Source organism: Candidatus Nitrohelix vancouverensis (assembly GCA_015698305.1).
Taxonomy (GTDB): domain Bacteria; phylum Nitrospinota; class Nitrospinia; order Nitrospinales; family VA-1; genus Nitrohelix; species Nitrohelix vancouverensis.
The window spans coordinates 2,022,821-2,080,491 of record CP048620.1; the positions used below are offsets into that span (position 1 = coordinate 2,022,821).

Sequence of the window (57,671 nt, forward strand, 5' to 3'; positions counted from 1 at the left end):
CCGCGGCGTTTACGAAACGCCGGGCGGAACGATTTTGCATGCGGCGCATTCGGCCGTTGAGTCCATCACTCTGGATCGCGAAGTCGTGTTCATTCGGGATTCTCTCATCCCCACCTATGCTAAGATGATTTACAATGGATTCTGGTATTCGCCTGAACGGATTCTTCTGCAGAATATGATTGACGACGCCCAACGCCATGTGAATGGAACAGCGCGGGTGCAATTGTACAAGGGCAACTGCACGGTGGTCGGACGTAAAGCCGACAAGTCTTTATACCGCCAGGATGTCGCGACCTTTGAACGCGACGACGAATATCGCCAGGACGACGCCGAAGGTTTTATCCGTCTCAACGCTTTGCGCTTGAAACTCTACTCCAATACCTTTGGCGATATCTGAAGTCATCCGGCGCGACACACCGGGTGGGTTGCATTGAGCGTTAACTCAAGGGATTCGTGATGAGTTCAATTTTGATCGTTGACGACGAAAAGAGTCTGCGAGAGTTTCTCACCATCATGCTGGAAGAAAAAGGCTATGAAGTTCATAGCGCTCCTGATGGCGAGACGGCTATTGGATTGATCAAAGAGCGCTCGTTTGACCTGGCTTTGACCGATATCCGCATGCGGCGTTCCAACGGTCTGGATGTACTGGACGCCGTCAAGAAGTTTCAGCCAAACACCCCGGTTGTTATGATGACGGCCTATGCGACGGCGGAAACCGCCGTTGAGGCGATGAAGAAAGGGGCTTACGACTATCTGTCGAAACCCTTCAAAGTCGAAGAACTCCAACTGCTGATTAAAAATGCGCTAGAGAAGAAAAAACTCGCGGATGAAAACACCTATCTGAAATCAGCCTTGTTTGACAAGCATCAGTTTTCCAGCATGGTGGGCAAAGGGCAGTCGATGCGCCGCGTTTTTGAGTTGATTCAAAAAGTGTCGATGAGTTCGGCTACCGTATTGATCAATGGAGAAAGCGGCACTGGAAAAGAGCTTGCGGCGAAAGCGATTCATTACAACGGACCGCGAAAAGCGCGTCCATTCATTTCAATCAACTGCGGCGCCCTGCCGGAGACCTTGTTAGAGAGCGAACTTTTTGGTCATGAAAAAGGTTCGTTCACCAGCGCCGATACGTTGAAAACGGGTTTGTTTGAAGCGGCTAATCACGGCACCTTTTTTTTAGATGAGATTGGCGAGGCCGCACCCTCCACCCAGGTGAAATTACTGCGCGTCCTTCAGGAGATGGAATTCACCCGTTTGGGAAGCTCGAAAGCGATCAAGGTGGATGTGCGCGTGATTGCCGCAACGAATCAGGATCTGACCAAGGCGATCCATAATCGAACTTTTCGTGAAGATCTTTATTATCGATTGAACGTGGTTCCTCTCACCATTCCGCCGTTGCGGGAAAGGAGGGAGGATTTACCGTTTTTGATCGATCATTTCATTCGGACCTATAATAAGCAGAACAAGCATAAGAATATTATCAAGGGAGTTGAGCCGGAAGCCTTCGCCATGATGGAAGCCTACCACTGGCCGGGCAATGTGCGAGAACTGGAAAATGCCATTGAGCGCGCGGTGGTGCTGGAGACGAGCGATAAAATTCAATGCTCCAGTTTGCCGGATGAATTGATGAATTGTGAAAAAAACATGGGCGAGTGGTTGCCGACCGTTGACGACGCAAAACCGATGGGCCTTGAAGAGACGCTCGATCAGATTGAAAAGAAGATGCTTCAGGGGGCGCTTGACAAGACCGGCGGCATCATCATTAAGGCGGCGGATATTTTAAATCTCAGCTTTCGTTCCATGCGATATCGGCTTGAAAAACACAAGCTCAAAGGCAAAACTAAAACCAAACCCTGACCTTCTCCTTTTCCTACCGGTTCCCTGTATGCGCAGCCCTTCATTAAAATCGTTTTCATCCATTATAACTATTTTCAGTTTTTACCTTGGTTTCCAATTCGCTTGTGTTAGCCCTGTCTGGTCTCAGGAAGTCCCAGGTCCGGATAATAATTTTTTGACGGGAGATAGCGTCGCTGTTCCGACAGATAGTTCGACGATACGGGACGAGGTGGATCCATTTGGCAAAGCGGAGGTCGATTTCCATTCCGGAAAATGGATTGAAGCGAAGATCAATTATCAGAAATTTCTTGAGTTGAATACCTTCGGCAGTCAGGCGGAGCTTGCTTATTTTCGACTCGGTCAAATCGAACAGCAGCAGAATTCTTGCGCGGCGGCGATTCTTTTCTACAATAATTTGTTGTCGAAATACCCGGGGACTTCCTATGCGCAGGAGGTCAGTTTTAATCTTGCCCAATGTTATTTTGAACTGGAGAACTATCAGAAAGCGGAAGAGCTGTTCCGCTTGATGGCGTTCAAACATCCTGACAGTCAAAAACGCTGGCAGTCGCTCGTTTACCTGGCGCGACTGGATGAAAAGCGCGTCGATTATGAAAACGCGATCGAGAAATTGAAGCGCGTCTATTTACAAAGCGAAGACGCTTCCATTCGTTCAGAAGCCAAAGAATTGATCGACGGCTTGATCGATGAACAATTATCCGATTCAGCTCTGGTGAGTTTATTGCAGACCTACTCTTCCGGGTATCCGGCGGATCATATCTATCTCAAATTGATGGATGGCTATCGAACCCACCGCGATGAAGCGAATTTTAAAAGAATGGCGGAACGGTTTTTACTTCAGTTTCCGGATCACCCGCGCCGGGCCGAAGCGGATGTCGGTTTATCGTCCCTGCGCGAGAACCCTGAGCGTAAAATCAAAATCGCGGCGATATTGCCTTTATCAGGAAATCTTGCTTTGACCGGACAGCAGACGCTTCACGGCATTCAACTTGCGTTCAATCAACAGGATCGAGCGCTACGCGATCGGGTGCAACTGGTGATCGAAGATTCGACGGGAGGAAAGTCGCCTGAGGATATTTATCGTCAACTGGGCTCCGATCCCAACGTCGTAGCGGTGATCGGCCCGGTGTTGAGTCCCAATGTCAATCGAGTGGCAGACCTTGCCAAGCAATTCAGGCTTCCCTTGTTGTCGCCTACGGCTTCAGCGGACGGCTTGCCCGAACTGAATTCTTATGTTTTTAGAAATGCGTTGACGCGGGAAAACCAGGGGCGATTCATCGCCGAGTATGCGGTGAACAAACTGGGCCTGAAACGTTTTGTTGTGATGCACCCTGACGAGGGTTATGGCTTTCAGTTGAACAATTCATTTGTTGAAGAGGTCGAGTCTTTAGGCGCCGAAGTTGTGAAGGTGGTCTCTTACAATCGTTCGCAAACGGATTTTAAAGAGCAGATCTTGCAGATGGGCGGCGTGTCGGACGATCAGTTGAGCAAACTTGTATCGAATCAGATGCTGGAAGATCGGGCCTTGCCGGATTTCAGTCAACCGGGAGTCTTATCCCGACCCTTGCCTCAAATGGGCATTTGGACGACAGAGGATGAAGTTGAAAATATCAAGGTGGATTTAGAGCTTGGATTCGACGCTGTTTTTCTTCCCGGGTTTTATGACAAGGTGGGGCTGATCGTTCCGCAACTGGTTTTTTATAATATCGACGAGGTTGTCTTGCTGGGAGCCGCCGGATGGAACTCTCCGAAGCTGATTCAGGATGCGGGCAAGTATCTGAAGAACAGTTACTTTGTAGACGGTTATTTCGCCGAGTCGAAGCAAGTCCGCGTGACGGAATTCCGAGGGAAATTCAAGGCGGCTTTCAATGAAGACCCGTCCATGATTTCTGCGCAATCGTACGATGCGGCAAAAATTTTACTGCATCTGATCGGCGAGGGAGCGGTCAGTAGAAATGATGCGCACAATCGCCTGTTTGGCGTCAGGGATTTTCCCGGTGTGACGGGGCTGACAAGCCTCACGGCTCAGGGGGAATCGCAAAAGCGCCTGTTCACTTTGACGATCGAACGCGGTGAATTTGTGGAAGCGCCTTGAGAGGGGTTTGTTGATTTGGTATTTTAAAAAGAGTTTTCCGGGCCGGTCTCAGCGTTCTTTTTCATGAGATTGTCAAAACCGTCTTTAGAGAAAATTTCAAACTCTGTATCGGGGTCGAAGAAGTTGAGAGGTTCCCCGGATTCAGGGTGAATCTTGGAATAAATAATATCCTCCGTCTCAGGGAAGTTAACGACCGGCGCGTCGATCAAGGCTCCCTGCATGAAATTCAGCCAGATAGGGATCGCCGTTCGCGATCCGGTTTCATTGACTCCCATCGAATCGTCCTTATCCTTTCCAACCCAGACGCCCGTTAACAACTCCGGGGTGTAGCCAAGAAACCAGGCATCGACATAATTATTGGTGGTGCCCGTTTTACCTGCGGTGGGGCGGTTCAAGGCTTTAACCTTTTTAGCCGTTCCCTCCTGAACCACGCTCTGTAAAAGGCTGGTGATGGTGTAAGCCATCGCCGGAGTCAGCGGGTTCGACAGTTTCGGCGTTTCCGTGTAAAGCGTCTCCCCCTCATGGTTTGTGATGCTTCGCACCGCGATGGGTTCAATGCGTTGTCCCTGATTGGCAAAGGCGGAGTAGGCGGAGACCAGTTCGAATAAGGTGACTCCGGAAGAGCCGAGCGCAATGGACAGGTTCTTCGACAGGTTTTGTGAGATGCCCAAATTCCTTGCCATTCCGACAGCTTTTGAAATGCCTATGTTTTGTAATAATTTGACGGTAACGATATTTCTGGAATGTGCCAGCGCTGTGCGCAAAGGCGTGGGGCCGTAAAATTTTTCCTCGAAATTTACCGGCTTCCATTTGTCAAATGCGTGATCCTTTTCCTTGAAGATAATAGGCGAGTCGACAATGATGCTGGAAGGCGTATACCCTTCTTCAAGCGCCGCGGCGTAGATGATAGGTTTGAACACCGAACCCGGTTGCCGGACAGCCTGCACGGAGCGATTGAACTGGCTTTTGTTGAAATCGTAGCCGCCGACCATGGACTTGATATGTCCTGTGTGCGGGTCGATGCTGATCAGAGCGCCTTCCACTTCCGGTTCCTGTTCAAGAGCCAGTCCCCATTTGTGGTCGAGAGAACGACGATTCACTATTTTGGCCATCACCCGGTCGCCCGGGTTCAACGCCTGACTGGGGCGGTTGATTCGGGCCCAGCGCCCGTCCACCTTGGGGTTGGGTTGGCGCGCCCAATTCATTTGTTCCAGTTCGATCACGCCTTCGCCGGCCCCGGTGAGTACGTAGGCGTTTTTATCATCGAGTGAAGTGACCAGAGCGTTGACGACGTCGCCGACCTTGGGAGTTTCGTCGTCCTTCCACTTATTAATGGATCGCAGTTCCGTTTCAATTTGAACGCCAGGTCTGGACGCGTCCATATATCCACGCGGACCGCGATAGCCAAATCGTTTGTCGGCGTTTTCCAAACCTTCGCGAATCGAAGCCTGAGCCAGCTCCTGGAGTCTGATGTCAAGCGTGGTGTAAACGTTCAAACCGCCGCGATAAAGTTTATTGGCGCCGTACAAGTCGATGAGGAACTGACGGATGTGTTCGACGAAATAGGGCGCCCGGTTGAGCATGTCAGTCACTTCGCCCAGATTGAAATCTGATGTGAGCGCCGTTTGAGCCTCTTGATCGTTTATGAAGTTCAGATGAGCCATGCGTCGAATGACGTGGTTCCTGCGTTTTTTGGCCTTCGTTGCGTTGCGATAGGGAGAATAATTGTTCGGCGCTTTGGGAAGGCTTGCCAGCATGGCGCATTCGGCGATGGTCAATTGTTGAGAGGGCTTGGCAAAATAGGTGCGTGCGGCGGCTTCAATGCCATAGCTGCCATGACCGTAATAAATTTGATTGAGATACATCTCAAGGATCTGGTCCTTGGTGAAAATCAATTCCATGCGAACGGCGAGGATGGCTTCCTTGATTTTTCGAATGATGGTGCGTTCGCTGGACAGCAAGAGTGTTTTCGTCAACTGCTGGGTGATGGTGCTACCGCCCTCGACGACGTAGCCCGCCTTGAAGTTTGTGAGCATGGCGCGGAAAATCGCTTTGGGGTCGATGCCAAAATGGTAATAGAAATTAGAATCCTCAACGGCCAGCGTCGCCTGTTTCAACCGGAGGGGGATTTCCTCAAGAGGAACCATGATTCTTTTTTCAATGTAAAATTCTGCAATTTTTTCATCGGTGTTGGAGTAAACGCGCGTGATCAGGCTGGGCTGAAAATCTTTGAGAGCGCGCACATCTGGCAGGTCCTTCGAGTATTTAAAGTAGATGAAGCCCGCGCCAATGGAGCCGGCGACCACTGAAAAGAGAAAGAAAATGAGAGAAACAAGCCAGGTTATTTTCAGAGTCTTTTTAAATCGACTGACCGGCTTTTGTTTTCTTTTTTTCTTTTTTTTCTTTTTTTTGAGTTTTTGGTCGACCAGTATTTTACTCATAATAAATGCGGAACCTTAGGGGCAGGCGAGCGATAGAATAACGGGAACTACAATGTTGAAAGACAGGAAAACGGACTGACTGGCAAGAGAGTTAGTGACCTTCTTCGAGATCGAGAAGACCCACCCAGGTGATGATGTCTGTTCTGGAGGGATCGATTCTGTTGCGAATATCGACAAAATATTTCAGGCGATCTTCGTTGTCCGGTTTTCTTCCAAGAATCTGACGGTTGATGAACTCTTTTTCAGCGGCGCTTTTTATTTTCAGCGTATCCTCGAGCCATTCGGCAAAGGCGGTTTCGCTCAAGGCGTAAGCCTTGTCGGCGAATTCGATTTCGTCAACACGCATGAAATTTAAAACTAATTTATCGAGAGGGCAAGGAAAAATATATTCCCCGAGCTTGTGTTCGCGAAAAGCGCGGGCCTTGTCGATCATGCGCGGAATATGAACCAGGCCGCACATGGAGTCTTTCGGACTTCGCGGGTACTCTTTTGTCAGATCCAGAACTTGCATATCCGTCTCGCTTTGCATCGATTCAGCCTCAGTCCAACCTCAATCGGTTGAGGCGGGAAAAATGCTGAGATGTTTTAATGGCGCGGGCGCCGTCGTCTCCCACGCGGTTTCGGAACAGGTCCAGCGTTGTGAGCTTGGAGAGATATTCCGATTTTGAAAGGGCGATCGCCCCTTCGTCTCCCACTTTATTAAACTTCAAAATAAGTTGGTCCAGATTCGATAACGATTTGCACCCGGCCAGGGTTTCCGCTCCGACCGCCGTGATTTCGTTCGACTTCAAATTCAATACCCGGAGGTTTTCCAGATAGGGCGAAGCGCACAGGGTTTTCACGCCGTCGTCGGTGATCTCGTTGTTGCCCAGTTCGAGGCGAGAGAACTCTCCGATCATGCTCATGCCGGCGATGTTTTCGATGTGCGCGTCGGTTATTTTTTTTTCTTCAAGGTTGATGCTATCGCCTTCAATATGTTCCTTTAAAAATGCTTCCCAGTCTTCCGGTGGATTTTCCATAAATGAATGATTCTGTCTTCTGTTTAAAAATTGAACAATAATTTGTTAATTGGGTCTAATCATTAATATTAATCCTATTTTATTCCCCGGTCAATCCCTGCGAAGCGCTCATGGTATTGGCTGATGTTATTGAAAGTAACACTCTTAACGACAGAAATGAGGCTTGAAGTGAGTGAAAAATGCCTGATTATGCGATCTTCCTGCATTTGTTTGAGTAAAAGCTTATGCGGCCTTGAAGTATTTTCGAGTCTGGAATAGGTTGTTTCTGATTTCCGATATTAATGTGATTTTGGTTGAGATATTCGGCCTGCCAAAGTATAATTTTCGGGTTTTATAATGCAATAAAACCATGGGGATTCGGATATGAAACTGGGGAAATTTGTTTTTATTGGGGTGTCTTTTGCCTTGTTGTTTTGGGGATGCAACGGCGGAATGGTGGGGACGGTTCAAAACCCACCTTATGAGCATAACAAAGTTCTTTCGCAAATAAAGCCTGCTTCTGATAGCTCCAAAGTATATAAGGATGCGAAGTATGGTTTTTCCTTTCGCTTTCCAGCCGACTGGGAAATCGTCGAACCTGTGAAAGTTAAAAAAATGCGCAGTTCCGTAGAAGAGGGCTTGCCATGGAGAAGACTGGACGCTCCTTTCGCATCCTGGGATCGGATGGGGGTGGGCCTTCGCAAAGTTCAGTTGGAGTCTGATTTCGAAGCGGGTGGATTGGACTTCAATCTGGATTTAGATTTTGGCCTGGATTTTGATATTGGGATCACTGATTTATCCAACCTGAGAGTGTTGGTGAAAGGGCCTGACGCGATGATCATTGCGCGTGTGGATCAAATGAAAAAGTCCCTGTCCAGAGTTTCCTATGAATCGGGCGGCTGGGATGATTTTCTTGACGACGTGATGATCTCTGTCATCAGGGAGAGCATTCACGGCATCTTTTCTAACAAGCCAGGGGTGGTTGAAACCAAGGAAATCGCAGGTAAGTCCACTGTTAAATTCAACAGTTTGAATTTTGAAATTGCCAATAAAAATATTCAGGAACAGGGGGCGCCATTGTATTCCCTGGGGAGACACATCATTCCTTTTGAAAATGATTTTCTTCTGAGCGTCATCGTTGTCGGTAGCCCGGAAGGGAATCTTAAAGACGACGTCATCTGGAAGATTTATGATTCTTTTCAGTTCAAAGGACTCCCATCCGAAACAGCGTGATCGTCTTCCATATATTTGAGAGCGTCATGATCGATTGGGGCTTTTGAAATGTTTTTAATTCCTCGAGCGCTATCGCAATATCTTGTGAACCCTCTCCCTCTGGGAGGGGGCGGTTGAGGGAGGCTGAATTTCTTCGAACGGCTCTGTCGCTATCCTTTCTTGGTGTACTAAATCATCCGTATCATTGTTTTATCTTTCGCAATTTTCCTCCTGGACCGGTTGAATTTCAATCAGTGTCTACCTCCGAAATTGACCAGAAAATGAGCTGTGTTTTCTTGAAAAATTGAATTCCATTTTGGATTTGGAAGTGTTAGATTTCTAAATGGAGGGCTTTACTTTAAGAAACTTTAGGGAGGTACAGGCATGAAAAAAGGCGTTCTGTTTTTAGCGGCATTTCTGGTCTTTGCGTTGCCCTTGACGGTGTTTGCAGGGGAAGGCCCCATGCATTTGCCCAAAGGCTCCAACGAAGCGGCCAATATGCATAATGAAGCCGGTATCAAGCATTGGGGAATGGGCCATGCGGATGAGGCTCTGAAGCATTTTCAGGAAGCTTCTGCGGAAGATTCCAGTCTGGCTGAAATCCACTTCAATGAAGCGGTTGCTCTGGATGCGCTGGGACGGCATGGCGAAGCGACCAAACACTTCGGAGTGGCTAAAAAGCTGGCTAATGGAAATAAGGCTATTTTAGAGTCACCGATTTTGAATGGTCATTTGGGACATCACTAGTCCAGGCGGATTCGAGAGTGTGTCCTGAAGGTTTTGTTGGTCTGAGAGACCGGTTTTTTTAAACCGGTCTCTTTTTTTTTCCAATTGTCGAACGGACCCACCGCACAGGGGCGAAAAAACTGATTTTTCAGGTATCGATTCGTGTTTTCTGATACAATGAAATGAACTTGGGAAATTTAACGTAAGGGAGATCAGCATATGATGGGAATCGGATTCCCTGAGCTAATGATCATACTCGTAATTATTATGATCATTTTCGGGGCTGGAAAATTACCGGAGATTGGAAGCGCGTTTGGCAGAAGCATCAAGAATTTTAAGAGTTCGATGAAAGAGGCTCAGGAAGAGGAAGTTCCTCTGGATAGCGCGGAGACTTCCGCTACGGCGCCGGAGGGCGGAGCGCCAGCGCAAACCGCTCAGGCGGCGGCTAAAAAGGAAGAAGAAATTATTGATGATGTCGCTCTGGAAGTGGAAAAAAACAGGATCGGCACCATTCGCACCCCTCATGACGGTTTGGTTCAACAATCGGATGTATTCACCAGCTCGTTAGGTCGAACTCCCGGCGGTCGCGGCAGGGACAGGGGCGTTTCGCGAGACGTTTTTTAGGCTAAGAATTTATCACAGTTTTTAAAGCCGCTTTCGACTGGGTCGGAAGCGGTTTTTTATTGGGGATTTTAGATTTCTTCGCTGATTTTTTCAGAGGGCTTGAATTCGATTTGCCAGGCAAGAAACAGTCCCAGACCCACCCATAGTAATTCCTTGATCCTTCGCACGAAGGACACCGTCAAGCCGATATCCGCCGTCATTCCCAGCGCTGAAAAAATAAGGATCAGTCCGCCTTCCTGTGCTCCGAGGCTGAGCGGAATAAAAAAACTGCCAACACGTATCAATTGCGCGAGCGATTCGATGATCCATAGATCCGACAAGCTGGTTTCGATGCCCAGAAAATAGAGGGTGACGTAGAGTTCGGCGAGGCCGACAATCCACCCGACCAGAGCGAACAGGATGGAGATGAAGACGCGCTTGCGGTTTTCTCTGTAGAAGCCTCCCATTTGTATGGAGAGTCCGTCCAGTTTTCCCAGTAGCGGGCGGAGTCGTCCGCTGAATGGGAGAACGCTTGCCCACCGGGTTATTTTTCCAAGGGAACCGGTGATCTGAAAGAGGAAGAACAGAAAAATCGCGATGGTGAACCCGACCATGCCCGCGAGACTGGTTTGTTTGAAGAGCGGGGAGACTTGTTCGGAGGCGAATATCATATACAGGCCGGGCACAAAAAACAGCACCAGCGCTGTCAGGAATGTGGTGCGCGCGATGACCTGCGAGGCCAGCCCCTGACGCAGTGAGATGCCATGCTTGTCCTTGAGCAATTGCGCTTTGACCGGTTCGCCTCCCAGCGTTCCCAGCGGGGTAATGACGTTGTAGGCTTCTCCAATCTGGCGGATTCTCCAGCATTGCCAAAGGCTGAATCGCGCCGATTCCGCCGGGTAAAAATTATATTTCCAGGAAAGCGTGTCGAGGACGGTGACGGCGCAATAGATCAGCATGATATAGAGGAAACCGATGCCAAGGCGCTTCAAGAGGGCGAGGGTCTGCCCCAGATCGACCATCTGAACGGCCCAGACAAACAAGGCCAGGCCCAGAAGTAAAAAAATAATTTTTAAGGGTTGGAACATGCGATTAGCGGCGTTTCCCGGGTCGGGAGTCAGGGCAACGCCGCGAGGATCTGATGGATACTAGTTTGAATCTGGATTGAATGAGGCGCCAGCGACCGCTCAGCGGTCGCATTCCCCGCCGATCATATTGATCATGTCAAAGGTGGGGATGATATCCGCCAGCATTCCGCCTTTGCACATATCCTCCATCGCCGCCGTCATGGTGAAGCAGGGCGGTCGGACGCGGCATTTGTAAGGTTTCCCGGTGCCGTCGCTGACCAGATAGAAGCCGAGTTCGCCATTCGCCGCTTCCGTAGGCAGGTACACTTCGCCGACAGGCGGTTTGAGTCCGTCAATAACGACTTTGAAATGAGCGATCATCTCTTCCATCTTGGAGTAAACGTCCTGTTTTGACGGCACGCGCAAATACGGGTTGCTCACGTTAATCGGGCCTTCAGGCATATCCTTCATGGCTTGCTTGATGATCTTGAAGCTTTGTTTGATTTCTTCCATTCGAACCAGATAGCGGTCGAAATTGTCGCCAACCGTTCCAATGGGAATGTCAAAATCAAGTTTGTCGTAGACCAGATAGGGGTGAGCTTTGCGAACGTCGTAATCAATGCCGCAAGCGCGCAGACAAGGTCCCGTGAATCCCCAGGTGATTGCATTTTCCTTCGAGATGCCGCCGGTGTCGCGCATTCGGTCGAGAAAAATACGATTCTTGGTCAACAATTTGTCAACATCCTCGTAAAGAGAATCGAGTTTCGGGTAAGCCGCTTCGAGATCGTCGTTGAATCCCGGTGGCAGGTCGCACATCAATCCGCCGATGCGGATGTAATTGGAGGTCAGTCGTGCTCCGCAAACTTTTTCAAGAAGGTCCCAGAGAATTTCGCGAGTTTCAACGAAATAGATGAATGCGGTCAGCGCGCCCAGTTCAAGAGCGGCGGCGGCGATGTTGGTGTAATGATCTGTGATGCGGGCCAGTTCGTTGGTGACGACTCGAATGTACTGGCAACGCTCGGTGGCTTCGATGCCGCAGAGTTTTTCAACCGCCAGCGCATAGCCGATATTGTTCATGATTGCGGAACAATAGTTCAAGCGATCCGTGTAGGGGAAGACATTCGTCCAGGTGACGCTTTCGCACATCTTCTCGAATCCGCGATGCAGATAACCCACTTCGACGTCCATCTTGACGACGGTTTCGCCGTCCAGAGTCAGCAGGAACTTAACGGTTCCATGGGTGGCGGGGTGAGAAGGCCCCATGTTGAGGACCATGTGCTCGGTATGCAAATTTTCTTTTAAATCGCTCATAATTCAAAAACGTCCTTGATAAAGAGACGGATAATTTAAGTTAATTGGCTTTTGAAATTTTAACTGAAATGGTGTTTTGATCGCCATTTCGCAGGGTATTGACCGGTACTTCAGGCCAGTTTTTGGGAATATAGACCATTCCTTCCGGGGTTGCCGAACTGGTTTTGACTTCCACTTCAACCCGGCCTTGTTTGGATTCGACAAGGATTTTATCCCCGCTCTGGATATCGGCTTTCTGCGCATCCTTGGAGTTGATTTCCGCGATACAGGAAGGCCCGATGTCCACCAGCGCTTTGGCGTAATGCGAATAGTTGCCGATATGAAACATGTGATTGTTGCTCAATAGTTTCAATGGGAACTCTTTGCTGGTTTTTTGCGGTTCGACAAAATCGCTGGTTTTGAATTCCGGCTTGGCGGCAAATCCCTGCGGCTTCCATTGCAGGTATTTATTGCCCGGAAACAGCCCCTGATAACATGGGACTTCCTTTGCAATCTCGTCCTGGACATCCAGCGTGGATTCCGCCTTGAAGGGTTTTCCAAGCGCTTCAGCCAGTTGCATCAGGATATCAAAATCCGTTCTGGAGGCGCCTTGCGGTCGAATGGCCGGAGCAACTCGTTGCACATGGCGGGTCATGTTGGTGTAGGTGCCGTCACGTTCTGCAAAGGATGTGGTTGGCAGTACCAGATCCGCCATTCTTGCGGTGTCGCTCATGAAGGAGTCCTGAACCACCAGAAAAGGCACGGTTTGCAAACCGTTCTCGACGCTGGATCGACTCGTGTGCGAGCGCAGTGGATCTTCTCCCAAAATATGCAGGAATTTGATTTTTCCGTTCGAGCAGTTTTCGAACAAATCGCTAGCCAGATCGGCTTGCTTCTTCAACTCGCCTTCAACGGGGCGATAACCCGGCAGGAATTGCGGAGTGACGCCCATATCGTTCACGCCCTGAGAGTTGCAATGCTCGCGCGGCGGATAAATGCTGACGCTTCCCTCGCCTCCAGCATGCACCAGAATCGACAGATTCAGCAAGGCGTTGAGCGTTGCCTGACCAAAGCCGGAGCTGAGCACGTCGTTGCCGATGAGGATGGCGCGGTCCGCCTTCTTTGCAAACTGTCGCGCGGCTCGCATCATCAGTTCATTATCAATCCCCGCCACCTTTTTCGTCGCTTCCGCCGTGTACGGCGCCAGCGATTCCATCAAGGCATTGAAGTTGGGAATCTGGCTTTGCGCCTTGGCGACGTCAATGAGGTTCTCGTCGATCAGGATACGACTCAGCCGGTTTGCAATGAAGGTGTCGGCGTCTTGAGAATAGATCAAGCGGATATTGATGAGACTTTCATTGTCGAAGCGGACGTTTCTTGGATTGGCGTAGATGATTCCGGTTTTCGAGAAGATCGCGCCTTTGCGGATGGAATTACCGCCGACGGGATACTCACAAGGCAGATCGGAGTTGAAGACCAGAACGACGTCCATGGTGTCCAGATCCGTCACCGGTTTGGATTCGATGCCGTTTTCAAAACAGTCGATCATGAACTGGTTGACGTAAGGCGCCTGAATATTTTGCAGGTTATTGATCTGGTTGGAGCCGTACAACTCTCGATACAGTTTCTGAAACAGATAATTTTCTTCGTTGGTCAATTTTTCAGAACCGAGTCCCGCGACGCTACCGGGGCCGCTACGGTTGATCGTGGTTTGAACGCGTTGAGCGATCATTTTGAGCGCTTCTTCCCAACTGATTTCCGTAAAGGTTCCGCCCTGATTGATCAAAGGCGATTGGATTCGATTTTCGTTGTGAATGATGCCATGACCGAATCGGCCCTTGGCGCATAGATTGCCTTCATTGATTCCCACGCCGAGGGTTTCGTCGGCGGTGATTCGGACAGCCTGGCCTTTTTTGCTTTCGACTTGCACGGTGCAACCCCAGGAGCAGTAATTGCAGGTGGTATGCGTGTTGTTGAACAAGGCGGCGAGACCGCGCGCCTGGGAGGACATATCCATCAGCGCGCCGGTGGGGCACACAGTGATACATTGTCCGCAGAATTCACAGTCGAGAGGTTCGTCGTTAGCGGTGCCGATAGCGGCTTTGTAGCCGCGCTGATGGAAATCCAGCGCCTGCACGCCCTGAATCTCGTCGCAGGCGCGAACGCACAGGCCGCAGACGATGCATCGATTCAAATAGAATTCGATCAGGGGGTTGGATTTCAGACTGGGCTCGTTGCGGCGTTGAATTTCAAAACGGGGCTTTTGCAACTCCAGCATTTCGGTGTTGTCTTGTAGCGGGCATACGCCGGACTTGTCGCAAATGGGGCAATCCAGCGGGTGTTCCACCAGAAGCATTTCGATATTCGCCTTGTTGTAGCGGTCGGTTTCTTCGGTGTTGACCTTGATTTCCATTCCCTCTGAGACGGGGTGCGTGCAGGAATAGACGAGATCTTTTTTACCGTTTTCCGTGACTTCGACCATGCAGGTGCGACAGGCGGCAAAGGGTTTTAATTTGCGGTTGTAGCAAAGATTGGTCACGTCCATGTCGTTATTCTTGATGGTCTCAATAATAATCGTGCCTTCCGGCGCGGACGCGGCTTTGCCATTAATCGTAAAATTTACAGTCTTTCTTACAATTACGCTCATTTATACAGATTTCCCCGGGGAAAACCCCGTTTAATTTAAATTTATAGTTTGTATTCGCCGAACAGGGCCAAGGTCTTTTCTGGATCTATGGTTCCGTGCGTGTCATCCCCTACGATCGCCATTGGAGCCGCGCCGCAGTTACCCAGACACGATGCGGTTTGAAGCGTGAACAACTTGGTTGGATCAGTCTGACCGGGTTTCATATGGTAGCAGTCATTGAGTTTGCTGGCGATGAGATCGGCGCCTTTAACAAAGCAGGCGGTGCCATAACAAAGCTTGATGATGTATTTACCCGGCTCTTCTATCAAAAATTTGGGGTAAAAAGAAATGACCCCATAGAGTTGCGCTCGCGTGACGCCCAGTTCATCAATCAACATTGCCATTGCCGTTGGCGGCAAGTAGCGATAGACGTCTTGAATTCTTTGTAAAACCGGAATTAAATGGTTTCGGTTCTTCTCTGGCAATGCGTCGAGAATTTTTTGGACGGGGGCCAGGTCAATTTCCTTTTCCTCGTTTTCTTCTTCTTCGGTAGCAACTGCGTCTTCCGTCTCGGCCATAAGCTTCACCCTGTTGGGATTGTATTATATGTTTATTCTAAACGAACTTTATGAGAGTCCAGCCAAAATTGGACGTTTTCTAGAGCAAGTCGCGAGCGCATACTTCCGCTTTCGACCCGCCTTTCGAATTGATGAGGAAGTATATAGGCTTGTCCGTTTTACTGTCAACCTATTTGTTAATAACGGTTTCGGGCAGGAAAATGCAGGATGCCGAGCCTTCATGGCTTGAGAAACTGTCTTGGGATGAGTTGACGCGGGGAGGGTGAAAAACGCAGTAAAAGCAGGCCCTTGAGCGCCTGTTATTTAAAGAAAAGGTTTCCTCTATATATCAGGGGATGACGATATCGCCTGGAGCGACTTGTATCACGATGGTATCCGATTCGCTTTTCTGCTTTTGGGTCAACTGAACCTGGCGTTTTTCCAATTGTTGCCGGGCCTGAATATGTTCAGGGTTCAATTGCAGGGTCGCTCTTAATTGCTCCACCGCTTCCTTGTTTTTATTCAATTCCCCGAAGGCCCAGCCCAGGCTGAAGTGGGCGTCTGCATTTCCCGGGTTGGCGCGCAGGCTTTTTTCGAATGCGGGAATGGCTTCCGCCAGACGTTTTCTTTCAATCAAGGCCCAGCCCAGATTGTAATGCGCCCTCCAGTTTTCGGGATGCTTCGCTGTGACTTGTTGATAATGGCTGATGGCTTCCGGCAAACGTCCGAGTATTTCATAAACCATAGCGAGGTTGAAACGCGCCCTTTCGTTTTGAGGGTCGATTTCAAGCGCCTTGCCGAAAGATTTTGAAGCATCCAGATGCTCGCCGACCAGGGTCTGTAAACTTCCCAAATCGATATGGGCGGCGAGGGAATGCGGATTCAATTCGGTCGCTGTCCTAAGAGAGGCGAGCGCCTCGGGGTAACGTTTCAGCCTCCAGTAAACGCGGCCCAGATCTTCGTGCGCTTCGGAATAGGACGGGTCGATCGCCGTCGCATTTTCCAAAGCCGTCGCCGCCGCCTCGTTGGCGTTCAGCTTGAGGCGGCTCAATCCGAGATAATAATAGGCCTCTTTTAAATCTGGATCCAACTGCGTCGAGCCTTCCAGAAACGGAATGGCGAGAGCGTATTGCCGGGTTTTCGCATAGGCCAGTCCCAGATTGTAGCGGGCTTCTGCATTGACCGGGGCGAGTTCAATAGAACGCTTCAATGGAGCGATCGCTTCTTGCTGTCGCCCCAGGGCGATATAGGTTTGACCGAGTGAAAAATACGCTTCAGCATAGTCAGGGTTTAATTTGACCGCCATTTTAAGCAGGGGAATGGATTTTTCATGCGCTCCGAGCAATTGCCGGGCTGTTCCCAGGCGGAAATAGGTTTCTGCGTGGTTTGGGTCCAACTGAATGCTTCGTTCAAACTGCCGGGACGCGCCTTCATAATCTTTCAGTTGGAAGAGCGTTGATCCCAGGCGCGCGTGAGCTTCTACATGCTCAGGATCGAGTTTTATCGTTTCCTGATAATTTTCTGCGGCTTCAGAATAGCGCTCCAGTTCTTCGAGAATGACTCCCCTGTTAAAATAACTGGCGAGATTTTGCGGTTCGATCTCTGCGACCTTTTTGTAATTCGATAAGGCCTCTTCAAATTCACCGACTTGATCGTAGAGGCGGGCGCGATGGAAATAGGCTTCGCTGTATTCCGGGTCCAGGCGAATGGCTTCGTTAAAACTTTGCAGAGCCAGCAGGACGTTGTTCAAGAGGACATGCTGTCGAGCCAGTTTGAAATGCGCGACGGGATCGGAGAAATTTTCTTCCGACAATCTTTGATACGCTTCCATCGCTTTCTCGTTGCGCCCCAGATTGTTGTAGGCGAGACCGAGATAGTCGTAAGTGATTGCGTATTGCGGGTTGATACGGAGCGAATTTTTTAACGGTTCAATGGCCTTCTCATTTTGTCCTGCGCGGATGTAGGTTCTGCCGATTTCCGTGAACGCTTCAAAAAAATTGGGATTGAGGTCGATCGTGTCCATGAACGCTACGATCGCCTTGTCATACTCTCCGAGTTCCTCAAGGCTCAGGCCCATTGCATACTGCGCTTCGGGAAAAAGAGGAATGAGTTTCAGAGCGGTTTTGAATTCTTCGATGGCTGAAGCGTGCTGGCCCAGAGCGGCCAGGCTTTCACCCAGTGCGAAATAGGCGGCGCTCAGCTTGGGTTGCAGTGAGATGGCTGTGCGCAAGGGTTCGAGGGATTCTTCAAAACGCTTCAGTTTGGACAACGCCCAACCGCGCCCGTATTGCCCTTCGGGGTAATTGGGGTCGAGGCGGACAGCTTCCAGATAGGCGTCGGCGGATTCCTGAAATTTGAACAACTCTCCGTAACTGCCGCCAATACCGACCCAGGCGGCGGTGTACAAGGGTTCCAGTTCCAGCGCTTTTTTGAATTCAGTGATCGCCGCTTCGTACAAACCCATGGTTTGATAAGCCCGGCCCAGACCGAAATGCGGAGCGTAGTCTCTTGGGTCCGCTTCAATCGCTTTTTTGTAGTCGTCGATCTTTTCGACAAAAGCGAAAGAAGGGGGCGTTGCGACCAGAGTCAGCAATATTGCCAGAAGAACAAATGAAAGCGAACGTCGCGCCATGTAGGTTCCTTAAAATACATTACTGGTATCGTGACAGCGTCTCCTCCGGAGTGGCTTGCAATTTGTGAATCGCAAGATCAGACCCTGTCATCTCTTCCTCTTCGGAAAGTCTCAGTCCAAACATTAGGTCCAGAACCTTGTAAACGGCAAATCCAAAGCCGACGGCGATCACCACCGCCGTCAGGGAACCGACGAGTTGAGCGACGAAACTGACGCCTCCCAGCCCGCCAAGGGCTTCCTGTCCAAAAATACCGCAGGCAATGCCCCCCCAGGTGCCGGAAATACCGTGTAGCGGCCAGACCCCAAGGACATCGTCGATTTTCAATTTTTCTTGCTCCCAGGTGAAACCTTTGACGAAAATGAAGGCGGCGATTCCGCCAATCATCAGCGCGCCAAGGGGGTGAACCTGATCCGAACCGGCGCAGATGGCGACCAGTCCTGCGAGAGCGCCGTTATGGATGAAACCCGGGTCATTGTTGGAAAGAACCAAGGCGACGAGAATTCCTCCGACCATGGCCATGAGGGAGTTGATGGCGACCAGACCGGATATTCCGGTCAGGCTGGCGGCGGACATGACGTTGAATCCAAACCAGCCAACGCAGAGCATCCAACTGCCGAGGGCGAGAAAAGGAATATTGCTGATGGGAATGGGTCTGCTTCTGCCTTGCGAGTCCCAACGGCCCTTGCGCGGCCCGAGGATGACGACTGCAGTCAACGCAATCCAGCCCCCGATGGAATGAACGACGACCGACCCGGCGTAATCATGAAATGGCAGGCCGCCGCTGAGGCCGGCGAGCCAGGAGCCTTCTTGGCCCAGAAAGGTGATTTGGCCCCAGACCATGCCTTCAAATAGCGGATAGACAAAAGCGACAAATAATGCGGCGGCAAAGACCTGCGGCCAGAATTTTGCGCGTTCGGCAATGCCGCCGGAAATGATAGCGGGAATGGCGGCGGCAAAGGTTAGAAGGAAAAAGAAATGAACCAGTTCATAGCCCTGGTTGGCGGATGCCAATTGCTCCGCTGATACAAAAAAGTGAATGCCGTAGGCGATGGAAAAACCGATCAGGAAATACACCAGCGTGGATACGGCGAAATCGACCAGGATTTTAACCAGCGCGTTGACCTGGTTTTTTTTTCGCACGGTGCCGACTTCAAGGAAGGCAAAGCCTCCATGCATGGCAAATACCATGACCGCTCCCAACATCATGAACAACACATCGCCGCTATTGCCAAGGCTGGTAATTTGTTTTTCCATTTGATTCGTCTCCCCCCGAATATGAAATGAGTGTCGCTTTTGGACCTGTTTTCACCCTGTCGTTAGTTTTATTTTGGACTGGTCGGACGCAAGGAATTTCGTGCTCATGCAAACGAAGCATTCTGATTAAACATGATCCGCTTGCCGAAGGCAAACGATTTCAAGCGGAAATACAAGGAGAGACGGGGCCGTCGGGAGTTATTTTGACAGACAGTGCAGAAGCGTGGGGTCGGATAATATCTTTCGAATCAGGTCAGACAAACTGGCGTTGATGAGTTTTTCATTGGGAAACAGACTGACAGGCGCTTTGCTCAAAACTTTTTGATCCTCAAATGTATGTGCAAAAGAAGAGATGCCATTCCGGCAACTCACGCGCAGGGATGATTGAACGCGAACATTCATGGTGGCGAGTTTGTTTTGGTATTGGCTTCGCAATCGCAGAATTTCGATTTGAAGATTCAGCGGCGTTTGTGCATCGTCAGCCCGCACTCGAAACTCCATATTATGAAGGCCTTCCTTGAATTTCTCCTCTAAAATATCGGATAAATTTCGGTCCGGGATCACGGTGTATTTTCTGATATTGGCTTTCCCTTCCCAGCGGGACAGGAGGTTGTCCGGGCGTTTGTCTATGATGCGCAGGTTGATGTCCTTGTTCGCGCCGATTTGAGAGGAGGCGACAAACACTTGCGGGTCGAGGCGAACGATATGCTGCGCGCTACATCCGTAAAGAAGGCCCAGGGCGACTCCGATCCATATCTTTTGTTTTGAGACGATCCGAGAAAGAATTTGTATTCTCATAAATTTAAATTTTGAAGGTTGAATTTCTGAAGGACGGATAATTGTATGCTAATTCCCGGCTTGATCTGAAATAAAAATGCTCCTGATAATTATGGCATCCTCCTATAATCTGGCTTATACTTTGGTCATTCGATCAATTGCTAATTTACAGAGGGCGCATGGGCAGTCTCCGAATAGAAGAAATTTTACCGGGCATGGTGGCGTCTCAAGACGTGAAAAACCGGGTGGGCCGCGTGATCATGACGGCGGGTAGCGTGATCACCGAAAAACAGATCAAAACCTTCAAGTCATGGGGCGTCACATCTGTTGATGTTCAAGATGCAGAGAGTGAACCCGTCGCTGATGCGGAACCTGCGGATGCTTTGAAGATGGAGTCCAACTCGGATGACTTGAAAAAAGAAATGATGCAATTGTTCAGATTCACCAATCCAAGAAATCCGGTGGTTCGTGAACTCTTCAAATTATGCGTGGACAGGAAGATGAAGCTGACAGGTAAAAAGGGGGCCGCCGATGGCTCTTGACCCCAAATCACTCGTCAACGATTCGACAAAAATTGGAACTCTGCCCCAGGTTTTCTATGAGATCAACGAAGCCATCGAAGACCCGGAAGCGTCATTTTCGCGGATAGCGACCATTATCAGCGCGGACGGGGCTTTGTCGGCGCGTCTCCTTAAAATCGTCAACAGTTCTTTTTACGCGTTCACTTCCAAAGTGGAAACGATCACGCACGCCATCACTATTGTGGGTCTTGCGCAACTGCGAGAGCTGGTGCTGGCGACTACAGTCATCAGTCAATTCAAGGGAGTGTCCAAGGACGTGGTGGATATGCAGGCGTTCTGGGGGCACAGCATTGCCTGTGGCCTGGCGGCGCGCATCATAGCGATTTACAAGAGAGAGCATAACGCGGAACGGTTTTATGTCATGGGTATCCTGCATGATATTGGCCGTCTGGTTTTTTTGCTGAACGTTCCCGATGAAATGAAAAAAGCGTTTGCTATTTATGAGAAGGGCGGTTTGTTGCACGAAGCCGAAAAAGAAATTTTTGGTTTTGACCATACGGAGACGGGCCATGCGCTTGTGCAGAAATGGCAGTTGCATGAGACGATGGCGGAGGCGGTGCTGTCTCATCACAATCCTTCTGTTGAAGGCGATGAGTCTACATCTGCGGGAATTTTGCATTTGGCCGATATCGTTTCGCATGCCTTGCAACTTGGCGGTAGCGGAGAACGCTTTGTGCCGCCGTTGGATGAAAAGGTATGGAAAGAACTCGGTTTGCCGGTAACGTTGTTGTCTTCGATCATCACCCAGGTGGACCGCCAGTATGAGGAGGCGGTTCAAATGTTCCAGTCTTGATACCTTATGAGCGCTAAAGACCCATCAGACAAGATGCAGATTCGCGTCGACTATCTGGAAAAGCAGGCCCGGCGTAATTTATACGGGCTGGACCTGCTGGCTTCGATCGGCGAATTGCAACTCAACGCCAGTATGGCGAGAGATCCGGAGCGGATTATCACCATCAGCATGGATCACCTCCAGCGCTGGATGGGTTTGAAGTCCATGGCGTTTTTTATGGTGGATGAGGACAGCTCTGACTTCATTCTCAAATACGTTGAACCCTCGGAATCGAAGTTGGACATCGAGAGCGAAGTGAACGTTCAGATTGACAATGGAACGTTCGCCTGGGCCTTGAATCAAAATCGCCCCGTCACCATATCAACGAAGGATGGGGACAACACGCTCATTCTGCATGTCCTGGCTTCGCAGTCGCGCGTGCGCGGTATGTTTGCCGGGCTGTCGCAGGAAAATAAGCGAGAACTGGAGGGAACGGCGCTTTACATCCTTTCCGTCATCATGCAAAGCACGGCCCATTCTCTGGAAAGCGCGGCATTGTATCAACTGGTTTATGAGCAGAACCAGAATCTTGAAGAGACTGTTCGCATTCGGACTCAGGACCTGGAACAACAGACAATCGTTTTGAAAGAGGAAATCGTCAACCGTCGCCTGGCTGAAGAGTCCTTGATCATTGCTAAAGATCAGGCCGAAGCGGCGGCTCGCGCCAAAAGTGAATTCCTCGCTAATATGAGCCATGAGATTCGAACGCCGCTGAACGCCATTCTTGGTTTCGGAGAAATTCTTCAATACGAATGCAAAAAGCTGGAACGCGACGATCTTCTCGAAGATTTGAAATCCATCGAATCGGCGGGGCGGCATTTACTCAGCCTCATCAATGACATTCTGGATATCTCCAGAATTCAGGCGGATAAAATGTCTTTGCACCTTGAGGAATTTAACCTGAAACCTTTGGTGGAGGAGACAGTTTCAACCATCCGTTTCCAGGCCAACAAGAACGCCAATGAGTTGATTGTGGAGTTCGTTGAACCTGTCGATGAACTCATGTATTCGGATTCCGTTCGGGTCAAACAAATCCTTCTCAATCTGGTGAGCAACGCCTGTAAATTCACCTCCGAGGGCTGGGTGAGAATCAAAGTCTGGCAGGAAAAACTTGGCGACGAGGAATTCGTTAATTTTGAAGTTTCAGATTCGGGCATTGGAATCGACCCGGAAAAAATAGACTCGTTGTTTTTGGAATTTGTGCAGGCAGATTCTTCGACCACGCGCAAGTATGGCGGCACCGGACTCGGATTGCCGATCACAAAACGCTTGAGCGAATTGCTTGGCGGAAAGATTCGGGCTGTGAGCGAGTTGGGGAAGGGGGCCAAATTTACGGCGACCTTACCGCTACGCGCCACCAGCCCGACGATCACACCTGGCGCTTCCTCGAAAAAGTCAGAAGATGACATCGCTGAGATTTCCGAGAATATCGAAATTTGGGACGATACCTTGGACGATGGTTCGGATGCGCGTGAACGGGTGGTCGCATTTGAGGAAGATGATGTGACGCGGGGTTTGCTAAAACGCCTGGTGGAACGGGAGGGATTCAAGGTCGAAGCGGCGGCCAATGCGGAAGCAGGGCTTGATATGATTCGTCGCCACAAACCTTTGGCTGTGGCCCTGGCCTTGCAAGGGCACAAATTGGATGGCTGGGATGTTTTGCGAAGGCTGAAGGAAGACTCGACGATGGCAACGATTCCCGTACTGGCCTTGTCTGAAGAAGATAATATTGACCGCGCAACCGAGATGGGCGTCGCGGCTTATTTTCGCAAGCCTGTCGATTGGGAGCAGTACATATCGTTGCTAAATCATTACCGGGCGCTTGAAAAGAACGCAACGATTCTGGTGGTCGAAGACGATGAACCCAACCGGGAAACGCTACAGCGTATTCTTTCGCAATCGGGCTGGAAGGTTCTGCAGGCCGTCGACGGACCGTCTGCTCTGGAGATGATTGAAGCGGAAAAACCTGCTCTGGTCCTGCTCGATCTCATGTTGCCGGAAATGAACGGTTTTGAAGTCCTCGAAAATATTCGTTCCTGCAAGGGCTGTGAATCCATTCCAACCCTGATATTGACGGCGAAGGATTTGACGGAAAAGGAAAGGTTGTTTCTGCGTGGAAAGACCAGCGGGGTCCTAAAGAAAGGTCATTACACCAAGAACGAGTTGTTGAGCGAGATTGGAAAATTGTTGCGCGCCTATCCCGGTTGATGCGCGACCTTGAATCACTTCTTCTGTGCGGGACGAGGCGGCTCGGTTTTGGCGAACAAGATGGATTTGGGGCTGGCGCGCAAGGTGAACAGTCCCTTTGGGTCTTGCGGCGCGTTGCCGCGCATTAACGGAAATCGCCATTCCGTTCTGGAGCCGGGCCGATGCGGAACCCGGTTGATGATCGTGCCTCCCCGGTGCGGGTTATTGACCAATAGAAATTTCCCCGGCTTGCCCTCATCGTCTTCCTGATACTTGTAGATCCATGCGTAAAGATTGGTGATCGTTTTCGAGGCGTTGTTCTGAATATTGAAAATGATGAAATCGTCTCCCGGTCGAATGCGGTATTTTTTATCGTAGGAGATCAGGCCTAACGACACCCAGTCCTTGTCGTCGGCATTGCCGGTTTGAGCGTCGACTGGAAGGGCGGACAGGCAAGCGATTGCGGCAAACAGAAACAGAACGCTGCGCTTCCAGACATGACGAATGTCCGGGTGCAAATTGTTCGATGACAATTTTCGATGAGCGGGCATTAACGGCTCTGTTGTTTGATCTTGTGGATCGCTTTGCGCAACTGACCGGAATCCACCATTTTTTTAACCCGGCGCGCGGCTTGGGGAGTGAAATCTTTTATCAGATAAAGTTTGCCTCGCTCGCTCTGCGCGCGCAAGTTCAATTTTCCGTCCCGCCATTTCTGGATCGTGTCGATCATCAATTGCGTTCCAATCTTCAAGGTCCTGCCGCCCAGCGTTTGCTCGTCATCCTCCTCTTTGAGAGCAACGACGCCCTGCGCCGCAATCTTTCCCGTGTCGAGTCCGGCTTCGACCTGATGCACCGTAGACCCTATATTCTCGAGGTCCATTTCGTGGATCGGCCAGAAGTTACAGGAAGAACCGCGGTACAGATGCGGCAATCCCAGATGCAGGTTGTATGTGATCTTGGAAAAGCGCTCCAGATAAGCGGGGCCAAATTTACCCGTGCCATAGATCGCGATGAAGCCCGGATCGTATTTGCCGAGTTTATCGATGAACTCAGCGCTGTTGATGTGTTTGGATGAAACGGCTTCAACGACGGGCTGATTCTGCATCTCCAGCGATTCAGACGAGGCGAAATGATCCTGTTCGTAAGCCTCGCGTCGCGAGAAGAACCAGTCCCAGGCGAGTTGATTTTCGTCGATGCTGGAACTTTGTTCTGGATAGTGGAATGATTCGTGAAAAACGGCGGCGAGGGGAAAGCGGGCGTTCAGTTGATTGACAAAATATTTGTGGCGCAACTGGTCGCCGGTGATGACGATGATGTTTTTTGATTGCATGGCCTAAAAGAGAGGAAGAGGAGGTTCTTTTTGGCTGAGAAGGAGATGTGTACAAAATCCTTAGTACACAATTAGAACCAACTGATAATTTATTCATCAGTTGAGAACTGTTTAACTATTAGAAAATGCAGGAGAAAAAGGAATCGGGACGAGAGGATTTGAACCTCCGACCCCTACACCCCCAGTGTAGTGCGCTAACCAGGCTGCGCTACGTCCCGATGCTGATATCGGCAAAACTACCAATAAATGTCCAAAACCCTGCGTTGCTTGTAGCGCGAATTGTCTCAATGCGTTACAAAAGACAAAATAGTTGATCTATGGGGCGAAGTCAATAAAATAGAGGCGTCCTTTAGCGAGCGGTATTTCTTTGCGTTCTTCATAAGATAAATTATGTGATAAAATTCACTCGTTGTCTGAATTAAGGAACAGTTCCCTGACCGGAAACGGGAAAGGAATGAATATGCAATTTAAATTTGACCCGCACTCTTTTTAATAGAACAATGACCTATGAAAGTTTTAAACGTTAAAGATTCCGCCGCTTTCAGCGCTGAGAAATTAAAAAAAGTCAGCCTGTTTGATACGGATCATTTTTTCTGCGATTTGTACTGCCTGCAACCGGGGCAAACGCAAAAAGTTCACACGCACGAAGGTTCGGATAAAATTTATTACGTACTGGAAGGCAAAGCAAATATCACCGTCGGTTCCGAAGTTCAGGAACTGGGCGCCGGGCAGATCACTATGGCGCCTTCCGGTGAGGATCACGGCGTGGTCAATCATAGCGATGCAAACGCCGTCATGCTTGTCTTCATGGCTCCTAAACCCTGATGGCCCTGCGACTTAAGGATTACGTTCAATGATCTATCTTGTCTTTCCATCATCATGGCATCCGTCCCAGCCTTATCTCAGCCTGCCCAGTTTGAAGGCGTTTCTGCATCAGAATAATATTCACGATGTGAAGCAAAGAGATCTGGCGATCGAATTATTGAGCGATCTCTGTACTTGGGAAAAAACCAAGCCGCTGTACGAACGCATCATCAAAGAGCTGAACGAACTCGCGGCCAAGCCGCGACGCACCCAGCTGGAAGAAGAAAAATACGCCAAACTGGTCGAGGCGGAGGAAATCATCCCCGCGCTGAAAGATCAGATCGATAGCGCTGTCGGCTCCTTGCGCAACGAAGATTTTTATGATCTTGAGCGTTATATGGAGAGCCTTAAGATCATCGACGTCTGGCTGGATAATATTCTCGCGCCTTATTTCCCGTCATCGCTGACGGTGATCGGCAGTCAGATGCGCTACTCTCCTTATTCGTCGGCGGAAATCCTGGAATGTATCAAGAATCCGGCTGAGAATTTTTTCTACGATCTTTATGAGAAATGGTACCTGCCTTCCCTGCTGGAAGAGGATATTGATATTCTTGGAATTTCCATCACATCTGTTGAGCAGATCGTCTCTGGACTGACGCTGGCATATTTGATGAAGGAACACCGCAAGGACATTCATATCACGGTGGGCGGAAGCGTTTTTACCAAGCTGGTGGATCGCATGGAAAAAGACGGCTCGCCGCTATTCGAATTTGTGGACAGCTTCATTGTGCATGAAGGCGAAACGCCTTTACTGCGTCTGGTGGAAGATGTGCGGGCGGGGAAGGGGCTTTCTGAAGTTCCCAACCTGGTTTACAAGGACAATGGCGTGGTGAAGGTGAACCGACCTTTCGCCAAAGAAAATCTCAACGCCCTGCCGACGCCGGATTTCGACGGCATGCCCTTTGATCTGTATCTCTCGCCGGTGCGCGTTTTGCCGGTCATGGGCTCTCGCGGCTGTTACTGGGAGCGTTGCGCTTTCTGCTCGATTCCCTTCGACCATATGGACTTCCATGTGCGATACGCAGAGAACGTCGTCAACGATGTGGAGAAACTGCAAGCGAAGTACAACGCCGATTATTTCTTCTTCACCGACGAGGCCTTGCCGATCAACTTTCTGAGAACCTTCGCCGCCAAACTGGTGGAGCGCGAAGTGAGCGTGCAATGGACCGGGGAATTGAAATTTGAAAAAAGTCTCTTGACCGACAACCGTCTGGAGCTGTTGTACCGCTCCGGTTGCCGCAAATTGATTTTTGGTCTGGAGTCTTACAATCAGCGCGTTCTCGACTCGATGAAAAAAGGAGTGCAATTGGAAGTGGTCGATCAGACGGTGGAAGAATGTCTGCGGCTCGGCATCGCCATGCATTTTTACCTGATTTGCGGGTTCCCGACGGAAACGCGCGAAGAAGCTTACGATTCGGTCAATTTTGTATTGAACAACCATCGGCTTCTGGATTCACCGGGTTTTTCATGCATCATCTCGCAATTCGATCTGGAGAAGGGCACGCCGATCGAGAAGAATCCTGCGGAATGGGGCTTGAGCAACTTGTACACGCCGCCGGAGCATGATCTCAGTCTGGGCTATTCCTACGAGGGCACGAAGGGGATGACGGCGCGCGAAGCGGATCGCTTGTATAATGAACTGTCTGAAAAGTTGAATCGCGAGGTCATGACTTTTCCGGACAACTACTCCTTATCCGACGGCTTGCTCTATCTGGGCCATCATCAGCGCGACACGATTCGTGAACGACTGGCGGCGATTTCAGGAGCCTGATCTCATCAGGAACCTGATTCATCAGGTAGCTGAGCCATCAGGACTTGGCCCGTATTTGAAATGGACGGCCCGATTCAGATGCCTGTTATCAGGCTGAAGACGGGCGTCCATCCATAGCTGGACAGGTGGTCGCGCTGAACGTCCGACAGATCGATTTCCATTTGCTCTCTCGGAGAAATGTTGATCGCGTCTTCTTCCACGATGGGTTCCCCATTCACAAACACTCCCGACACCAGCAGTAAATTCCGAACACTCTGATCGTTGTGTATTTTCACGCTCAACTGCGAAGCGTTTAAATCCATTTGATCGAAATATTTCTGCGCCACCGTTTTGCTCAGTTTTTTGAATTGCCCCTGATTGAGCAATAAACTCACTTCAATCCCGCCAATTTTCTGCGAGCGCTGCGCCTGCAATGCGAAGACGCTCCAGCTGTTTTTTGTCCACTGGTCGCGATCTCCAGTCAAGGGCAGGTCGATAGACGCGATCAGGAAATTTTCCATGCCCAGCGATTCACAGGACATCGGTTTGAAATTGATGAAATAGTGATTCATTGTGGACGCCAGATTGGAGCGTTCCTGCTCGCAGGCAGTCGCCGAAGCCATTTCCAGGCGCAAGACGCCGGAAGTCAGCAATTCCTTGCCCGCCTGATTGGGAACCTTATACAGATCGCTGAGAAAGACGTTTCCGGTTAAGTTCATCTTGCATCCCGCCGCCGTTAAAAGCAGGAGGGTCAGCAGGGAAAAGCGTTGAATCAAATTCATGGCGGTATCCTCAAAAAAACGGTTTCCGTTGACTTGAGTTTAGAATAACCAAAAAACGCCGAAGGGGAGAGAGAAAAAAAGAATAAACAAAACCGCGTTGAGAATTTGCAGTAAATCAAACTGGTCGCTGATCGTGGAAAGCGCAAAGTTGGAGCCGACGCGACGAACCGCGTGTTCAATGTCGGCGGAACTGAGCTGGTCGCCCGGTTTGCGCGATAGTTCTTCCAAAACGTCGTCCAGCACGAAGAAGCGCAGAGCTTTGAGGATGAGCGCAAAGAACAGTCGGGCGAGGCTGGGCGTGACGCCCCCTTTCAAACGCAATCGTTCGAGAAATTCGTAGCCAAAATTGTTGAATGAATCTTCCAGTTGTTTTCTGGGAATGAGCTTGCTGGTTCGTTTGAATTTTTCCATGACCTGACGGGTCAGCAAATCGAGCAGGCCGTGCAAGCCGTCCGCCATTTCCAGAATTTTTCGCGCGACGATGTAAATCGCGCAGGCGATGAGCGCATGGAGCAAGCCCCAGAACAGATACCAGCCGCCGCCAAAAATCAATAGCGACCATTCCTGCCAGCCTGATTCAATAGAGTCGCCCGTGTACGCCTGGAAAGACCAGATGCCCAGGATTCCCAGTCCCAGTCCGCTGGAACCAAACATGAAGAGACGTTTGAAAGTTCCCAGGAACAGGTCTGAAAAAAAATGTCTCCAGAAATCAATCAGGCGTTCGTTTTCCATAGATACCGCTCTCGTAAAGATTTAATTAATTGAGATGACTGACAAATCAGGCGGGGCTGACATTCACCGTTAAAATCAAATCGCCGCGTTGGCCCTGTTCCGATTTACCCTTGCCGCGGAGTCGTAGTTTGCCGCCGGGGGTGAATTTCGGAGGAATTTTCACGAGGACCGATTCGAGCGCGCCGTCATTTTTGAAAGATATTTTTTTCTGGGCGCCGTTGAGCGCTTCATCCGGCGCGATCTCGATCGCGAAGTTGATGTTCAGCGATCCCGCATCCTTGTTTAAAAAGTTTTTTTTGAGTTTGTCGAATACTTTTGCCGCAGGGGCTTCCTCTGAGGGGTTCCCATCCTGAGGCGCTCTTGATTTCCGCATGTTTTGATAAGTCAGAATCGAAGTCCCGATCATTTGCGCCAGGCGCAGGGCATGGCCGATTTTCCCAATCGGTCCGGGTATCATTCCCAGTATCCTGCCAAGTCCCCCCAGCGCGTTGCCAAAGAGAATGGGGCCAAAGAAGTTTTGACCAGAGCGATAACCCTGTTTTTGAAATTCCCGGTTCAGTTCTTCAAACATGTCGCGACTGAATCCGTTCTTGAACATATTCTCAAATATTTCTTCCTGTGAATAATTGAACCCGGAATCACCCGTCCCGCGACCCGCCAGATAATCTCTTCGAAAACGATCGTACTCGCTTCGTTTTGCGGGATCGCTCAAAACGCCATAGGCCTCGGTGATCTCCTTGAATTTTTCTTCGCAGGAGGGATCGCCCTTGTTTTGGTCCGGGTGGAACTCCAGAGCCAACTTGCGATAGGATTTTTTGATTTCAGCTTCGCTGGAAGTTTCTTCTATCTTCAGAAGCTGATAATAATCCTTGAACTCTTTAGGACGGTATCTCATGGGAAACTGTCAGAACGCAGGACGTTCTACATACTCCATTGTTGGGGATATAGCGCTTCGACCTTTTTGGGGCCTTCGAGCTTTGCCGTTTGATTGGACAATGAAATTTTGTAAGTGTCGTCGCTGTGGAGTCGTTGCTTCAAATTTTCGAAATTCACAAAAATCGGTTGAAGCGGGATGTCTTTGCCGGATTCCAATGGGGCGATGATAAAATCTTCGGCGCTCAGAACATCGCGGTATTTCCGCTTCATGGACATTTGATAGGCCTGATAGCCGGGGATGCTTTCGGCGCCTTTATAAGTTTCCTTATTCAATACTTTAAGCTGATCTGGCAGATAGACATGGGCGAAATAATCCGGGCCTAGCGAGTGGTGAACAACGGTTTTAATATGCAACACATGCAGGTTTCCCTTTTCTTCCGGCATGGACATTTCGATGAAATAGGTCCTGTCATGAAAGTTTAAATTCTCAAGGAAAACAATGCCGTATAGGACATTGAACTTGAATTGCAAAAAGATGCCGAGGAATATCCAGCCTAAAGTTTTAAAAAATTTTTTCATTTTTTATGAGTCTGATTCAGGTCGCATTAGGATTAATAAGAACGGAACAATATCATGTAATTATGATTAAGGCGGGAGCTAATTTCAAGCCATCATTGTAATTAGATTTTATTTCGACTTCGGGAGGTTCGATAAAGTTTAAATTTTAATAAAACAATAGATTTCAAGCCTTGACATTCTTTTGATTTGAGTTTTTACTATAGTCAATCGTAAATGAATATGGAAAGTAGATGAAATAAGCATCGAGATTATTGTGACTTTTTTTAAGCAGATAGTGAAGGGAAGTGTAAATTAATAGGGGGAGTTTGAGGATTCTGTCATTTCAGGCTAAATAATGGAGAGGGGACATGGGCAATTTGTCGGTTCAACAGAAGGTCTATGCTGTTATTGGAGTGCTGTTCGTCGTTATTGTGGCTTCAGGAATTTATATCGACACAGCGGTGAAAGACAGTCGCGAACAATTATTGACGGCTGATGCGTTGGGAAGACAGCGCATGTTAACGCAGTCCATGGCCAAAGCGGGAATGGGTTATGCCATGGCCAAGGGACGTGTTCGAACTATCGAACAGCAGATCGAAGCCCTCGATCAATACGTGACCAAGATGCGCGGCGTGTACACGGCTACGATTGTGGGGACGGCTAAAAAAGTAGAACTGGGAATCAGTATGGATCCGAAAAGCGAAACGCATCCGGCGGTTCCTTTTCCCGCTACATTCGCTCGCATGGTCAATGAAGAGTTTGGTAAAGGACGCGATTTCACAATTGATATTATTTCCGACGATCCGGTGAATCCTGAGCAAAATCTGAAAAATGCAATGGATCAGGAGGCCAACAACTTCCTGAATGCGGGTAAGGGGAACTTGTTCACACGAACCTCTGAAGAAAATAACAAGCTGTATATGACCGTGTACACAGCTGATAAAGCGACGGTTCAGGCCTGCGCCTCCTGTCACACGGCGATGAAGGGGAAAGAATTCAAGGTAGGCGATATCCTGGGAATACGAAAATTTCGCATGGTATTTTCAGATGACATTGTTATGGGCAAGTCGGAACTGGAAGCCTCATTGGATGAATATGAAAGCGGAAAGATGGTGTTTGAAGAAACCCTTTCGGCGGTCAAAAATGGCGGCAGGTACCCTCTGGATATGAATCGATCTCAATTCCGAGAGGTTCCAAAATCTGAAGACCCGTTGGTAACTGCAAAGATAGCAGAGATCGAGAAGAAATTTGCCGGTTATACAGAGGCTGTCGAAACCCTGACCAGTTCAGAAGTGAATTCGCTTCCTTATCGCAAAGCGCAAGGAATCATTCTATCTGAGTCCAATAGTCTGAGAAAAATGAGTAGCGAACTGGCGGACATATTCAATAAAAATGTTCAGGCGGCCCAGCTCTCAATTCAGAATTCGGTCATCATCACCAGTATTATTAACGTTATCATTTTAATTTTCATTGGTCTTTTCCTCAAACGCGTTGTGATTCAACCCGTACAGCGCATCTCTCATGCGCTTGAATTGACCGCGCGCGGCGATTTGAATCAAGAGCCGTTGCCTGTCAATTCCGGGGACGAAGTGGGCGTATTAAGTCGTTCCTGCAACAGTTTGATCGAACGCTTGCAGGCCTTCATCCAGAATACAGAAGATATTCTGAGTGGAAGTTCCACGAAGAAAACTTTCGGACTGGAGGGTATTTTCGAGGCTTCGCTGGGCAGTATGGCGGATCAGGCTGAAGCGAAGCGAAATACCGAGGCGGAGCAAAAACGCACGGCACGCGAGCAGGAAGAAATGAAAGCTCAGCAAGTCGAGCAGGAGCGTCGTCAGGCGGAAGAAGAATCCCAACGCCAGCGCGAACAGATGGAGCGCGAGCAGAAACAGGCGGAAGAACTCAACCAGAAGGTTTCCAGTATTCTGGATGTGGTTGACGCCGCCGCCAAGGGCGACCTCACCCATGAAGTTACGGTGAAGGGTTCGGACCCTGTCGGACGTATGGGAGAAGGTTTGTCCAAATTCTTCTCGGATTTGAAGAACAGCATTTCGGACATCGCCAACACCTCGCAGACTCTGGCCAGTTCTTCTGAAGAGCTGACTTCCGTCAGCCGGGAAATGGCGGGCAACGCAACCGAAACCTCCAACCAGGCGGGCGTCGTCTCTGCGGCCTCCGAAGAGATCAGTCGAAATATTCAGACGGTCGCGACGGGAACCGAGGAAATGAACGCCAGCATCAAGGAAATCGCGCGCAATGCGGGCGAGGCGGCTTCGGTGGCTAGAAATGCGGTGAAAGTTGCAGAAACCACAACGGAAACCGTGGGCAAACTGGGCGACAGTTCCGCAGAGATTGGCGAGGTCATTAAAGTCATCACCTCGATTGCGGAACAAACCAACCTGTTGGCTCTCAACGCCACCATTGAGGCCGCCCGGGCAGGCGAAGCGGGCAAGGGTTTTGCGGTGGTCGCGAATGAAGTCAAGGAACTGGCGAAAGAAACCGGTAAGGCGACGGAGGAAATCAGCCAGAAAATCCAGGCGATCCAGAGCGACACCTCGAATGCGGTCAAGGCGATCGGCGAGATCAGTCAGATCATTAACCAGATCAACGACATCTCGAATACCATCGCCAGCGCGGTTGAGGAACAAACCGCAACCACAGCGGAGATGGGTCGCAACGTCGGCGAAGCGGCGAAGGGCAGTTCTGAAATCAGTCAGAACATTGAAGGCGTGGCCCGGGCCGCAAATGATACGACGTCGGGCGTGAACCAAACGCAGACCGCTGCCAATGAGTTGGCTCAAATGGCTTCGGACCTGCAGAAACTGGTTCAACGTTTCAAAATCTGAACCTGAGTATTTCAGCCGCCCTTTTCTTCGGAAGAGGGCGGCTTTTTCTTTCTTATGAGTGAATCAATGAGCGAATCTATTGAACCAGCTATTAATGAAATTCTTCGATTGTCCCGCAGGGTGGTCGAGGACGAGAACGAGTTGAAGGCGTTGTTCACAACTTCCGGCATCGTATTGAAAGATGACTGGACCTTCCAGTCTATCGGCGGCGATTCGGAAGCTTGTTTGAGGCGCCTGCTGGTAAATCTTTCCGTGCATCCTGTGGCCAAGATCGCCGCAAAGAAAGTTCTCTCCGATCACGGCGTAGACTTGTAAGCGTTTCAACATTCTGTATTATAGTTGCCTGTTGTCAGCGCTGAAGAATTTGACTACACTTCTCACTGAGTCCTTCCCGAAATTTATTTGGATGAATTTATGCAGATTGAACGCGGTCGCCTGTTTGTATTCGAGGGTATTGATGGAACAGGAAAATCAACGCAAGTCCAAATGGCGGAAGCGGCTTTATTAAAACAAGGTTTTCCTGCGCGCAGATTGTATGAGCCGACGCGCGGCCTGTGGGGTTCCAAAATTAGAAAAATTCTGGAGCAGGGAAGAGACGGCGTCAGCCCTGAACAGGAACTGGAATGGTTTGAGAAGGATCGCATGGAGGATGTCGAACGAAACATCCGCCCGGCCCTGGACAATAAGGAAATCATTCTGATGGATCGTTATTATTATTCCACTGCGGCCTATCAGGGCGCCTTGGGGCTGGATTCGGAAGAGATATTGAAGCGGAACCGCACATTCGCCCCAGCGCCAGATATCGCTTTTTTCTTTCAGGCGCCTCTGGATGCCTGCTTTGAGCGTATTGAAGCGCGAAACGAAGATCGTACTTCGTTTGAAAAGCGCGACTATCTCATCAAGGTGCAGTCCTTGTTCGATTCGTTTGACGATCCCGTTATAAAGAGGATCGACGGCAGTCAATCCATCGAGGACGTGGCGGAGAAAATCATGACTGCGATTCAAACCTCATTGGCGGAGAACGGACTGTGAAACGTTATATCATCGCCATCACGGGCGCCAGCGGCGCCGCCTATGCCAAGCGATTGTTTGATTATCTCAAAGGCCGCGCCGAACTGCATGTGGTGGTTTCCGAACGCGGTCTCGAATTATTGCGTTTGGAGTTGAACATCGGAACCTCCTATTTTTCCGGCGATCATGTGACCGTGCACAAGAACAGCAAGATGAACTCCTCCATCGCCAGTGGATCGTTCATCGCCGACGGCATGGTGATCGTTCCCGCGAGCATGGGAACGCTGGGGCGCATCGCCAATGGCGTTTCCAACAGCCTGATCGAACGGGTGGCGGATGTCATGATTAAAGAAAAAAGAAAACTCATTCTGGTGCCGCGAGAGACCCCGTTCAGCGCTATACACTTGAAAAACATGCTTACGCTGGATCAAACCGGAGCGCTGATTCTCCCGGCGTCTCCGGGCTTCTACAATCTTCCGAAGACGGTGGACGATCTGGTCGATTTCATGGTCGCGCGTATACTGGATCATTTGGGAACGCCTCAGGATCTCGTTCCTCCTTATTTAAGCTGAAACCGTCATGATTTATCTAGACCACGCCGCAACCACTCCGATGTGGCCCGAAGTGATCGAAACCGTGAGCCGCGCGTTTGCTGAAAATTTCGCAAATTCAGGGACGGTCTATCGCATTGGTATGGAATCGCGCGCCTGCATTGAAGAGGCGACGCGGCAGATTGCAGAAACCCTGCAAGTTCCCGATTCGCATCGAATCATTTTTACCAGCGGCGGTAGCGAGTCGAATAACCTGTTCATCAAGGGTATTTTGTTTCCCGACAAGACGGGCGCTTGTCTGGGTCTGGAGCATCCCAGCGTGACCGAATGCCTTACCGCCATGCAAGGGACAGGCGCCAGGATTCATCAGTTCACCGAAATGCAGACGGGTGGACGGGCGCAACTTGACGTGGTTTCCGCCTGTAAAGAACACGGAGCGCGTCTGTTATGCGTGTCGCAGGTGAACCATGAATTGGGAGCGGTCAACCCGGTGCGCGCGCTCAAGGCCAGATTGAACAAGGAGTCGCCGCGCACCCGCTTGTTCGTCGACGGGGCGCAGGCGGTCGGCAAGCAGTCGATCCCTTCATCATTCTGGGAAGGGCTTGCGGGTTATTCTTTATCCGCCCATAAGTTTGGCGGCCCCAAAGGCATCGGAGCCTTGATCTATGATTCGCGTCTGGATTTATTTCCGTTGATTCATGGCGGCGGTCAGCAAACGGGAGTGCGCTCCGGAACCCTGCCGACGCCTTTGATCCTGGGACTGGCGAAGGCGCTTCAAATTTCTGTTCAATCGATTGCGGCCCGTCGCGAAAAATTACTGCGTCTGCGTCGACGATTGCTGGACGCTTTGCAAGCCTTGCAATCGAATGACCTGGCGCTTCAATTCAATTCGTCGCTAAGCGAAGAAGCGGAGGAACAGGAGCCGGGGATTTTGAATTTCAGTTTCCCTCCGGTGGAAGGGGAAGTCTTGCTTCATCATTTAGAGAGTAAAGAAATTTATGTGGGCCTGGGTTCGGCCTGTAGCGCGCGCTCGAAAGAGCCGTCGAAAATACTCACCCGAATCGGGAAGACGCGCCAGGAGGCGCTTTGCAGTTTGAGAATATCCATGGGAATTGAAAATAGCGAATCAGATGTCGATCAATTTGTCGCCGCGTTCGGGCAAGCGTATCAGACCCTGTTTCCCGCATTTGCTAAAGGAGCGCGGCATTGATGAGTCCGGTACGAACGCTTTTGATCCGTTACGATGAAATCGGATTGAAAGGGAAGAATCGAAAATTTTTTGAACAGAAACTGGCGGATAATATCCGCCGGGTCATGGGGCCGAAAGAATACTGGAAACTGACCATTCCGCACGGACGCATACTGGTGGAGACGGTGGACACTGAGGCCGAACGTCTGGCGGACCGCCTGCGATTCATTCCGGGTATCGCTTCTTACAGTATCGGCGTCCCCGTCGAGCGGGAATTGCGCGCCATGGCGGAAGCGGCGATTATGATGATTCGCCCGCGCGTCGAAGAATCTTCGGGCATGAGTTTTTGCGTGCGATCCCGTCGATCGGACAAATCCTTTCCCATGCCGACCCCTGAAATCGACCGGGAAATCGGCTCTCAGATCATGCTGGCTTTGGACGGCAAGGGATTGTCCGTCGACCTGGTTCGCCCGGACTACCTTCTGGAAATTGAAATTGGCAAGGAAGCGACCTTTATTTTTGACCAGCGCCGACCGGGAATCGGCGGCTTGCCCGTGGGTTCCTCCGGCAACGTATTGTGTTTGCTCTCCGGCGGCATCGACAGTCCCGTCGCCGCTTTCAAGATGATGCGGCGCGGTTGTCGGGTTCATAGCATCTTCTTTGACAATCAACCCTTTTTGGGCGCGGGCGGCTATGAGAAAGTAAAACGACTGGCGCAGATCATCAATCGCTATCAGGGCGAAGGACGCCTCTACGTTGTTCCCTTCGAAGAAGCGCAGGTGGCGATCCGCGATTTATGCCGACCGAAAAACCGCGTGGTCTTGTATCGTCGTATGATGTATCGCATCGCGGCGGCGCTAGCCGGAAAGATTGGGGCGGGCGCGCTGGTGACGGGCGAATCCCTGGGGCAGGTGGCGTCCCAGACTCTGGAAAATCTGGCGGCGGTTTCCAAAACGGTTTCGCTTCCTGTCTTTCGTCCCTTGATAGGGATGGACAAGCGCGAGATCATTCAGGCGGCGAAGGAAATCGAAACCTATTCCGTGAGCATCGAACCGCAACCCGATTGCTGTTCCGTTTTCATGCCGAAGAACCCGGCGACCAAGAGCCGTCTGCATGAACTGGAGCAGGATGAATGCGGTTTTCCAGTTGATGAGTTTGTCGCAACTGCATTGAATCAGTTTGAATTGATCGGTCCGGCCAATTAGTCAATCCATCCGCAATGCTTCCTGTCCCGGCGGGAGGGCTTTCAACAATTCCTGAATGGATTGCCTGAGTTCCGGGTGAATCCAGTCTGGCGCCAGATCATTCAAGGGTTCCAGAACAAAGCGCCGTTTGTGCAGTTCGGGGTGAGGGATTTGTAAAAGTTCACTCTGTAAAATGAGATCGTCAAAAAATAACAGGTCCAGGTCGATTTCTCTGGGTCCCCATTTCCTCCTAAAAGTTCTCCCCATCGCTTGTTCCACATCGATCAGAGCTTCGAGCAATTGAACCGGGTCCAAATCCGTCTCGATTTGAAGCGCCGCATTGACAAACCATTCCTGATCCGTATCGCCAAGGGGCGCGGTCTGGTAGAAAAAAGATTGTGAGAGGAAACAACAGTCGGAAAGTTTACTGATACGCTGTATGGCTTCAGCGCAGTTTTCTTTGGGCGAGTCGAGATTGGACCCGACGCCGATGAAAGCCGTGTGAATCATGAGCGTCGAGTCCTCCCGATTGAAGATTATCTATAAAGAAAATCTAGAAAATAAATTTTACGGATGAGAGACGCTCTCCAATTTCTTTCATGATGCGTTTTTCCTCGTCTTCGCCCTTTGCGTTGAAGGTTGCAGAAAAGCGAACGAAAGGTCCGACGTCGTCCCAGGGAACCGTTGAGATCATCATTTCCTTGATCAGGTATTGCGAAAAGTCTTCTCCGTTAGAAAACTGAGGGCCGCCTTCAATCCCCTTGGGCGCGCGCACATACAAAAAGAAAGAACCCCCCGGCATGGAGGCGTTGAATCCCGCCTGGTTCAAGGCGTCGACCAGTAGGGTCAGGCGTCTTTTGTATTTGGCGACGATCTGCTCGGTGATTTCCGGATGCGCCAGAGCGTAGGCGCCGGCTTTCTGAATCGCGGCAAACTGTCCCGAATCGATATTGTCTTTCACATGAGCGAAGGCTTTCACCAGCAACTCATTGCCAACGATGAACCCAATACGCCAGCCGGTCATGTTATAGGATTTGGACAGGGAGTGAAGTTCCACGCCGACATCCATGGCGCCTGGAACCGACAGGAAGCTGAGCGGTTTTCCGTCATAAATGAGCGCCGCATAAGCCGCGTCCTGAACGACGACGATCTGGTGTTTTTTTGCGAAGGCCACGACTTCCTCGTAAAACTCGCGGGTGGCCTTGGCCCCCGTCGGGTTATTGGGGTAATTCAAATAGAGGATTTTGGTTTTCATTATGACGTCGGGGCCGATGCTTTTCAGATCGGGAAGAAAATTGTTCTCTTCTGTCAAAGGAAGATTGACCACCTGACCGCCGAGGTATTGCGTGTGCGTGCCCATGACCGGGTATCCGGGCACCGTCATCAAAGTGATATCGCCGGGATTGATGAGCGCGGCGGGAAGCATCGCCAATCCGGGTTTGGCGCCAATGCAGTGGTTGACGTGCACCGCTGGGTCGAGGCCGCTGACGCCGCACACGTCCTTCATGTACTGGACGGCGGCTTTCTTGAAATCGTCGATGCCGTTGTCGGTGTAACCGCGGTTTTCCGGCTTGGCCGCCTCATCCTGAAGCGTCTGGACGACGCCGGGGAAAGCCATTTCGTCGGGTTCGCCCACGCCCATGTCGAATAATTCGCGGTCCGGGTTCGCCGCCATGGCGGCTCGTTTTGCGCGTTTGATTTTTTCAAACTTGTAAATTTTCGTGTCTTTTCCAAACTGGTTTCCTCCCAGTCTTTCGGAGAAAAGGGACTGTATAAAGCTTTCTGACATTGGGCTAGGCTCCGCAACGTAAAATCTATTGAAAGATGGTATTTATAAAGAAAATAAGCAATCTAGCTAAATTGGAGGGCGCTGTCAAGGCGTGGTAACTCAGGTTGCATTTGCGTTCATTTTATCGGAAATCTGCGCTTCCTCAAAGGTAGCCATTTCGAAGTAAACATTGACCGACGCGTGTAAAAGATTCATGGCCAGCGCGGCGCCAGAACCTTCCCCCAATCGCATGCCGAGATCCAGCAAGGGTTCCAGTCCTGAAAGTTGGAAAAACACTTCGTGTGCCGGTTCCTGGGAGCGGTGAGAAGCGATGAGGTACTCTTTGACTTTCGGTTCAAGTAAGATGGCGATCACGGCGCCTGCCGCAGAAATCAGTCCATCGACGATGCAAGGGGTGCGCTGGGCGGCGGCGCCAAGGTAAAAGCCCGTCATCGCCCCGATTTCAAAACCGCCGACGCTTTCCAGGATTCTCATGGGATCGGTGGATGACGGGGCGTGCTTCTGCAGTGCGGTTTCCAGAACCTGGATTTTGCGAAGCAATCCTGCATCGTCCACCCCGGCGCCTCGTCCCGCAAGCTCGCGCGGAGATTTTTTGCCAACGGCGCACATGACGGCGGTCGCCGCCGTGGTGTTGCCGATTCCCATTTCGCCAGCGGCAAGAATCTGGTTGCCGTTGCTACAGGCCCTGGTGGCGAGTTCGATTCCAATCTCAATGGACTGGATGGCTTGCAGAGAGGTCATGGCCGTTTCTTTGGCCATATTACGAGTTCCCCTGGCGATTTTTTTCCCAATCAAACCCGGAACCGAACCGAAATCATAATCCACCCCGACGTCCACGACGACGACGTCGGCCCCGATGTGACGAGCCAGCACGTTGATCGCCGCGCCTTGATTGAGAAAGTTCAACACCATCTGCCGTGTGACATCCGAGGGATAGGCGCTGACTCCCTCCTGGACGACGCCGTGATCGGCGGCGAAAATATAAATGGATTTCTGGCTGATGGGCGTCGGATTGGGCTGGCGAATGGCTATATAAAGTTTAGCCAGTTCTTCCAGTCTACCCAGGCTCCCTGGCGGTTTGGTCAAGGAGTCGAGACGGCGCTGGGCCTGCGCCAAATCCCCTTCAGAAAGGGGACCGATGGAGCGGATAGCGCTTTCTATGGCTGGCGATGGATGAAGCGTCATGGTTCGACTCAAGGAGTCTGTCCCTCGGGTTCTTCCTCAAGATCCTCTTCCTCGTCTTCCGGTTCCAGCCCTGCGGCCTTTTGCGAATAGCGGAGGTATTTGATGATCTGGTCAATATCGGCGTCTGAAACTTTGCCTTTCATTGAAGGCATTTTATCCGAACCGTCGATGATTTGATTTTTGAAGTCGTCGTCTGAAAAATGAACGGCGAGGTATTCTTCGTCGATCAGCTTGGGCGCCTTTACATTTTTCCCCAGCGCGTCTGCGCCGTGACAGTTGCCGCAGACTTTATGATAGATTTTTTGTCCTTCCTGATACGGCTCTGGCACAACCAGATTGGGTTGCGGTCCGCACGCGGTTAGAGCGAGTAGCGATAGCGTTAAGCTCAGCCTGTAAAAATTCACTTGTCCTCCTTGGGTTGTCTTTTTATGAAATCAATGGAACCGTCGAAGTTCCGATCCATTTCAACACGGATCAGAATGCCCTGGGAATCATAGAATTTCCAGCGGTCGATTTTATCATCTCCGTTGGTGTCGAAACCGACTTTTTCCAGAACGCCGCTCTGAGAAAAAAACTGCCACTGCTCCGGTTTTGAATTTCCGTCGGTGTCAAAAGAGACCGATTCAAGAGATTCATCCGCCTTGTAATTTTCCCAGCGGTCGATGCTTCCGTTATGATCCAGATCAAATTCTGCGCGAATCAGTTTCCCTTCACCGTTAAAGAATTGCCGGGTGTCGACTTGTCCGTCATGGTTCGGGTCGGCTTCGATGTGGGTCAACTTCTGCTGGTCGTCAAAATATTCAATCCAGTCAATCGTTTTCTTGAATTCGTAATCCTTTTCAATCTTCTGTAACCGTCCCTCAATGGAATAGTATTGTATCTGGTCGACGGCGCCGTCGGCATTGCGGTCGATTTCCACCTTCACTGGACTTGGGTTGCCTTGATAATGATCCGTCTGATCGATATTCCCGTCGCCATTTTTATCGTACTCAATTTTTTCAATCACTCCTGAATCGCTTTTGTATTGCCACTGATCCATTTTTCCGTCGAAATTGGAATCCATCTGAATGATCTCGGCAAGAGCAGACGCATTCCATAGAGTTGCTATGAATATCAGGGTTTGGGTCCAAGTGCGCATAGCGACAGGTTTTATTCAGACAATAGGTAAGTTATCTTAAAAATGAACTGACTTGAACTCAATTGCAAAGGCTCGGGGATTGGAGGAAAGGGGCGTAATTTCTCAATGGTTTGTAAAGCCGCATCATCCAATACTCGATTTTGAGAAGAACGGTGTACAGACAGGTCAATAATATCACCATTTTTTCCCAAGGTAAACGCGACAATGGGCTCGCCTTCGTAGCCGCGTCTTCTGGCGATACTGGGGTAATTGCTGGGTGAGGAAAGAACTTTCTGGGCCACTTCACTTTCGTATTGTTTACGTAGCGCTCCCAGATTGACGCCGCTTCCCTCTATAGAAGGTGGCAGAGGATTCGGTTCATCCTCTCTGGCCCAGGAGACAGAAATGGCTTCAGATTCAGCCTGCGCCACACGCGGCGTCGCGAGACGGCTGAAAGCATTTTCCAACATGTGAGCCGGTTGAACCGCAAAGGATTCGTTGGAGCGTCCCGGGTTTCGAACCTGGATCGCCTTTCCTGAGGAGGGCGAAAGATTGACCCTGTTGTAGATTTGCAAACTCGAAGCCTGGACCATTTGGCTGGAATTCTGTGGCTCGACAGAATGCGGTTTTGACATCGGTTTGAGATTCGAGATTTCGGAGTGTCGGATTGTATTCAAAGAAACCCGTCGGATAGTCGCCGGAGATTGGGAAATCAGGGGAGTCGCGGTTGGCTTCGAAACAGCTTTAGGCATTGCGGGCCGAGTTGTCGGAATGAAAGCTCTCGAAACGGTTTGTATCTGAACCGAAGGTTTGGCGACAGGGATTTCAGTTTTTACTTCCAGTGGTTCTGCTTGTGGCGGGGTAGCGAGGCCAGCCATTGAAACGGTTCTTGATTGAGTGACCGATTGGACGAGGGTCGCTTTTGTGTCAGATGTTTTTATTTTTTTTTGAGTTTCCTGTTTTTTCGGCAAAAGGGGTTCCTGCTTGATCAGCCGAACGCTGATAACAGGTTTTTCTTGCCGGATCTCGGTTTGAGGAAATTGTAGCCAGACCGCGCCAAGCGCTACGGCGACATGCAAAACCAAAGAAGCAAGAAAGGGTTTCGATAAATGGGTGGATTTTATCATTGGCGGAAATTCCTTCTGGAGACTTGCAAGTCTCCAGAATGACTCATATTAGAATGTGAAATTGAACCCGGCGTATCCTGCTCGCCCCGGCGTTCCAAATCCAAATATTTCCTCATAATTCTCATCCAGCAAATTTTCAATCCGGGCCGTGATTTCCAGATCCTTGGCCAGTTGATATTTGAACGCGGTTCGCAGCAAAGTGAAGGTGTCCACTTCTTTGGTGCCAGAGCTGTTGGTGCGCACGCCGCTTCGATAACGCACTCCCAGAAGCGCGTCGAATTTATCGAAGAATGTTCGGCTGATGCTGGCGGATACTTTATTTCTTGCGCGTCTTTGCAGTTGAGTTCCGTCCTCGTCGCGCGCTTCCAGCCAGGTGTAATTCAGGTTCAGGCGCGCGTCCAGCGGCAGGAGGGCTTGCAGGCTGGTTTCGACGCCGTTGGTTTTTGCTTTACCAACATTGCGGGCGCGAAAAACGAAGCCGCCGGTGTCAATGGATTCTATGAGATTGTTAAAGCGCATCTCAAAATAGGTGATATCGGTTGTGATGCGGTTTCCAAGGAAGCTTTGTTTGACGCCAAATTCCCAGCTCCTGCTTTCCTCGGGTTTAAGCCCGGCCGTTCCAAAATTGGGGAAGAATTGCTGATTGAAAGTCGGCGCTTTGAAACCAGTGGCGTAGGCGCCGTGGAGTTTGGTGTCGGTCTGGTGAATCTTGTAGGCCCCTTCCACTTTCCAGGTCAATGCATTTTCAAATTCAGAATGAATGTCCTGGCGAAAGCCGCCGGATAGCAGATAGGTGTCGTTGAAATTCAACTGGGTTTGAAAGAACGCGCCAAAATTGTGATTGTCGTGATTGAAACCGTTGAGCACATTGTGTCCGGTGAGCATCTGATACTCGCCGCCAATGACAACGGAGGTGATATCGCCTAACTGGATGTTGTTTTGAACTTCAAAAGTCAGGTTGCGATTGTAAATCTGGTCTTCTTTAGACGGCGTGGCGCCCGATTGAGAGTCCCTGCCCACGTCGTAAAAATAACTGGGGCGGAAGCTGAAGTCCCACCAGTCGGTGATGCTCTTGCTGACGGGTAGACTGACATTGAATGTTTCTTCAGAACTTTGTCGGACGCCGTTGTCCGCCTCGAAATTATCGAGGTCCAGTTGTGAACTGGAATAACGACCGATGAATTCAACGCGCAAATCATTTTCAAAATCGTAGCCAACGCGGGTCGATACGGTTTTGTTCTCGTAGCCGTCCGCTTCCGTGGCGCCAAAACGTTCTCCACTGACGGCGGAAATGCTTCCACTGTCTGTCTTAGAAGCGCTCACTGCATAATTGAGTTTTCCATGAGAGCCGGAACTGTTCAGCGATTCTTTGAAGGTGGAGTAACTGCCGCCCTCAAACTGGAACGTCGTTTTCGGCGCTCCCTTGCCGCGCTTTGTGATGATGTGAATGACGCCGCCGACTGCGTCCGCGCCCCATACGGTGCTTTGCGGCCCGCGCAGAATTTCGATGCGCTCGATATTGTCGATATTGATGTTGCCGAAATTGTAGCTTCCCAGCGTATTGGAATTGACCTGAACGCCGTCGATCATGACCAGCGTGGAATCGCTGTTGCCGCCGCGCATCAGCAGGGTGGAGCTGGTGCCAATGCCGCCGCTTTGCAGGGCGTCTATGCTGAGATGGTCGGCGAGGATATCCCGGACCATGGTGCGACCGGATTCCTTGATTTCTTTAGCAGTGATTACGGTGGCGGAGCCTGCGAACTGATCCGTATTCGTGTTGATACGGGTTGAGGTGATTGTCTTGGGTTCCAGCCAGACGGGGCCGTCTTCAGCGATGGCGATATGAGAATTGAGCGATGAAACTAACAGACAGGAGACGGCGAGCGTTTTGTAAAACGAGCGAGTCATGAACTTTCCTTTCTTTCGAAGGTTATAATCCGTCCATGCAGGTCTCCTGGCTTGGAACTTCCTACTAACCGCGCCTTCCCATCCTTTCAGACAGTGGCCAATGCGGATTTCGTATTCCTTACAGTTGCGAGACAGCGCCGGAATTGCACCGGTCTTCCCTTGCACACAGACGTTTCATGTTGGTTTGTAGTTGCTTTAGATCTTTTGAATCCTCTATTTTGAGGGTGGCGGAAGGACGACTTTAAAATTGCCCGGCCTTCCCAGCCATTGGTTGTAATATACCAGCTGTTTTAATGCAAGCCTTTTTGCCCAGCCTTTCTCTTCCAGCATCGGTTTTTTGTAAAAACTCTCCGTATGACCAATGCATAGATAGGCGATAGGGAACACATGCTCCGGTAAATCGAGGTCCTTTTTAAGCTGATCGGGGCTGAGAATGCTGACCCAGCCAACGGCGATGCCTTCGGCGCGCGCCGCCAGCCAGAGATTTTGAACCGCACAGCAAGCGCTGAACTGGTCAGTTTCGGATATTGAATTCCGACCCAGCACATGCGGGCCGTTGCGTTCGCTATCGCAGGTGACGCAGAGATTGATGGGCGACGCGGTGATGCCTTCGAGTTTGAGCGATTGATACAGGTCTTTTTTCTCGCCGCTGTAGTTTTTCGAGGCCGCTTCATTGGCCTGTGAGAAATTCCGCGCGACTTTCTTTTTGACTTCAGGATCGTCGATGACGATAAAGTTCCAGGGTTGCATGAAACCGACCGAACCTGCGTGATGCGCCGCATCGAGAATGCGTCCGAGAACCGCCGGATCAATCGGATCGGGCAGGAAATGTCTCATGTCCCGGCGCTTGTAAATGGCTTCGTAGACTCCGTTCTTCTTTGTTTGCGGAAAGGCATGGGGCGTCTCATCCGCTTTGTTTTCGTCTGGAGCGCTCGTAGCCTGGGGTTTGATGGTGACGGGAATACCCGATACCAGATGAACGACTTTGGAAAAGGCTCGCGCCAGCGTCTGGTTGGTGATTCCCGCGATATCGCGGAATTGCCGACTCATCGCGTTATCAGGAATGATGCCTCCGCCAATCTCGTTGGTGATGATGATGACGGGGCAGGCCGCCTGGTTGCAGGCGTCGATGAGTTCCTGAACCTTGATCCGGATGGAAGCCTCGTCCTCGCCCTGCATGAGCAGATTATTCAGCCAGAGGGTGATGCAGTCGAGAATGATCACGCTGGCGTCTTCGCTGAGTTTCCTGATGCTGTCAGAGGCTTTGAGCGGTTCTTCCCATGTGGTCCATTCGGGACCTCTCTCTTTCTGGTGGCGCTCGACGCGATCTTTCATCTCGTCGTCCAAAGGCTCGGCGGTCGCCAGATAGTATTTGACGCCGGTAAAGGGAGCGGCGCAATCCAGAGCATGACGCGTCTTGCCGCTTCGCGATCCGCCGGTAATGAGAATATTATTGTTGGACATGAAAGGTTCTCTCTAGTGTGTATGAAATTACTGTATGTTTTGACACGCGCAAAAGGCGCCGCCCGCGACCAATATAAAAGTTTCCAAGATTTCTGAAAGCGCTCCGAGCGCGTCGCCGGTCACGCCGCCCAAGCGACTCTTGAACCAGCCCAGGGTTACAGACGTTATGAGAATCGCGCCGCCAATCGCAACGCAGGCTTCAACGATTCCGTCGGCAAAAGGAATCACCAACGCCAGCGGGCACAGGGCAAGAAGCGCATAATTGCCTTTCTGATATAAATAATTTCCCAGACCTTTCTCGGCGCGGGCGTGACTCATGGTCACAAGTCCGACGCTTAACGAAGCGCGGGCAAAGGCTGGAGCGGCTATCAGCCAGACTGCCGCCGCGCTTCCGCAGATGGATATCAGGCTTGCGTATTTTAACAGCAGACAGAGGATGAGCGCCAGCGCTCCCATGACTCCAATGCGAGAATCTTTCATGATCTCCAGACTGCGCTCGCGGTCGCGATGCGAGAACAAACCGTCGGCGCAGTCGGCCAGCCCGTCGAGATGCAGTCCGCCGCTGATCAAAGTCAGAAAAGCAACATCCACAGCGGCGCGCAAGGGATGCGGCAAAATCATGGCGGCGATGGAATCGACGGCATAGAGTAGAACGCCGATGATCAATCCAACCAGAGGAAAATAAAGAATCTGCCTGCCATCCTCCCTGAAGGCTTTATTGGGGACGGGTAGCGTCGTCAAAAAACCAATGGCAGAGAGAAAATTCATAGGCCCTTCTCGATGATGCGGACGAAGTCGTCGATGCAAATAGAGGACGCTATCCAGTCTTTCAGTTTATGCATTTGCAAGTCGCGGAAGGCCTGATAGGAAAAAGGTTCCTCTTCGTTCCGCAGGCCGCGTTGATTGCGCACGTGAGCGAGAAATGCCTGGCGCAGGGGATCGCTGTCGAAGACGCCGTGCAGATAGGTGCCGAAGATGGTTCCCGCATCATTGTAAATACCCAACGCCGCAGGATCTTCGCCCTCGAACCCTTCAAACATTAAATGAAAGGGAGCTGAAAACTCGCTGACTCCACAATGAATTTCATAACCGACGACTTTCTGCGAGTTCGCAAAAATAGAAGAGGGCAGAGCGGTTCGGTGCGTTTGCCGTGTGATTTTTTCGGGTTTCATGATGGTTTCGGCGTTGAAATAACCGAGTCCCTCGATGCTGTCCAGTTTGCTCTCGATATGTTCCGGGTCGCGTATGATTTTCCCGAGCATTTGGAAGCCGCCGCAGATGCCCATCATGAGCGCGCCTGCATCGAGCGCTTTTTTTAACGCCGATTCCATCCCCGCCTGTTTCATATAATTCAAATCGTCGATCGTGCTTTTGCTTCCGGGAATGATGATCAGGTCGGGGCGTCCCAATTGCGAAGGGTGGGCGACGTAGCGCAGGGAAACGCCGGGGTCATAGGCCAGAGGCGCGAGGTCCGTGAAATTGGCGATATGCGGAAACCAGAGCACGGCGATGTCGAGCGGGTCGCCGGAGAAGTGATTAGCTGGATGCGACCATTGCGCCAGCGAGTCCTCCTCGTCGACAATGAGGTCTCTGTTGTAAGGCAGGGTGCCGAGAATGGGTTTGCCGACGAGCGCTTCGAATTGCCTCAGGCCGGGTTCGAGAATTTTAATATCGCCTCTGAATTTATTGACGAGAAATCCAGCGACGTGTCGCTGTTCATCCGGTTCCAGAAGATCGAGCGTTCCTTTCATCCATGCAAAGGAACCACCGCGGTCGATATCGGCGACGATGACCACCGGGGCCTCCGCCTGTTTTGCGAGGTTCATATTGACCAGGTCCCATTGCTTCAGATTGATCTCCGCCGGGCTTCCGGCGCCTTCGATGATGAGCAGATCGTATTCGTCGCGCATGACGTCGAGGGCTTGCTTGACGGCCTTCCTGTGCAGTTCGTGTCTTGCAAAATAGTCCCCGGCCTTACGGTTGCCCTGGGCTTTTCCCATGAGCACCACTTGAGACAGGTCGTTGGCAATCGGCTTGAGCAGAAGCGGGTTCATTTCAACCCGCGGTTTGATGCCGCAGGCCTCCGCCTGAAATGCTTGCGCCCGGCTGATCTCGCCGCCGTCTTCGGTGACGAATGAGTTGAGCGACATGTTCTGCGCTTTGAAGGGAGCGACCTTGTAACCGGCGTCGCGGAACAGTCGGCAGAGCGCGGCGGACACGACGCTTTTACCGACGCTGGAACCGGTGCCCTGAATCATGAGGGTTTTTGCTTTCATATCACGCTTTCTTTCGCTTGAGGAGCCACACAAAAAAGGGGCCGCCGAGAACGGCGGTGATCACGCCCACGGGGATTTCCGTCGGAGAGATCAGGGTGCGCGCTACGGTGTCGCAGATAATCAAAAATGCCGCGCCGAACATAAAGGTGGTCGGCAGAAGCAGACGCAGGTCCGGCCCGACGACGAGGCGGACAATGTGCGGAGCGATCAGGCCGACGAACCCGATCGGGCCGGTGAAGGCGACGACGGTCCCGGTGATGAGAGAGGCCAGAATGAAACCTCCCTGTTGAATTTTTGCGACGTCCACGCCCCGGCTCATGGCCGCTCCGACTCCGGCGCTGATGAGGTTCAGATCGCGGGCGATGATCATCAGCAGAATGAATCCGATCGCCACCGGAGGCACGACGGAAAGCACGGTGCCGTAGTCGGTGATGTCCAGCCCGCCCATCAACCAGCGCACGATGCGGAAGGACTGCATGAAGTCCGACAAATAATGAATGAACATGACCAGCGCCGCAAAGAAAAAATTCGCCGTCACTCCAGCCAGTAGCAGGGTTGCGGTCTGGAATTCATTGTTACGCACACGGGTCAGGGAAAAGACCAACCCGACGGCGAGCAGGGCGCCTGCAAAAGCGCACCAGGAAATGCCCTGAATTCCTAGAAATGAAAAGGATGCGCCCGTAGCGATGAATGAAACGGCGCCAAAGGCGGCGCCGCTTGAGACGCCGAGCGTGAAAGGCGCGGCCAGATCGTTGCGTAGCAAGGCCTGAAAAACGGCGCCGGAGATTGCAAGCGATGCGCCCGCCAGACCGGCGAGTAAAATTCTCGGCAGACGAGCGAGAAATAGAATGTTGGCGTCGATATTTTGTTCGAAAGGAATATCGCTGGAGAACGCGCGTACGATATCGATCTGCGTTCCGCCGATCAGGGGGGCGACTCCAATGGTGATCAACAGAAACGCAAAAAATAAAAACAGGGTTGAGAAATAGCGCGTTCGGTTCATAACGGCGCCGGTCCCTCAAAGGCAGGTCCCGACTCGGTTCCGGGCGATACGAGAATGCCGCCTTGCGGGTCGCGATACAGTTTGACGGGAACGTCGTAGACTTTTTCGAGTATCTCGGCTTCGAGAACTTGTTCCGGCGTTCCGTCCCTTGCGACGACTCCCTGATCGAGCAGGATGAGGCGGTCGCAATACTTGGAGGCCAGATGCAAATCGTGCAGGGCCAGTATCAGCGTCATGTTCTGCTCTTTATTGAGACGCTTGAGAATTTCCAGAATCTGCACCTGATATTTGATGTCGAGCGCCGAAGTGGGTTCATCCAGCGCCATCAACTCCGGTTCCTGCGCGATGGCGGAAGCGAGCAGGACGCGCTGTTTTTCGCCTCCGCTGATTTCGTTGTAATTGCGTTCGGCAAATTTCAGAGTTTGAGTGGTCTGCATGGCGTCCCGCGCGATGTCGAGATCGCGCTCGCTCTCGAAAGCAAACAGGGGCAGGTGCGGGTGGCGTCCCATGAGGACCACTTCCGAGACGCTGAATGAAAAGGCCAGCATATGTTCCTGCGGCGTCCATGCGATGGATCGCGCCAACTGCTTGCGCGAATGAGAGTGCAACTCTTTTCCTTGAAAAAAGACGGAGCCCTTGGGCGCGTCCAGTATGCCCGCCATCAGTTTGAGCAGGGTGGATTTGCCTGATCCGTTGGGGCCGATCACGCAGACGAATTCGCCTCGATTGATTTTTAAGGAGACGTTTTTGACAACCGGGTCTTCGTCGTAACGGAAGCTGAGATCGCGGATTTCTATAAGAGGTTCGGTCATCGTTTTTCGTGGACGCTCTGCGGTGTGGCCGGGAAAAGTTCCGGGTGAATGGCTTGTGAAAAATTATCAATGATGCTCAGGATTCGCGGCCCAGGAATCAAAATATAATCCGCTCCGATGAAATGTATGGATTCGGTCTGCACCGCCTGAATGGTGGGGAAGCGTTTCCACGATTGAATTCTCGCCAGACGTTCCTGTTCATTCATGCGCGATTTGGGACCGGCCTCGATGATGATTTCCGGCGAGTTTTTGATGATGAATTCCTTGCTGACTTTAGGGTATTGCGAAAGCGAATCGGGAAGAATATTTCTGCCTCCAGACAAGGTCAGGAGTTCGTCGAGAAAGGTTCCCTTGCCGACGGCGTACATGTCCCTTGAAGGATCATTGCTGTCACCCAGAAGCAGCAGAACGTTTTTAGGTCGGATTCCAGACAATTTGTCTTGATAGGACTGGAGTCCCTCTTTCAATTGTGCCGTCAGAGCTTCGGCTTCATTGCTTCTACCGATCTCTTTTCCCAGTATCTGGATTGCGTTGAAGATGTCTTGCAAACCGCTGACGGAAACGCTGAGCGTTTTGATGTTCAGATTGTTTGCATTCTGGGTCAGGTGAGAATTCTTCCCCTGAAAAATTATGAGATCGGGTTTGAGGGTGATCCAGAATTCCACGCTGGGGTTGAGCAATCCGCCGACACTGGGACGGGTGCAGGCTTCGGGTGGATAAGAGCAGTAGTCTGAAACGCCGACCACTTGATCGCCCGCGCCGAGCGCGAACAAAAGTTCTGTGATGGAGGGCGTGGACGAAATGATACGGTCTGGATATTTTTTTTCTTCCTCGGATTGAGCGAATGAGGGAGCGCATAGATTCCAGGACAGGCAGAAAAGGAGTAAGGGAATCAGCGAGCGAAAACAGAGAAATTTGGGGTTGTTGCGAATTCTGGAGGTCACGGGATCGTCCTTAATTTAAGGAGGCTGAATGATCCCGGTGGGTTGCTGGGGAGTTCGCCTCTTTAACGCGAAGAGTTTATCCTGAAAATTAAGGTGTTCTGGCTCCCGGATCCTTCCGTTGCCTGCGCCTTCCCGTGTTAACAGTGGCTTTTGCAGGCTTGGTCCCCGGTTACAGCGGCGCGACCGCGACGGATTTTCACCGTCTTCCCTTAGTTATTTTATTGTATTGCTTTACGCAGGATCAGACTAGCAAAATTGTTTCGCTTGTCAACACTTCCTTATCCATTTGAATTGAAGAATTCTTCGATATGCCGGATGTTTTCCAGATTCATTTCATGGCCCTGCGAAGTTTCGCGGGCGGTGACTTGCAGTCCCCGGCCTTTCAATTCATCAAGGGCGAATTCAGCAAGAAATGATGGGACCACCTCGTCGTTGGCGCCGAAGATTCCAAATATCTGGGCGTTGCGCGCTTCAGCGGCGACATCGGGCAATTCAGGGAGAAAGCCGCAGACCGAAGCGACTTTATGGATGGGTCGCTTTCCAAGCAGGGAATAAACCAGAGACGCGGCGCCGCCTTGCGAGAAACCCCAGAGACAGGTCTGGATTTCTGTCGGTGAATAATTCTGCCGGGCAAAGGCTTCTGTGTCTTCAATGGCGCGAGTGGCAAATTCCAGAAATTCCTTAACGGACTCCATTTGTTTGGGACCGTCTTTCCACCAGCTCCACAAGCCCTCGCCCGCATCAACCGGGCCTTCCGGGAACACCGCAAGGGTGTTTTCCATTTGCAGTTTGTTGCCGTGGATGAGCATGTTCTCCGGCGTCGAGTCGGCGCCATGAAAGCCGATCAGAATGCGTAGCGGCGTTTTGTGGGCGATGGAATGATTGCCGAAAATGGTTTTCTTGCCGGCGACTTCTCCGTTGCTGTAATGAATGGTCATTGCTCCCCTTGCTGAAATTGAATTTTTTGGGTCATGTTTTTGGCGAACGCAAGCGCTTCTTCCTTGTTCGAAATGCTTCCCAGTACTTTCGCTTCTTCGACCGCATCGAGAATGGTTTTGAACAAGGGGCCAGGATGAATGTTGAAATTATGAATCAGGTCATTACCGTTGATCAAGGCTTCTTTGTCGAGTCCGGGAAGAAAAACAGTCTCATAAAAGGAGGTGATGGAGCGCAACCCGGTTGCTGAGTCGACGGACCATTGCGGGTTGACCGCCCCGGCAAGCGCCAGGCCTTCTTTAAAGGAGGGGTGAGTCTGTCGGCAGAAACGGTACATTGCGGCGTCGCCGCTTTCTTGAGGCCCTTTTAAAAACAGATGCCCGGTTTGTATGGAATGGCAGATTGTCGCGATTTCGGCATTGGACGCTTTCATGGATTTCAAGAAATCAGCAATCGGACTGATGTCGTGATCCGTTTCGCCGCCCAGTGAAAACAGCAGGGCGCTCAACTTCAGCAGGGCTGGATTTGGACGACGGGGGACCACCATTTCCTCCTCGTCGGGCGATTGCGGGAGGGGCGTGTTGCTTTCGATGAGAGCCAGGCGAGCTTTCAGAATTTCTTTAGAATCTGTGACGCCAGGAAACAAGATTTTAAACAAACCGCAATCGTAAAGACTGCCGAAATGCTTCGTCGCGTTGTTTGATCCGAGGTAGAGTTTCAATTCATATAAGACGCGTTCGGCGGCGGATTCTCGCAGGCGTTCGGCGCGTTGCGCGATCTGGTTCAGGGTTTCCGGGTCGATGGAAAAATCGAGCAGGGCGGCGAAGCGGATGCCTCGCAACATGCGCAAGGGGTCTTCCTCCAGCGAGCGGGCGGATACGGCGCGGATGGTTTTCGATTCGATATCGGCTTGTCCCTTGCAGGGGTCGATGTAGTTGTCTTTTTCGTTGATGAAATCTTCCGCTGAAATCGCCAGAGCGTTCAGCGTGTAATCGCGTTGTTTCAAGTCCGATTCAATGTCTTCTCCCTGCAAGGTGGTGAAGTCAAACTGGATGGGATCGGTCACGATCACGCGCAGGGTTTCGCGACCGGGGGTGTCGTCCAGTTTGACCAGCGTGTAGCGGGTTTTCGATGCGATGGCGCGAGCGATTTCGACGGCTCTGTTTCCGGTGAGATCAAAATCGGTACTGTCCCGGTTCAAAAGACGGTCGCGAACGGCGCCGCCGACGACATAGAGCGGCGTTTTAAAGGAGCGAGCCTCGGCGATGAGCTCTTTAAAAAACGGGATGGCCAGGATTTCCATTATACGGACGCTTGCTTGTTTACAGGAGGAACAGAAGAGGCGTTGATTCTAAAAATCAGGCGCCCCAGCCGGAGCCAAGTCGGACTTGTTTGGAAACGAAAATATTGCCGTCTTGTTTTATAAAATGCAAGTCGGTGTTCGTCAAGGCGCCGATGATCTGCTGGATGTTCTCGGAAGGTTTGCTTTGCGGGTCTTTGATGAGAAACGGAATCATGTCGTCCACGGAATCGCGTACGCGGTCGCTCTCGATGATATAGCCCAGATATTTCACGTCGACGTTCAGGTACTTGTGAACGAGGCGGATGAGGTTGTCGCCCACCTGAATGTCCCTGCGGTTGCGCGCGCGATTGACGACCAGACCCGGCTTGAAGGCCTGCACGGCAGCGTCGACTTCCTCCACGCGCTCCGGCGCCACTTGCGCCAGTTTTTCTTTCAGGAGATCGACCGTGTAGGTTTCGATATCCGCCTTGAGCGGGTTGGAGTGGTCGACCATGCGTTGCAATTCTTCGTTGTCTGCAAACTTTTTGTTGATGGAGCGAAACAGGCTGGCGCGGATGAAGCTGAAGGTCTTCATGACCGAAGTCATTTCAGGCGTTGTCAACACGATGTTCTGATCGCTGATATTAAAAAAATCGATCACGTTGAAATTGGTGCCGGGGCCCATATCGAGCACGACGACGTCGGTTTGCAGATTGCGGATCATCGCAATGACGGCCTCGACCGACTCTTGTCCGATATTGGCGCTTCCCGGATTGTCTCCGGCCCCGCTGATGAATTTTAAATTGTCGATGCCGGTGTCGAGCAGAAGCGAATCGGAAGTGACGCCTGTATTGTTAAAGATGTCCTGAAACCCTTTTTGCGGATTGCTGATTCCCAACAGGGCGTGCAGATTGGACGCGCCAAAGTCGGTGTCGACCAGGACGACATGATGGCCGGCGAGGGCGAGTCCGCTTGCGATATTAACGCTCACGACGCTTTTGCCAATGCCGCCTTTTCCGCCGCCAACGGCGATGATTTTTGCTGTAGAAGTTAACGCGATCATGTTTAATTCAATTGAAGCTACTTTTTCTTTTGCTCTTCGAGGAAGATAAAAGACTCAAGTAAATTAATATAATCCTCATCGTTTATGGGCGGTTTAGAGGCGTTTTCCTTGAACTCGGTTTTTTGATAATTCATCCCTTTCAGGAAGTCGGACGTTTTCAGAACCTTCTGCATTCCGGGGTCGAGGTGGTTGATCCGGCTTTCTATTTTTTCCTGAAACTGGTTCAGTTTGTCCACCAGACGACTGACTTTTCCCGAAACCATTTTTTCAACAGCGGGCTTATAGAGCGGTTCTTCCGCTGGCGGCGCATCAGGAATTATATCTTCGAGAGAAGCGCTATACTCAGGCTGTTCTTTCTGCGCCGTGTCTTCTTCAGCTACAACCTCGGGGGAGCCGAATGTGACCGGCGAATCGAGCGTCATGCCGAACAGGTCGTCTTCAGGCTCCTGCGCCTGACCGATTGGTTCCGGCTCCAGCTCAAGGTGAACTTCTTCCGTTTCAATATCGGGAAGCGCTACCGTTTCGGCGTCTTCAGCGTCTTCGGCGTCTGAGGCGAGGTCTTCCAGATTGAAAAAGTCTTCGGGATTGATATTGTCGGGAATAACGGATTCATTTTTTGGCTCGTTGGCTGACGGCGTTGCAACGGGGCTGGTCTCCATGCCTCTGTTATGGAAGTCTTCCAGATCTTCTGGGAGGGTCAATTCCTCTTCGAGATTGCGGCTCGATGTTGCGGTTGCCGGGGCGGGCTCTGACTCTTCCTCAAAAGTGAACTCGATGTCGTCGTCGGAATCAACTTTAGTTGCGGCCTGGGCCTCTTCATCTTCTTTCAGAATATCTTCAAGCGTGGGTTCGTCGTCCAGATTGTCGAAGTTGACGTTGAATGAAACCGGTTCAGCGATTTGTTCTGATATCTGGTTGATCGAATCTTCCATCTCTTTTTGCAGATTGAGAATTTCCTGGTTCTGCTCGCTGAACTCATCGTCTTCGGAGTCGTTGTCGCTGGAAAAGTCAAAGGTTTCCTTCATTAAATCTTCGATATCAGAATCATCCGGTTCCGTTTTTTTCTCTGGCGACCGGGATGCGTCTAATTGTTGTTGAAGCTCGGAAATGGAATTCTCCATTTCCGACTGGAGATCGAGTATGGCTTGATCCTGCAAAAATTCATCATGATCGCCCGATTCGGCAAGCGTTTGAGAAACCGGAGTGGGTTCCTCGCTAAAATCGAGCGTGTCGTTGAGCAAAGCTTTCAGAGCGGGATCCATTTCATCATCGTCATCTTCGAGCGCCATGGCTGGTTTTGCTGTCGCATCGTCATCTCCGAGATCAAATCCATCGAAGGGGTCGGATTGTGAATCTTCCAGGTCGCCGGGCGATGCGGACTCTTCGTCATCGAGTGATTCTGCAATGGCCTGTAAATCTTCGATATTTTCTTCGACATCGTAGGCGTCTTCTTCCTCTTCTGTGTCGAAAGCGTGTTCTCGTTCCTCACGGTCGAGTTGAGTGAGAATGGCAAGGGCGGTGTCTTCGTCTTCAACGCTGGAACGGGAATCCGGGAACAAGGGGCGGGAATCATCCATATCCTCTTCCTCAGACTCTACCTCTTCGCTTTCGTCAAAATCCATTCTCTGAATAATGGCGTCGTATTGTTCTTCTGCCTCAGCGTTGATTTTTCGAATCTTAATGAATGCGTAAGGGATGCCGAAGAGCGCTACAAGAGAAGCGGATAAAATGAGGGGATTTTCCAAAGCAACGAACAAAAAGGGCTTGAACAGTTGAAAAACGGATGTTTGTTCAATTCCCAGAACCTGATCTATCTGTAACCAGATTTTTTCGACCGATTCGAGAATTGTTTCCTGTAAGCCTTGAATGGTTTGGTTTTTAAGCATTTTTTAATTAAAATACAGGGAACAATGGCTTCCCGGAAAATTGAATTAATCGATTCAAGGGTGGAAAATAAATTTATGCCCGGTTTATCGTAAAAAATGCGATTATACGCCCATCGAAATCGTTCAATATCTTAGCATAAAATTGCGAAAAATCAGTAAAATTAATTGTTTACCGACAATTACAGACTGAGGAAATAAAACAAACTTGAATCAGCTATCGGTCGTAATTATTAGCTTCAACGAAGAAAAAAACATCGAACGATGCCTCAAAAGCGTTCAATGGGCGGATGAAATTGTAGTTTTGGACAGCTTCAGCACGGATCGGACCCTTGAAATATGTAAACGCTACACAAATTGTGTGTTTCAGGGGGAATGGCGCGGCTACGGCGCGCAAAAAAATCTTTGCGCCGACAAGGCTTCGCATTCATGGGTTTTGAATCTGGATGCCGATGAGGCGGTCACGCCGGAAGGCGCGGAGGAAATCCAAAGAATGTTGAGTCAACAGCTGGAATTTCCGGCTTATGATTTTCCCAGGAAAAATTTTATTGGCGAACGCTGGATTCGTTTTTGCGGCTGGTACCCGGACCGGATCATTCGCTTGTACGACAAGCGCGTCGTCCGCTTCACCGAGGGAAAGGTGCATGAGCGGTTACAACCGGATGACCGGGTGGGGGCGATGCGCGAAGCGCTACTGCATTATTCTTTCCATGACATGGCGGATTATGTTCAGCGCCAGAACCGTTATTCGAGCCTGGCGGCCAGTGAGCGCGCGGGCTCTGGTAAAAAGTCCGGTTGGGCCAACTTGATATTGAACCCGCTTTGGGTTTTTTTGAAATGCTTTTTTTTACGTCAGGGTTTCAGGGAGGGCCGACTGGGTTTTTTCATATCTGCGTCGATGGCGTACTACACTTTTCTGAAATATGCCAAGGTTGGGGAGGAACTCGAGAAATTGGAGCGTCGCCCTGATGATGAGGGTTGATTGAGTTAGGATTTTTCCCGGAATTAAGATAAAATGAGCCTCTGTGGCAGATCAGGTTGAACCCGAATATGAATCCGCACCTCAGGAAGTTCTCTAGCGGCGCGACTGTCGTTATTTCAGGCGCGTTCCTCACATCAAGAGCCTTTTTTTGACGAAGACCCAGTTACTTATCATAATGATCCCGGTCATTTTGTTCTCCCTGACCGTGCACGAGTATTCTCACGGTAGAATCGCGTACATTCTGGGAGACGATACGGCGAAAAAGCTGGGACGACTGACCTTCAACCCCTTGAAACATCTGGACATCATGGGGGTGGTGTTTTTTTATTTCATGGGCTTTGGCTGGGCGAAACCGGTTCCCGTTGATCCCCGGAATTTTCAGGAACCGCGTCGAGATATGATGTATGTGGCGATTGCCGGGCCTTTGTCGAATGTGGCCCTGGCGGTGCTGTGCGGTTTTTTCATTCGAATCATCGACCCCTACAGCAATGTCGTTC

At 50.8% G+C, this 57,671-nt stretch carries 52 protein-coding genes, 1 tRNA gene and 2 riboswitches (2 of these 55 running past the window's edge); of the genes, 19 read left to right on the forward strand and 34 right to left on the reverse strand.

Annotation, left to right across the window (positions count from 1 at the left end):
* The 3 genes from G3M78_09320 to G3M78_09330 form a co-directional block, all read left to right on the forward strand.
* Positions 1-397 carry the final stretch of an argininosuccinate synthase gene (locus G3M78_09320; protein ID QPJ65582.1) on the forward strand. The gene continues 812 nt to the left of window position 1, outside the view, so only the last 397 of its 1,209 coding nucleotides appear in the window; the start codon falls outside the window, past its left edge; the stop codon is at positions 395-397.
* Between the two features lie 56 nt (positions 398-453).
* Positions 454-1,854: a sigma-54-dependent Fis family transcriptional regulator gene (locus G3M78_09325; GenBank protein QPJ65583.1), complete on the forward strand. Its 1,401-nt coding sequence runs from the start codon at positions 454-456 to the stop codon at positions 1,852-1,854.
* Between the two features lie 154 nt (positions 1,855-2,008).
* Positions 2,009-3,946 carry an ABC transporter substrate-binding protein gene (locus tag G3M78_09330; GenBank protein ID QPJ65584.1) on the forward strand — a complete coding sequence of 646 codons (1,938 nt, stop codon included), beginning with the start codon at positions 2,009-2,011 and terminating at the stop codon, positions 3,944-3,946.
* Positions 3,947-3,969: 23 nt separating this feature from the next.
* On the opposite strand, the gene G3M78_09335 is transcribed toward G3M78_09330, so the two are convergent.
* The 3 genes from G3M78_09335 to G3M78_09345 form a co-directional block, all read right to left on the reverse strand.
* A complete protein-coding gene (locus G3M78_09335; protein QPJ66819.1) occupies positions 3,970-6,378 on the reverse strand; it encodes a PBP1A family penicillin-binding protein in 2,409 nt (802 codons plus the stop codon).
* 100 nt (positions 6,379-6,478) lie between these two features.
* The gene (locus G3M78_09340; GenBank protein ID QPJ66820.1) at positions 6,479-6,898 is read right to left on the reverse strand and encodes a DUF5069 domain-containing protein; all 420 of its coding nucleotides are present in this window, start codon (positions 6,896-6,898) and stop codon (positions 6,479-6,481) included.
* A gap of 28 nt (positions 6,899-6,926) precedes the next feature.
* Positions 6,927-7,406 (reverse strand): hypothetical protein, encoded by a 480-nt coding sequence (locus G3M78_09345; GenBank protein QPJ65585.1) that lies wholly within the window; start codon positions 7,404-7,406, stop codon positions 6,927-6,929.
* A 363-nt stretch (positions 7,407-7,769) separates the two neighbouring features.
* Between G3M78_09345 and G3M78_09350 the strand changes: the two genes are divergently transcribed.
* The 3 genes from G3M78_09350 (at position 7,770) to tatA (ending at position 9,947) form a co-directional block, all read left to right on the forward strand.
* Complete coding sequence (locus G3M78_09350) at positions 7,770-8,618, forward strand: hypothetical protein (GenBank protein ID QPJ65586.1); 849 nt, start codon at positions 7,770-7,772, stop codon at positions 8,616-8,618.
* 363 nt (positions 8,619-8,981) lie between these two features.
* Entirely contained in the window at positions 8,982-9,344 is a 363-nt protein-coding gene (locus G3M78_09355) for a tetratricopeptide repeat protein (protein QPJ65587.1), read from the forward strand.
* Between the two features lie 198 nt (positions 9,345-9,542).
* On the forward strand, positions 9,543-9,947 hold the full coding sequence (gene tatA, locus G3M78_09360; GenBank protein QPJ65588.1) for a twin-arginine translocase TatA/TatE family subunit: 405 nt from the start codon (positions 9,543-9,545) through the stop codon (positions 9,945-9,947).
* A gap of 68 nt (positions 9,948-10,015) precedes the next feature.
* On the opposite strand, the gene G3M78_09365 is transcribed toward tatA, so the two are convergent.
* The 7 genes from G3M78_09365 to G3M78_09395 form a co-directional block, all read right to left on the reverse strand.
* A complete protein-coding gene (locus G3M78_09365) occupies positions 10,016-11,014 on the reverse strand; it encodes a flippase-like domain-containing protein (GenBank protein QPJ65589.1) in 999 nt (332 codons plus the stop codon).
* A 99-nt stretch (positions 11,015-11,113) separates the two neighbouring features.
* On the reverse strand, positions 11,114-12,304 hold the full coding sequence (locus G3M78_09370; protein ID QPJ65590.1) for an NADH-quinone oxidoreductase subunit D: 1,191 nt from the start codon (positions 12,302-12,304) through the stop codon (positions 11,114-11,116).
* A 40-nt stretch (positions 12,305-12,344) separates the two neighbouring features.
* Complete coding sequence (locus G3M78_09375; protein ID QPJ65591.1) at positions 12,345-14,930, reverse strand: molybdopterin-dependent oxidoreductase; 2,586 nt, start codon at positions 14,928-14,930, stop codon at positions 12,345-12,347.
* Positions 14,931-14,971: 41 nt separating this feature from the next.
* Complete coding sequence (locus tag G3M78_09380) at positions 14,972-15,487, reverse strand: NAD(P)H-dependent oxidoreductase subunit E (protein QPJ65592.1); 516 nt, start codon at positions 15,485-15,487, stop codon at positions 14,972-14,974.
* Between the two features lie 328 nt (positions 15,488-15,815).
* Positions 15,816-18,098 (reverse strand): tetratricopeptide repeat protein, encoded by a 2,283-nt coding sequence (locus G3M78_09385; GenBank protein ID QPJ65593.1) that lies wholly within the window; start codon positions 18,096-18,098, stop codon positions 15,816-15,818.
* Between the two features lie 19 nt (positions 18,099-18,117).
* Positions 18,118-19,353 (reverse strand): ammonium transporter, encoded by a 1,236-nt coding sequence (locus G3M78_09390; GenBank protein ID QPJ65594.1) that lies wholly within the window; start codon positions 19,351-19,353, stop codon positions 18,118-18,120.
* A gap of 198 nt (positions 19,354-19,551) precedes the next feature.
* On the reverse strand, positions 19,552-20,151 hold the full coding sequence (locus G3M78_09395; protein ID QPJ65595.1) for a hypothetical protein: 600 nt from the start codon (positions 20,149-20,151) through the stop codon (positions 19,552-19,554).
* A 158-nt stretch (positions 20,152-20,309) separates the two neighbouring features.
* Here G3M78_09395 and G3M78_09400 point away from each other — a divergent pair, with 158 nt between their 5' ends.
* From G3M78_09400 to G3M78_09410, 3 genes are read left to right on the forward strand one after another with little or no spacing between them, the layout of a single operon-like run.
* On the forward strand, positions 20,310-20,672 hold the full coding sequence (locus tag G3M78_09400; GenBank protein ID QPJ65596.1) for a hypothetical protein: 363 nt from the start codon (positions 20,310-20,312) through the stop codon (positions 20,670-20,672).
* Positions 20,662-21,504, forward strand: a complete 843-nt coding sequence (locus tag G3M78_09405; protein ID QPJ65597.1) for an HDOD domain-containing protein — start codon at positions 20,662-20,664, stop codon at positions 21,502-21,504. The genes G3M78_09400 and G3M78_09405 overlap by 11 nt, the downstream gene beginning before the upstream one ends.
* Positions 21,505-21,510: 6 nt before the next feature.
* On the forward strand, positions 21,511-23,751 hold the full coding sequence (locus G3M78_09410; protein QPJ65598.1) for a response regulator: 2,241 nt from the start codon (positions 21,511-21,513) through the stop codon (positions 23,749-23,751).
* A 14-nt stretch (positions 23,752-23,765) separates the two neighbouring features.
* Here the strand turns inward: G3M78_09410 and G3M78_09415 are convergent, their stop codons facing one another.
* The 3 genes from G3M78_09415 to G3M78_09425 all read right to left on the reverse strand — a co-directional run bounded on the left by G3M78_09415 (position 23,766) and on the right by G3M78_09425 (position 25,278).
* Complete coding sequence (locus G3M78_09415; GenBank protein ID QPJ65599.1) at positions 23,766-24,281, reverse strand: hypothetical protein; 516 nt, start codon at positions 24,279-24,281, stop codon at positions 23,766-23,768.
* Positions 24,281-25,060, reverse strand: a complete 780-nt coding sequence (locus G3M78_09420; GenBank protein ID QPJ65600.1) for a hypothetical protein — start codon at positions 25,058-25,060, stop codon at positions 24,281-24,283. Before G3M78_09420 ends, G3M78_09415 begins: the two co-directional genes overlap by 1 nt.
* 143 nt (positions 25,061-25,203) lie before the next feature.
* Positions 25,204-25,278 (reverse strand) — tRNA-Pro (locus tag G3M78_09425).
* 289 nt (positions 25,279-25,567) lie between these two features.
* Between G3M78_09425 and G3M78_09430 the strand changes: the two genes are divergently transcribed.
* Positions 25,568-25,885 carry a cupin domain-containing protein gene (locus G3M78_09430; GenBank protein QPJ65601.1) on the forward strand — a complete coding sequence of 106 codons (318 nt, stop codon included), beginning with the start codon at positions 25,568-25,570 and terminating at the stop codon, positions 25,883-25,885.
* A gap of 28 nt (positions 25,886-25,913) precedes the next feature.
* A complete protein-coding gene (locus G3M78_09435) occupies positions 25,914-27,695 on the forward strand; it encodes a radical SAM protein (GenBank protein ID QPJ65602.1) in 1,782 nt (593 codons plus the stop codon).
* 74 nt (positions 27,696-27,769) lie between these two features.
* On the opposite strand, the gene G3M78_09440 is transcribed toward G3M78_09435, so the two are convergent.
* The 4 genes from G3M78_09440 to G3M78_09455 are packed head-to-tail and all read right to left on the reverse strand — an operon-like array spanning position 27,770 to position 30,643.
* Complete coding sequence (locus G3M78_09440) at positions 27,770-28,456, reverse strand: hypothetical protein (GenBank protein QPJ65603.1); 687 nt, start codon at positions 28,454-28,456, stop codon at positions 27,770-27,772.
* A gap of 39 nt (positions 28,457-28,495) precedes the next feature.
* Entirely contained in the window at positions 28,496-29,188 is a 693-nt protein-coding gene (locus G3M78_09445) for a hypothetical protein (protein QPJ65604.1), read from the reverse strand.
* A gap of 46 nt (positions 29,189-29,234) precedes the next feature.
* A complete protein-coding gene (locus tag G3M78_09450; GenBank protein ID QPJ65605.1) occupies positions 29,235-30,083 on the reverse strand; it encodes a DnaJ domain-containing protein in 849 nt (282 codons plus the stop codon).
* A 26-nt stretch (positions 30,084-30,109) separates the two neighbouring features.
* Positions 30,110-30,643 carry a hypothetical protein gene (locus G3M78_09455; protein QPJ65606.1) on the reverse strand — a complete coding sequence of 178 codons (534 nt, stop codon included), beginning with the start codon at positions 30,641-30,643 and terminating at the stop codon, positions 30,110-30,112.
* 347 nt (positions 30,644-30,990) lie between these two features.
* Between G3M78_09455 and G3M78_09460 the strand changes: the two genes are divergently transcribed.
* From G3M78_09460 to thiI, 6 genes are all read left to right on the forward strand, one after another.
* Complete coding sequence (locus G3M78_09460) at positions 30,991-33,468, forward strand: HAMP domain-containing protein (protein QPJ65607.1); 2,478 nt, start codon at positions 30,991-30,993, stop codon at positions 33,466-33,468.
* A 66-nt stretch (positions 33,469-33,534) separates the two neighbouring features.
* A complete protein-coding gene (locus tag G3M78_09465) occupies positions 33,535-33,783 on the forward strand; it encodes a hypothetical protein (protein ID QPJ65608.1) in 249 nt (82 codons plus the stop codon).
* A 99-nt stretch (positions 33,784-33,882) separates the two neighbouring features.
* Positions 33,883-34,500, forward strand: coding sequence for a dTMP kinase (gene tmk, locus G3M78_09470; GenBank protein ID QPJ65609.1), 618 nt, complete (start codon positions 33,883-33,885; stop codon positions 34,498-34,500).
* Complete coding sequence (locus G3M78_09475) at positions 34,497-35,051, forward strand: UbiX family flavin prenyltransferase (protein ID QPJ65610.1); 555 nt, start codon at positions 34,497-34,499, stop codon at positions 35,049-35,051. The genes tmk and G3M78_09475 overlap by 4 nt, the downstream gene beginning before the upstream one ends.
* Before the next feature lie 7 nt (positions 35,052-35,058).
* On the forward strand, positions 35,059-36,240 hold the full coding sequence (locus G3M78_09480) for an aminotransferase class V-fold PLP-dependent enzyme (protein QPJ65611.1): 1,182 nt from the start codon (positions 35,059-35,061) through the stop codon (positions 36,238-36,240).
* Positions 36,240-37,424, forward strand: a complete 1,185-nt coding sequence (thiI, locus tag G3M78_09485; protein QPJ65612.1) for a tRNA 4-thiouridine(8) synthase ThiI — start codon at positions 36,240-36,242, stop codon at positions 37,422-37,424. Before G3M78_09480 ends, thiI begins: the two co-directional genes overlap by 1 nt.
* On the opposite strand, the gene folK is transcribed toward thiI, so the two are convergent.
* The 17 genes from folK to G3M78_09570 all read right to left on the reverse strand — a co-directional run bounded on the left by folK (position 37,425) and on the right by G3M78_09570 (position 56,195).
* The gene (folK, locus tag G3M78_09490; protein QPJ65613.1) at positions 37,425-37,913 is read right to left on the reverse strand and encodes a 2-amino-4-hydroxy-6-hydroxymethyldihydropteridine diphosphokinase; all 489 of its coding nucleotides are present in this window, start codon (positions 37,911-37,913) and stop codon (positions 37,425-37,427) included.
* Between the two features lie 43 nt (positions 37,914-37,956).
* Positions 37,957-39,192: an LL-diaminopimelate aminotransferase gene (locus tag G3M78_09495; protein QPJ65614.1), complete on the reverse strand. Its 1,236-nt coding sequence runs from the start codon at positions 39,190-39,192 to the stop codon at positions 37,957-37,959.
* A 99-nt stretch (positions 39,193-39,291) separates the two neighbouring features.
* Positions 39,292-40,377, reverse strand: a complete 1,086-nt coding sequence (gene cobT, locus G3M78_09500) for a nicotinate-nucleotide--dimethylbenzimidazole phosphoribosyltransferase (protein QPJ65615.1) — start codon at positions 40,375-40,377, stop codon at positions 39,292-39,294.
* Between the two features lie 8 nt (positions 40,378-40,385).
* Entirely contained in the window at positions 40,386-40,781 is a 396-nt protein-coding gene (locus G3M78_09505) for a cytochrome c (protein ID QPJ65616.1), read from the reverse strand.
* A complete protein-coding gene (locus G3M78_09510) occupies positions 40,778-41,515 on the reverse strand; it encodes a hypothetical protein (protein ID QPJ65617.1) in 738 nt (245 codons plus the stop codon). The genes G3M78_09505 and G3M78_09510 overlap by 4 nt, the downstream gene beginning before the upstream one ends.
* An 11-nt stretch (positions 41,516-41,526) precedes the next feature.
* On the reverse strand, positions 41,527-42,465 hold the full coding sequence (locus G3M78_09515; protein ID QPJ65618.1) for an energy transducer TonB: 939 nt from the start codon (positions 42,463-42,465) through the stop codon (positions 41,527-41,529).
* Positions 42,466-42,669: 204 nt separating this feature from the next.
* Positions 42,670-44,529 (reverse strand): TonB-dependent receptor, encoded by a 1,860-nt coding sequence (locus tag G3M78_09520; protein ID QPJ65619.1) that lies wholly within the window; start codon positions 44,527-44,529, stop codon positions 42,670-42,672.
* Between the two features lie 18 nt (positions 44,530-44,547).
* Positions 44,548-44,724, reverse strand: a riboswitch (cobalamin riboswitch).
* Between the two features lie 18 nt (positions 44,725-44,742).
* Positions 44,743-45,579, reverse strand: a complete 837-nt coding sequence (gene bluB / locus G3M78_09525; protein QPJ66821.1) for a 5,6-dimethylbenzimidazole synthase — start codon at positions 45,577-45,579, stop codon at positions 44,743-44,745.
* Between the two features lie 441 nt (positions 45,580-46,020).
* Positions 46,021-46,761 (reverse strand): adenosylcobinamide-GDP ribazoletransferase, encoded by a 741-nt coding sequence (gene cobS / locus G3M78_09530; GenBank protein QPJ65620.1) that lies wholly within the window; start codon positions 46,759-46,761, stop codon positions 46,021-46,023.
* The gene (locus tag G3M78_09535) at positions 46,758-48,269 is read right to left on the reverse strand and encodes a cobyric acid synthase (GenBank protein QPJ65621.1); all 1,512 of its coding nucleotides are present in this window, start codon (positions 48,267-48,269) and stop codon (positions 46,758-46,760) included. Before G3M78_09535 ends, cobS begins: the two co-directional genes overlap by 4 nt.
* Position 48,270: 1 nt before the next feature.
* Positions 48,271-49,272 carry an iron ABC transporter permease gene (locus G3M78_09540; protein QPJ65622.1) on the reverse strand — a complete coding sequence of 334 codons (1,002 nt, stop codon included), beginning with the start codon at positions 49,270-49,272 and terminating at the stop codon, positions 48,271-48,273.
* The gene (locus G3M78_09545; protein QPJ65623.1) at positions 49,269-50,084 is read right to left on the reverse strand and encodes an ABC transporter ATP-binding protein; all 816 of its coding nucleotides are present in this window, start codon (positions 50,082-50,084) and stop codon (positions 49,269-49,271) included. Before G3M78_09545 ends, G3M78_09540 begins: the two co-directional genes overlap by 4 nt.
* A complete protein-coding gene (locus G3M78_09550; GenBank protein ID QPJ65624.1) occupies positions 50,081-51,028 on the reverse strand; it encodes an ABC transporter substrate-binding protein in 948 nt (315 codons plus the stop codon). The genes G3M78_09545 and G3M78_09550 overlap by 4 nt, the downstream gene beginning before the upstream one ends.
* Before the next feature lie 91 nt (positions 51,029-51,119).
* A riboswitch (cobalamin riboswitch) is annotated at positions 51,120-51,239 on the reverse strand.
* 67 nt (positions 51,240-51,306) lie between these two features.
* Positions 51,307-51,966: a phospholipase gene (locus G3M78_09555; GenBank protein ID QPJ65625.1), complete on the reverse strand. Its 660-nt coding sequence runs from the start codon at positions 51,964-51,966 to the stop codon at positions 51,307-51,309.
* On the reverse strand, positions 51,963-53,267 hold the full coding sequence (locus G3M78_09560; GenBank protein ID QPJ65626.1) for a CCA tRNA nucleotidyltransferase: 1,305 nt from the start codon (positions 53,265-53,267) through the stop codon (positions 51,963-51,965). Before G3M78_09560 ends, G3M78_09555 begins: the two co-directional genes overlap by 4 nt.
* Before the next feature lie 55 nt (positions 53,268-53,322).
* The gene (locus tag G3M78_09565; protein QPJ65627.1) at positions 53,323-54,309 is read right to left on the reverse strand and encodes a MinD/ParA family protein; all 987 of its coding nucleotides are present in this window, start codon (positions 54,307-54,309) and stop codon (positions 53,323-53,325) included.
* A gap of 17 nt (positions 54,310-54,326) precedes the next feature.
* Positions 54,327-56,195, reverse strand: coding sequence for a hypothetical protein (locus G3M78_09570; GenBank protein QPJ65628.1), 1,869 nt, complete (start codon positions 56,193-56,195; stop codon positions 54,327-54,329).
* A gap of 205 nt (positions 56,196-56,400) precedes the next feature.
* Here G3M78_09570 and G3M78_09575 point away from each other — a divergent pair, with 205 nt between their 5' ends.
* On the forward strand, positions 56,401-57,174 hold the full coding sequence (locus tag G3M78_09575) for a glycosyltransferase family 2 protein (GenBank protein QPJ65629.1): 774 nt from the start codon (positions 56,401-56,403) through the stop codon (positions 57,172-57,174).
* A 175-nt stretch (positions 57,175-57,349) separates the two neighbouring features.
* Positions 57,350-57,671: the 5' portion of a site-2 protease family protein gene (locus tag G3M78_09580; GenBank protein QPJ66822.1), read on the forward strand. It continues 314 nt past the right edge of the window; only the first 322 of its 636 coding nucleotides appear in the window; it begins with the start codon at positions 57,350-57,352; the stop codon falls past the right edge of the window.

Bases quoted from the DNA above. Each gene is read 5' to 3' on its own strand.
- G3M78_09355 (QPJ65587.1), top strand. From the start codon at position 8,982: ATGAAAAAAGGCGTTCTGTTTTTAGCGGCATTTCTGGTCTTTGCGTTG.
- G3M78_09455 (QPJ65606.1), bottom strand. From the start codon at position 30,643: ATGAAAAAATTTTTTAAAACTTTAGGCTGGATATTCCTCGGCATCTTT.
- G3M78_09370 (QPJ65590.1), bottom strand. From the start codon at position 12,304: ATGAGCGATTTAAAAGAAAATTTGCATACCGAGCACATGGTCCTCAAC.
- G3M78_09450 (QPJ65605.1), bottom strand. From the start codon at position 30,083: ATGAGATACCGTCCTAAAGAGTTCAAGGATTATTATCAGCTTCTGAAG.
- G3M78_09520 (QPJ65619.1), bottom strand. From the start codon at position 44,529: ATGACTCGCTCGTTTTACAAAACGCTCGCCGTCTCCTGTCTGTTAGTT.
- G3M78_09480 (QPJ65611.1), top strand. From the start codon at position 35,059: ATGATTTATCTAGACCACGCCGCAACCACTCCGATGTGGCCCGAAGTG.
- folK (QPJ65613.1), bottom strand. From the start codon at position 37,913: ATGATTCACACGGCTTTCATCGGCGTCGGGTCCAATCTCGACTCGCCC.
- G3M78_09495 (QPJ65614.1), bottom strand. From the start codon at position 39,192: ATGTCAGAAAGCTTTATACAGTCCCTTTTCTCCGAAAGACTGGGAGGA.
- thiI (QPJ65612.1), top strand. From the start codon at position 36,240: ATGAGTCCGGTACGAACGCTTTTGATCCGTTACGATGAAATCGGATTG.
- G3M78_09340 (QPJ66820.1), bottom strand. From the start codon at position 6,898: ATGCAAGTTCTGGATCTGACAAAAGAGTACCCGCGAAGTCCGAAAGAC.
- G3M78_09385 (QPJ65593.1), bottom strand. From the start codon at position 18,098: ATGGCGCGACGTTCGCTTTCATTTGTTCTTCTGGCAATATTGCTGACT.
- bluB (QPJ66821.1), bottom strand. From the start codon at position 45,579: ATGAGTCGGCAATTCCGCGATATCGCGGGAATCACCAACCAGACGCTG.
- G3M78_09560 (QPJ65626.1), bottom strand. From the start codon at position 53,267: ATGGAAATCCTGGCCATCCCGTTTTTTAAAGAGCTCATCGCCGAGGCT.
- G3M78_09465 (QPJ65608.1), top strand. From the start codon at position 33,535: ATGAGCGAATCTATTGAACCAGCTATTAATGAAATTCTTCGATTGTCC.
- G3M78_09440 (QPJ65603.1), bottom strand. From the start codon at position 28,456: ATGAATTTGATTCAACGCTTTTCCCTGCTGACCCTCCTGCTTTTAACG.
- G3M78_09460 (QPJ65607.1), top strand. From the start codon at position 30,991: ATGGGCAATTTGTCGGTTCAACAGAAGGTCTATGCTGTTATTGGAGTG.
- G3M78_09510 (QPJ65617.1), bottom strand. From the start codon at position 41,515: ATGCGCACTTGGACCCAAACCCTGATATTCATAGCAACTCTATGGAAT.
- G3M78_09390 (QPJ65594.1), bottom strand. From the start codon at position 19,353: ATGGAAAAACAAATTACCAGCCTTGGCAATAGCGGCGATGTGTTGTTC.
- G3M78_09445 (QPJ65604.1), bottom strand. From the start codon at position 29,188: ATGGAAAACGAACGCCTGATTGATTTCTGGAGACATTTTTTTTCAGAC.
- cobT (QPJ65615.1), bottom strand. From the start codon at position 40,377: ATGACGCTTCATCCATCGCCAGCCATAGAAAGCGCTATCCGCTCCATC.
- cobS (QPJ65620.1), bottom strand. From the start codon at position 46,761: ATGAATTTTCTCTCTGCCATTGGTTTTTTGACGACGCTACCCGTCCCC.
- G3M78_09545 (QPJ65623.1), bottom strand. From the start codon at position 50,084: ATGACCGAACCTCTTATAGAAATCCGCGATCTCAGCTTCCGTTACGAC.
- G3M78_09535 (QPJ65621.1), bottom strand. From the start codon at position 48,269: ATGAAAGCAAAAACCCTCATGATTCAGGGCACCGGTTCCAGCGTCGGT.
- G3M78_09570 (QPJ65628.1), bottom strand. From the start codon at position 56,195: ATGCTTAAAAACCAAACCATTCAAGGCTTACAGGAAACAATTCTCGAA.
- G3M78_09435 (QPJ65602.1), top strand. From the start codon at position 25,914: ATGATCTATCTTGTCTTTCCATCATCATGGCATCCGTCCCAGCCTTAT.
- G3M78_09540 (QPJ65622.1), bottom strand. From the start codon at position 49,272: ATGAACCGAACGCGCTATTTCTCAACCCTGTTTTTATTTTTTGCGTTT.
- G3M78_09405 (QPJ65597.1), top strand. From the start codon at position 20,662: ATGGCTCTTGACCCCAAATCACTCGTCAACGATTCGACAAAAATTGGA.
- G3M78_09410 (QPJ65598.1), top strand. From the start codon at position 21,511: ATGAGCGCTAAAGACCCATCAGACAAGATGCAGATTCGCGTCGACTAT.
- G3M78_09375 (QPJ65591.1), bottom strand. From the start codon at position 14,930: ATGAGCGTAATTGTAAGAAAGACTGTAAATTTTACGATTAATGGCAAA.
- G3M78_09365 (QPJ65589.1), bottom strand. From the start codon at position 11,014: ATGTTCCAACCCTTAAAAATTATTTTTTTACTTCTGGGCCTGGCCTTG.
- G3M78_09400 (QPJ65596.1), top strand. From the start codon at position 20,310: ATGGGCAGTCTCCGAATAGAAGAAATTTTACCGGGCATGGTGGCGTCT.
- G3M78_09555 (QPJ65625.1), bottom strand. From the start codon at position 51,966: ATGACCATTCATTACAGCAACGGAGAAGTCGCCGGCAAGAAAACCATT.
- G3M78_09345 (QPJ65585.1), bottom strand. From the start codon at position 7,406: ATGGAAAATCCACCGGAAGACTGGGAAGCATTTTTAAAGGAACATATT.
- G3M78_09565 (QPJ65627.1), bottom strand. From the start codon at position 54,309: ATGATCGCGTTAACTTCTACAGCAAAAATCATCGCCGTTGGCGGCGGA.
- tmk (QPJ65609.1), top strand. From the start codon at position 33,883: ATGCAGATTGAACGCGGTCGCCTGTTTGTATTCGAGGGTATTGATGGA.
- G3M78_09380 (QPJ65592.1), bottom strand. From the start codon at position 15,487: ATGGCCGAGACGGAAGACGCAGTTGCTACCGAAGAAGAAGAAAACGAG.
- tatA (QPJ65588.1), top strand. From the start codon at position 9,543: ATGATGGGAATCGGATTCCCTGAGCTAATGATCATACTCGTAATTATT.
- G3M78_09350 (QPJ65586.1), top strand. From the start codon at position 7,770: ATGAAACTGGGGAAATTTGTTTTTATTGGGGTGTCTTTTGCCTTGTTG.
- G3M78_09420 (QPJ65600.1), bottom strand. From the start codon at position 25,060: ATGCAATCAAAAAACATCATCGTCATCACCGGCGACCAGTTGCGCCAC.
- G3M78_09415 (QPJ65599.1), bottom strand. From the start codon at position 24,281: ATGCCCGCTCATCGAAAATTGTCATCGAACAATTTGCACCCGGACATT.
- G3M78_09395 (QPJ65595.1), bottom strand. From the start codon at position 20,151: ATGAGAATACAAATTCTTTCTCGGATCGTCTCAAAACAAAAGATATGG.
- G3M78_09430 (QPJ65601.1), top strand. From the start codon at position 25,568: ATGAAAGTTTTAAACGTTAAAGATTCCGCCGCTTTCAGCGCTGAGAAA.